General features: G+C 65.7%; 53 protein-coding genes and 1 pseudogene (2 of these 54 only partly in view). 33 read left to right on the forward strand and 21 right to left on the reverse strand.

What is annotated here, in order from left to right; translation table 11 throughout:
- A protein-coding gene (locus tag E2484_RS19465) for a hypothetical protein (protein ID WP_137286860.1) crosses the window boundary here: on the forward strand, nucleotides 1-2,530 show its 3' portion. It extends 413 nt beyond the left edge of the window; the window shows 2,530 of its 2,943 coding nt (coding positions 414-2,943); its start codon lies off the left edge, out of view; it ends in the stop codon at nucleotides 2,528-2,530.
- 44 nt (nucleotides 2,531-2,574) lie between these two features.
- Here the strand turns inward: E2484_RS19465 and E2484_RS19470 are convergent, their stop codons facing one another.
- Together E2484_RS19470 and E2484_RS19475 are read right to left on the reverse strand one after the other, a co-directional pair.
- Nucleotides 2,575-5,085, reverse strand: a complete 2,511-nt coding sequence (locus tag E2484_RS19470; protein WP_137286978.1) for an efflux RND transporter permease subunit — start codon at nucleotides 5,083-5,085, stop codon at nucleotides 2,575-2,577.
- Nucleotides 5,086-5,623: 538 nt separating this feature from the next.
- Nucleotides 5,624-6,838, reverse strand: a complete 1,215-nt coding sequence (locus tag E2484_RS19475; protein ID WP_137286861.1) for a Cdc6/Cdc18 family protein — start codon at nucleotides 6,836-6,838, stop codon at nucleotides 5,624-5,626.
- A gap of 472 nt (nucleotides 6,839-7,310) precedes the next feature.
- Between E2484_RS19475 and E2484_RS19480 the strand changes: the two genes are divergently transcribed.
- Nucleotides 7,311-8,648, forward strand: a complete 1,338-nt coding sequence (locus tag E2484_RS19480) for a glycoside hydrolase 5 family protein (protein WP_137286862.1) — start codon at nucleotides 7,311-7,313, stop codon at nucleotides 8,646-8,648.
- A 398-nt stretch (nucleotides 8,649-9,046) separates the two neighbouring features.
- On the opposite strand, the gene E2484_RS19485 is transcribed toward E2484_RS19480, so the two are convergent.
- On the reverse strand, nucleotides 9,047-10,477 hold the full coding sequence (locus tag E2484_RS19485; protein ID WP_137286863.1) for an aldehyde dehydrogenase family protein: 1,431 nt from the start codon (nucleotides 10,475-10,477) through the stop codon (nucleotides 9,047-9,049).
- A gap of 146 nt (nucleotides 10,478-10,623) precedes the next feature.
- Between E2484_RS19485 and E2484_RS19490 the strand changes: the two genes are divergently transcribed.
- The 3 genes from E2484_RS19490 (at nucleotide 10,624) to E2484_RS19500 (ending at nucleotide 13,398) form a co-directional block, all read left to right on the forward strand.
- Nucleotides 10,624-11,514, forward strand: coding sequence for a carbon-nitrogen hydrolase family protein (locus tag E2484_RS19490; protein WP_137286864.1), 891 nt, complete (start codon nucleotides 10,624-10,626; stop codon nucleotides 11,512-11,514).
- Between the two features lie 423 nt (nucleotides 11,515-11,937).
- On the forward strand, nucleotides 11,938-12,474 hold the full coding sequence (dpsA, locus tag E2484_RS19495) for a DNA starvation/stationary phase protection protein DpsA (protein ID WP_137286865.1): 537 nt from the start codon (nucleotides 11,938-11,940) through the stop codon (nucleotides 12,472-12,474).
- Nucleotides 12,475-12,648: 174 nt separating this feature from the next.
- Complete coding sequence (locus E2484_RS19500) at nucleotides 12,649-13,398, forward strand: hypothetical protein (protein ID WP_137286866.1); 750 nt, start codon at nucleotides 12,649-12,651, stop codon at nucleotides 13,396-13,398.
- Between the two features lie 61 nt (nucleotides 13,399-13,459).
- Here E2484_RS19500 and E2484_RS19505 read toward each other — a convergent pair whose 3' ends face one another.
- Nucleotides 13,460-14,182: a DUF7504 family protein gene (locus E2484_RS19505; RefSeq protein WP_137286867.1), complete on the reverse strand. Its 723-nt coding sequence runs from the start codon at nucleotides 14,180-14,182 to the stop codon at nucleotides 13,460-13,462.
- Between the two features lie 127 nt (nucleotides 14,183-14,309).
- Between E2484_RS19505 and E2484_RS19510 the strand changes: the two genes are divergently transcribed.
- On the forward strand, nucleotides 14,310-15,401 hold the full coding sequence (locus tag E2484_RS19510; protein WP_137286868.1) for an NADH:flavin oxidoreductase/NADH oxidase: 1,092 nt from the start codon (nucleotides 14,310-14,312) through the stop codon (nucleotides 15,399-15,401).
- Here the strand turns inward: E2484_RS19510 and E2484_RS19515 are convergent.
- Complete coding sequence (locus E2484_RS19515) at nucleotides 15,377-15,703, reverse strand: hypothetical protein (RefSeq protein WP_137286869.1); 327 nt, start codon at nucleotides 15,701-15,703, stop codon at nucleotides 15,377-15,379. The genes E2484_RS19510 and E2484_RS19515 overlap by 25 nt on opposite strands.
- Before the next feature lie 42 nt (nucleotides 15,704-15,745).
- Here E2484_RS19515 and E2484_RS19520 point away from each other — a divergent pair, with 42 nt between their 5' ends.
- On the forward strand, nucleotides 15,746-16,948 hold the full coding sequence (locus tag E2484_RS19520; RefSeq protein ID WP_137286870.1) for a GNAT family N-acetyltransferase: 1,203 nt from the start codon (nucleotides 15,746-15,748) through the stop codon (nucleotides 16,946-16,948).
- Nucleotides 16,949-17,345: 397 nt separating this feature from the next.
- A complete protein-coding gene (locus E2484_RS19525; protein WP_137286871.1) occupies nucleotides 17,346-18,257 on the forward strand; it encodes a DUF7547 family protein in 912 nt (303 codons plus the stop codon).
- On the opposite strand, the gene E2484_RS19530 is transcribed toward E2484_RS19525, so the two are convergent.
- On the reverse strand, nucleotides 18,258-18,812 hold the full coding sequence (locus E2484_RS19530) for a metal-dependent hydrolase (protein WP_137286872.1): 555 nt from the start codon (nucleotides 18,810-18,812) through the stop codon (nucleotides 18,258-18,260). It lies immediately after the preceding gene.
- Between the two features lie 133 nt (nucleotides 18,813-18,945).
- Here E2484_RS19530 and E2484_RS19535 point away from each other — a divergent pair, with 133 nt between their 5' ends.
- Together E2484_RS19535 and E2484_RS19540 are read left to right on the forward strand one after the other, a co-directional pair.
- A complete protein-coding gene (locus E2484_RS19535) occupies nucleotides 18,946-19,191 on the forward strand; it encodes a Sec-independent protein translocase subunit TatA/TatB (protein WP_137286873.1) in 246 nt (81 codons plus the stop codon).
- Between the two features lie 95 nt (nucleotides 19,192-19,286).
- Complete coding sequence (locus tag E2484_RS19540; RefSeq protein WP_321112758.1) at nucleotides 19,287-20,315, forward strand: Kelch repeat-containing protein; 1,029 nt, start codon at nucleotides 19,287-19,289, stop codon at nucleotides 20,313-20,315.
- A 98-nt stretch (nucleotides 20,316-20,413) separates the two neighbouring features.
- Here the strand turns inward: E2484_RS19540 and E2484_RS19545 are convergent, their stop codons facing one another.
- From E2484_RS19545 to E2484_RS19560, 4 genes are all read right to left on the reverse strand, one after another.
- Nucleotides 20,414-20,809, reverse strand: a complete 396-nt coding sequence (locus tag E2484_RS19545) for a MaoC/PaaZ C-terminal domain-containing protein (RefSeq protein ID WP_137286874.1) — start codon at nucleotides 20,807-20,809, stop codon at nucleotides 20,414-20,416.
- A gap of 68 nt (nucleotides 20,810-20,877) precedes the next feature.
- Nucleotides 20,878-21,726: a hypothetical protein gene (locus E2484_RS19550; RefSeq protein WP_137286875.1), complete on the reverse strand. Its 849-nt coding sequence runs from the start codon at nucleotides 21,724-21,726 to the stop codon at nucleotides 20,878-20,880.
- 162 nt (nucleotides 21,727-21,888) lie between these two features.
- Nucleotides 21,889-22,254 (reverse strand): Zn-ribbon domain-containing OB-fold protein, encoded by a 366-nt coding sequence (locus tag E2484_RS19555; RefSeq protein ID WP_137286876.1) that lies wholly within the window; start codon nucleotides 22,252-22,254, stop codon nucleotides 21,889-21,891.
- On the reverse strand, nucleotides 22,251-23,408 hold the full coding sequence (locus E2484_RS19560; protein WP_137286877.1) for a thiolase family protein: 1,158 nt from the start codon (nucleotides 23,406-23,408) through the stop codon (nucleotides 22,251-22,253). Before E2484_RS19560 ends, E2484_RS19555 begins: the two co-directional genes overlap by 4 nt.
- 277 nt (nucleotides 23,409-23,685) lie before the next feature.
- On the opposite strand from E2484_RS19560, the gene yciH reads away from it, so the two are divergent.
- Complete coding sequence (gene yciH / locus E2484_RS19565) at nucleotides 23,686-23,988, forward strand: stress response translation initiation inhibitor YciH (RefSeq protein ID WP_137286878.1); 303 nt, start codon at nucleotides 23,686-23,688, stop codon at nucleotides 23,986-23,988.
- Here yciH and E2484_RS19570 read toward each other — a convergent pair.
- Nucleotides 23,923-24,498, reverse strand: coding sequence for a hypothetical protein (locus E2484_RS19570; protein ID WP_137286879.1), 576 nt, complete (start codon nucleotides 24,496-24,498; stop codon nucleotides 23,923-23,925). The two genes, yciH and E2484_RS19570, sit on opposite strands and share 66 nt — an antisense overlap.
- A gap of 177 nt (nucleotides 24,499-24,675) precedes the next feature.
- On the opposite strand from E2484_RS19570, the gene E2484_RS19575 reads away from it, so the two are divergent.
- Nucleotides 24,676-25,677 (forward strand): asparaginase, encoded by a 1,002-nt coding sequence (locus tag E2484_RS19575; protein WP_137286880.1) that lies wholly within the window; start codon nucleotides 24,676-24,678, stop codon nucleotides 25,675-25,677.
- A 338-nt stretch (nucleotides 25,678-26,015) separates the two neighbouring features.
- On the opposite strand, the gene E2484_RS19580 is transcribed toward E2484_RS19575, so the two are convergent.
- From E2484_RS19580 to E2484_RS19590, 3 genes are all read right to left on the reverse strand, one after another.
- The gene (locus tag E2484_RS19580; protein ID WP_137286881.1) at nucleotides 26,016-27,665 is read right to left on the reverse strand and encodes an acyl-CoA synthetase; all 1,650 of its coding nucleotides are present in this window, start codon (nucleotides 27,663-27,665) and stop codon (nucleotides 26,016-26,018) included.
- A gap of 151 nt (nucleotides 27,666-27,816) precedes the next feature.
- Nucleotides 27,817-27,996, reverse strand: a complete 180-nt coding sequence (locus E2484_RS19585; RefSeq protein WP_137286882.1) for a hypothetical protein — start codon at nucleotides 27,994-27,996, stop codon at nucleotides 27,817-27,819.
- Nucleotides 27,997-28,213: 217 nt separating this feature from the next.
- Nucleotides 28,214-28,396, reverse strand: coding sequence for a hypothetical protein (locus tag E2484_RS19590; RefSeq protein WP_137286883.1), 183 nt, complete (start codon nucleotides 28,394-28,396; stop codon nucleotides 28,214-28,216).
- A gap of 293 nt (nucleotides 28,397-28,689) precedes the next feature.
- Here E2484_RS19590 and E2484_RS19595 point away from each other — a divergent pair, with 293 nt between their 5' ends.
- The 6 genes from E2484_RS19595 to E2484_RS19620 all read left to right on the forward strand — a co-directional run bounded on the left by E2484_RS19595 (nucleotide 28,690) and on the right by E2484_RS19620 (nucleotide 36,949).
- Nucleotides 28,690-29,853: an alpha-1 4-glucan-protein synthase gene (locus tag E2484_RS19595; protein ID WP_137286884.1), complete on the forward strand. Its 1,164-nt coding sequence runs from the start codon at nucleotides 28,690-28,692 to the stop codon at nucleotides 29,851-29,853.
- 61 nt (nucleotides 29,854-29,914) lie between these two features.
- Nucleotides 29,915-31,066: an extracellular solute-binding protein gene (locus E2484_RS19600; RefSeq protein WP_137286885.1), complete on the forward strand. Its 1,152-nt coding sequence runs from the start codon at nucleotides 29,915-29,917 to the stop codon at nucleotides 31,064-31,066.
- Nucleotides 31,066-32,700, forward strand: coding sequence for an ABC transporter permease (locus E2484_RS19605; RefSeq protein WP_137286886.1), 1,635 nt, complete (start codon nucleotides 31,066-31,068; stop codon nucleotides 32,698-32,700). The genes E2484_RS19600 and E2484_RS19605 overlap by 1 nt, the downstream gene beginning before the upstream one ends.
- 52 nt (nucleotides 32,701-32,752) lie before the next feature.
- The gene (locus E2484_RS19610; RefSeq protein ID WP_137286980.1) at nucleotides 32,753-33,934 is read left to right on the forward strand and encodes an ABC transporter ATP-binding protein; all 1,182 of its coding nucleotides are present in this window, start codon (nucleotides 32,753-32,755) and stop codon (nucleotides 33,932-33,934) included.
- Nucleotides 33,931-36,087, forward strand: a complete 2,157-nt coding sequence (locus E2484_RS19615) for an ArnT family glycosyltransferase (RefSeq protein WP_137286887.1) — start codon at nucleotides 33,931-33,933, stop codon at nucleotides 36,085-36,087. The genes E2484_RS19610 and E2484_RS19615 overlap by 4 nt, the downstream gene beginning before the upstream one ends.
- 373 nt (nucleotides 36,088-36,460) lie before the next feature.
- Nucleotides 36,461-36,949, forward strand: coding sequence for an NUDIX hydrolase (locus E2484_RS19620; protein ID WP_137286888.1), 489 nt, complete (start codon nucleotides 36,461-36,463; stop codon nucleotides 36,947-36,949).
- Nucleotides 36,950-37,310: 361 nt separating this feature from the next.
- Here the strand turns inward: E2484_RS19620 and E2484_RS19625 are convergent, their stop codons facing one another.
- Both E2484_RS19625 and E2484_RS19630 read right to left on the reverse strand, forming a co-directional pair.
- Nucleotides 37,311-38,246 (reverse strand): ring-cleaving dioxygenase, encoded by a 936-nt coding sequence (locus tag E2484_RS19625; protein ID WP_137286889.1) that lies wholly within the window; start codon nucleotides 38,244-38,246, stop codon nucleotides 37,311-37,313.
- A 60-nt stretch (nucleotides 38,247-38,306) separates the two neighbouring features.
- On the reverse strand, nucleotides 38,307-38,981 hold the full coding sequence (locus E2484_RS19630; protein WP_321112788.1) for a dolichyl-phosphate hexose transferase: 675 nt from the start codon (nucleotides 38,979-38,981) through the stop codon (nucleotides 38,307-38,309).
- Between the two features lie 234 nt (nucleotides 38,982-39,215).
- Between E2484_RS19630 and E2484_RS19635 the strand changes: the two genes are divergently transcribed.
- From E2484_RS19635 to E2484_RS25215, 5 genes are read left to right on the forward strand one after another with little or no spacing between them, the layout of a single operon-like run.
- On the forward strand, nucleotides 39,216-40,040 hold the full coding sequence (locus E2484_RS19635; protein WP_137286891.1) for a DUF7124 domain-containing protein: 825 nt from the start codon (nucleotides 39,216-39,218) through the stop codon (nucleotides 40,038-40,040).
- A 43-nt stretch (nucleotides 40,041-40,083) separates the two neighbouring features.
- Nucleotides 40,084-40,362 carry a hypothetical protein gene (locus tag E2484_RS19640; protein ID WP_137286892.1) on the forward strand — a complete coding sequence of 93 codons (279 nt, stop codon included), beginning with the start codon at nucleotides 40,084-40,086 and terminating at the stop codon, nucleotides 40,360-40,362.
- 2 nt (nucleotides 40,363-40,364) lie between these two features.
- The gene (locus E2484_RS25210; RefSeq protein ID WP_170977431.1) at nucleotides 40,365-40,514 is read left to right on the forward strand and encodes a hypothetical protein; all 150 of its coding nucleotides are present in this window, start codon (nucleotides 40,365-40,367) and stop codon (nucleotides 40,512-40,514) included.
- The gene (locus tag E2484_RS19645; protein ID WP_137286981.1) at nucleotides 40,511-40,849 is read left to right on the forward strand and encodes a hypothetical protein; all 339 of its coding nucleotides are present in this window, start codon (nucleotides 40,511-40,513) and stop codon (nucleotides 40,847-40,849) included. Before E2484_RS25210 ends, E2484_RS19645 begins: the two co-directional genes overlap by 4 nt.
- 39 nt (nucleotides 40,850-40,888) lie before the next feature.
- A complete protein-coding gene (locus E2484_RS25215; RefSeq protein ID WP_170977432.1) occupies nucleotides 40,889-41,062 on the forward strand; it encodes a hypothetical protein in 174 nt (57 codons plus the stop codon).
- A 14-nt stretch (nucleotides 41,063-41,076) separates the two neighbouring features.
- Here the strand turns inward: E2484_RS25215 and E2484_RS19650 are convergent, their stop codons facing one another.
- On the reverse strand, nucleotides 41,077-42,306 hold the full coding sequence (locus E2484_RS19650) for a DUF7405 family protein (RefSeq protein ID WP_137286893.1): 1,230 nt from the start codon (nucleotides 42,304-42,306) through the stop codon (nucleotides 41,077-41,079).
- A 258-nt stretch (nucleotides 42,307-42,564) separates the two neighbouring features.
- Between E2484_RS19650 and E2484_RS25790 the strand changes: the two are divergent.
- The 5 genes and pseudogenes from E2484_RS25790 to E2484_RS19665 form a co-directional block, all read left to right on the forward strand.
- Nucleotides 42,565-43,002 (forward strand): annotated as a pseudogene (locus tag E2484_RS25790) (alpha/beta fold hydrolase); the annotation flags it as partial.
- Complete coding sequence (locus tag E2484_RS25795) at nucleotides 42,947-43,354, forward strand: alpha/beta fold hydrolase (protein ID WP_321112764.1); 408 nt, start codon at nucleotides 42,947-42,949, stop codon at nucleotides 43,352-43,354. The pseudogene E2484_RS25790 and the gene E2484_RS25795, both read left to right, overlap by 56 nt.
- 77 nt (nucleotides 43,355-43,431) lie before the next feature.
- Nucleotides 43,432-43,572 carry a hypothetical protein gene (locus E2484_RS25220; protein ID WP_170977433.1) on the forward strand — a complete coding sequence of 47 codons (141 nt, stop codon included), beginning with the start codon at nucleotides 43,432-43,434 and terminating at the stop codon, nucleotides 43,570-43,572.
- A gap of 3 nt (nucleotides 43,573-43,575) precedes the next feature.
- A complete protein-coding gene (locus E2484_RS19660; RefSeq protein ID WP_321112766.1) occupies nucleotides 43,576-43,914 on the forward strand; it encodes a hypothetical protein in 339 nt (112 codons plus the stop codon).
- Entirely contained in the window at nucleotides 43,907-44,146 is a 240-nt protein-coding gene (locus E2484_RS19665) for a hypothetical protein (RefSeq protein ID WP_137286894.1), read from the forward strand. The genes E2484_RS19660 and E2484_RS19665 overlap by 8 nt, the downstream gene beginning before the upstream one ends.
- 20 nt (nucleotides 44,147-44,166) lie before the next feature.
- Here the strand turns inward: E2484_RS19665 and E2484_RS19670 are convergent, their stop codons facing one another.
- Nucleotides 44,167-44,793, reverse strand: a complete 627-nt coding sequence (locus E2484_RS19670; protein ID WP_137286895.1) for a TorD/DmsD family molecular chaperone — start codon at nucleotides 44,791-44,793, stop codon at nucleotides 44,167-44,169.
- Between the two features lie 34 nt (nucleotides 44,794-44,827).
- Entirely contained in the window at nucleotides 44,828-46,990 is a 2,163-nt protein-coding gene (locus E2484_RS19675) for a hydrogenase iron-sulfur subunit (protein WP_137286896.1), read from the reverse strand.
- A 184-nt stretch (nucleotides 46,991-47,174) separates the two neighbouring features.
- On the opposite strand from E2484_RS19675, the gene E2484_RS19680 reads away from it, so the two are divergent.
- From E2484_RS19680 to E2484_RS19695, 4 genes are read left to right on the forward strand one after another with little or no spacing between them, the layout of a single operon-like run.
- Nucleotides 47,175-50,447, forward strand: a complete 3,273-nt coding sequence (locus E2484_RS19680; protein ID WP_137286897.1) for a molybdopterin-dependent oxidoreductase — start codon at nucleotides 47,175-47,177, stop codon at nucleotides 50,445-50,447.
- Between the two features lie 59 nt (nucleotides 50,448-50,506).
- Nucleotides 50,507-51,154, forward strand: coding sequence for a 4Fe-4S dicluster domain-containing protein (locus E2484_RS19685; protein WP_137286983.1), 648 nt, complete (start codon nucleotides 50,507-50,509; stop codon nucleotides 51,152-51,154).
- A complete protein-coding gene (locus tag E2484_RS25800) occupies nucleotides 51,151-51,921 on the forward strand; it encodes a hypothetical protein (protein WP_321112768.1) in 771 nt (256 codons plus the stop codon). Before E2484_RS19685 ends, E2484_RS25800 begins: the two co-directional genes overlap by 4 nt.
- On the forward strand, nucleotides 51,918-53,003 hold the full coding sequence (locus tag E2484_RS19695; RefSeq protein ID WP_137286898.1) for a cytochrome b/b6 domain-containing protein: 1,086 nt from the start codon (nucleotides 51,918-51,920) through the stop codon (nucleotides 53,001-53,003). Before E2484_RS25800 ends, E2484_RS19695 begins: the two co-directional genes overlap by 4 nt.
- 48 nt (nucleotides 53,004-53,051) lie before the next feature.
- Here the strand turns inward: E2484_RS19695 and E2484_RS19700 are convergent, their stop codons facing one another.
- Nucleotides 53,052-53,450, reverse strand: coding sequence for a hypothetical protein (locus E2484_RS19700; RefSeq protein WP_137286899.1), 399 nt, complete (start codon nucleotides 53,448-53,450; stop codon nucleotides 53,052-53,054).
- Between the two features lie 182 nt (nucleotides 53,451-53,632).
- Between E2484_RS19700 and E2484_RS19705 the strand changes: the two genes are divergently transcribed.
- Entirely contained in the window at nucleotides 53,633-53,827 is a 195-nt protein-coding gene (locus E2484_RS19705; protein ID WP_137286900.1) for a hypothetical protein, read from the forward strand.
- A gap of 856 nt (nucleotides 53,828-54,683) precedes the next feature.
- On the opposite strand, the gene E2484_RS19710 is transcribed toward E2484_RS19705, so the two are convergent.
- Nucleotides 54,684-55,580: the 3' portion of a tyrosine-type recombinase/integrase gene (locus tag E2484_RS19710; RefSeq protein ID WP_137286901.1), read on the reverse strand. 162 nt of this gene lie beyond the right edge of the window; only the last 897 of its 1,059 coding nucleotides appear in the window; its start codon lies off the right edge, out of view; its stop codon occupies nucleotides 54,684-54,686.

Raw genomic sequence — 55,580 nt, forward strand, 5'->3', positions numbered from 1 at the left:
GGAGTGGAACTTCCAGCAGGCCGAGGACCTCTCGCTCGAAGTCACCGACGAGAACGGCAACGAGATAACCGGCGACGTGCTCACGCAGGTCGACGACATCTCGCAAGCCCAGCGCGACCGACTCCAGGGTCCGTACGCTCAGAACCCCGGGAAGGTCGCTAACCCCGGCCAGCGCGGGACGGAGACGGGCATCGAGTACCTGCAGGGACTCGGACAGTTCAACCAGTCCGAACTCAACGGCACACAGCGCCTCGAAGCCGCCTACTGGGCCATCGACCTGAGCGACCAGGACGCCGGTGACTACACCATCACGGTGGAAGGCTGGGACAACCTCGACTTCGGGGCTGCAACCCGTTCGACCGTCGTCTCGGTCACGGGTGACGAGAACGTCATCCTCGACCTCGAGAGCGACGAGGCGACTCGCGGTCAGAACGTCCGGTACACCGTCCGGGGTTCGAGCGCGGGCGCGACTCACTACGTCGCCATCGAGGACACCGACTTCCGGAACAATCAGGTGGACGAGCGCGTCTTCCGTGACGTCGAGGACACCATCGACCGCGGTACCCTCGACACCAACGGGGACGGACAGGCCGACCTCGCGTGGGCCCAACTTGAGATCGACGACGACACCGGTCTCGGGGTCGGGCAAATCGACTCTACGTACCTCGACGACACTAGCGTGGACGTCAACCTCTACGAGGCCGACCAGAACCTCTCGGAGATCGCCGACAACGTCGGTAACACCGAAGACGACCTGTCGCTCGACATCTCCGAGGGCGAACTGAGCTTCGAAAGCCCGGCGGGCACCTACATCGCCGGACAGGAAGAAGACGTGCGCGGAACGGCCGCGCAAGGCGTCGACGACGTGGCGGTCTACGTCCGCGACCAGGGCGACTGGGAGCTCGTGGACATCAACGAGGACGGCGAACTCAGCCAGCAGGACCTCATCAGCGTCGACGCCGACGGCGAGTGGGAGGAGCGCGACGTGACCCTCTCGCAGGCCAACGACATCCTGAGCATCCCCGGCCGCTACCGCATCGGCGTGGTCGAAGCGGTGGACGTGGTCCAGAACGGGGAAATCGCGCAGACGCTGACGACGTCGGAGTTCAGCAGTGCGACCAGCGAGCAGACCTCGATCATCGTCACCGAACCGACGCTCGGCGGCGGTAACTCCTCGCTGGCGGCACCGTTCGGAGCCACGTCACCGATGGCGATGCAGGACCAGCAGAACAACACGACGCAGCAACAGGAACAGCAGGACCGGACGTGGGTCTTCCGCACGTACAACGAACAGATCGCCGTCGAGGATGGAACCGTCGAGGTCACGGGCGTCGCGCCCGGGCTCGACGAGGTCCTCGTCGTGATGATTGACTCGCGCGGACGAACCGTCACCGAGACGGTCAGCGTGGACGACAACGACGTGTTCGAGGAAGACGACATCGAACTCGTCACCCGAGAGGGCCGCGAACTCAACGAGGGGCAGATTAGAGGCATGGTCATCGGTCTCGGTCGGGACACCGTCGTCGGTGACGGCGTCCTGCCAGGCGTGGACGATGCCGACCTCGCGTCCCTCGAATCGTGGATTCAGAGCTTCGGCGCTGGCTTGACCCAAGAGCAGGTCAGCGAGCGCATCAGCGACGAGACGACCGACGAGGCAGGTAGCGACGACCTGATCCTCACTCAGACGTTCCGCTACGCCGACGCGGCGACGTCGGTCTCGGCCATCGCGCCGCAGGGTCAGGCCGACCAGCTCGACGTGCCCGGCTTCCAGACCCAGACCACGCCCGTCGAAACCGGAGAAACGATGGTCGTGCAGGGGCTGACCAACCGTCGACCCGACGACAACACCATCACGGTGGAGGTCATCGACGGCCCGAGCGCCGCCGACTTCGACTCGGCCGCGACCGACGATTGGGGCCGCAACGGCGTCTGGTCGGTCAACCTGAGCACCGAAGGCGTCCAGCCCGGCACGTACACGTTGGAAGTGGACGACGGTGACAACACCGACATCGTCCAGTTCCAGGTCGTAGAACAGGGCGCAGATCAGCAGACCACCACGGAGCAGCCAGAAGCTGCGGAAGAAGGTAACGAGACCACGACACCAGCAGAGGGAAATGAGACCACCGCGGCGGAGCAAGACGACGACCAAGCAGGTGACGAGACGGACGCCGCCGCGGGTAACCAAACCCAAGAGGTAGCACAGGCAGGAAACACCCTCGAAATCCAGAGCGAAGGAGAGTCGCTGAGCTACACCATCTCCTTCGCCGGGACCGTCGAGGCAGTCGAGGACCAGACCGAGGAGAGCGACGAAGTTCGGGACGACGGTACCGTCGTCGGCCAAGTTGGTGACGGCGACGCCAGCGACGCCTACGAGTTCGTCGGACAGATCACCGACATCTCCGCCGAAGGCGACCTGAGTAGCGCGACGTTCGTCCTCAACGGCGAGGAAGTCGAACCCGGGGACCTCCCGGACGCGACTGCGAACAACTCGTCGATGGTCGCTCCGGCAGTCGCCGATAGCCCGGCTTAACGTTCCGGAACTCTCGACTTCGGAGCCGACGACTATTTTTTCGGTCACTCCGCGTCGCCGACAGCGGTGGCCGCGTCGGACGCGTCGGCCGCGTCCGCCTGCGACCGTACACCCGTGACCCGTGCCCAGACGACCAGTACCGAGGGCAGTATCAGAACCGACGCGAGATAGGAGTAGACGACGCTCAGGGCAGTGAGCAGGCCGAACTGTCCGATAGCCGGGAACACCGCCAGTACGAGGACGCCGATGCCGAAGACGGTCGTGAGGACGCTTCCGGTCAGCGCGCCGCCGGTCCCGATAATCGTTCGTTCGAGTGCGAGGATGGAGTCGTCTCGGAGTTCTATCTCGTCGGTGAACCGGTGGACGACGTGGACCGAGTAGTCGATACCGAGACCGATGGTGATGGCGAGAACGGTCGCAGTGAAGGCGTTGAGCGAGATGCCGACGTACCGCATCGTGGCCGCGAGCGCCGCGACCGTGACGACGATGGGGACGAAGTTGGCGACCCCGAGGGAGGGTCGGCCGGTGAGAACGCCGTAGACGAGGACGAGGAAGACGGCGGTACCGACGAGCGCGACGGAGAGACTGACGATGGCCGACTCGAAGATGAGGTCAGAGATGGCCTGAAACACCACGATGTTGCCCGTCGCGGTCGCTTCGTACCGATAGCGGTCGGCGACCGTCCGGGCGTCCTCGGTGACTTCCGCGGAGTCTGCGTCGGCCTTCACGGAGTAGACGACGCGGGCGCTTCGGCGGTCCTCGGTGAGGTACTGGCCCGCGAGCGTGGCGTACTCGGAATCGAAGAGGGCGTCGTAGACCGCGTCGAGATTATCGTCCGGGATTCCGTCGCCGTTCCGGTCGTTGCGCTCGACGAGGCGGCGGAACTCGGGGTCGGTCGCGGCGAGCGACCGGACGACGGTGACGATGCTCCGCTCGCTGGCGCGTCGGTCCTCCGCGACGAAGGTGTCGGGCGGGTCCGCGCCCGCCCGGTGGATGGATTCGAGCGCGGTGTCGCGTGTCATCGGTCCCTCAACGTAGACGACAACCTGTTCGTCTTCGCCGGTCTCGAAGTTGTCTTCGAGGAAGTCGATGTCGCGCGTGACGGTGTACTCGTTCGGCCGGAACGGTTCCGGTAGGGCACGGAGATAGCCGGGCGTCTCCTCGGGCGGGAGGAACTCCTCTCGACTGAAGGAGGTGTCCACGCCGGTCGCGTAGCCGGTCGCTCCGGCGGTGAAGACGGCGGTTATCAGGAGAAAGGCGAGAGGTGCGCGCCGGGCGATGCCGACGCCGCCAGCGAGGACGGTTCCGAGCGGCGAGTCCTCGGAGCCGAGCGGCGTCTGACTGAAGGTCGGGATGGGGTAGCGTTCCCGGGCGTAGTCCAGCAGGACCTTCGCGGCGGGGAGGAACACGCCGAAGATGAGCGCGGTGAAGAGGATGCCGACGCTCGCGACGACGCCGAAGTCCCGGATGGGAAGTAGTTGGCTCGTCAGGTTCGACGCGAACCCGATGACAGAGGTGGTCGTGACGATGAAGAAGGCGACGAGGAGTTGGTCGGTCGCGGTCCGCATCGAGTCGGCGACGCCGTAACCCTCGACGCGCTCCTCGCGGTAGCGGTTGACCGCGTGAATCCCGAAGTCGATGCCGACCGCGAGCAGGAGCGGTGGAACGGCGATGAGAATCTGGTTGAACGGAATGCCCGCCAAGCCCATGAAGCCGAACGTCCAGATGATCGCCATGACCAGCGCGAGGACGCCGAGCAGGAGGTCCGCGAGGTCCCGGTAGGCGACGACGAGAAAGATGACGATGAGAATCGCGGCGGCGGGGACGACGATAATCAGCGTGTCGCCGATGACGGTCCCCAACTCGGCGTCGACGATGCCCGACCCGAAGACGCGGACGTCGCCACCGACCGAGGCCGTGACCGACTGCATCTCGCGCTGGATGGGCGTGAGGGGGTTCGTTCCGGCGGATTGCTCGCCGGAAGCGAGATCCGGAACCGCGTGTTCGACGAGCGTGATGGACGAGGTGGCGCGGGCCGACTCGGAGTTGAAGTCCCTGCTCAGGAGAGTTCGGAAAGCGGGATTGTCGCGGGCGGCCGCCCGGACCGCGACGTCGATTCGATTCGGAGACGCGCGCTCGACCGCCCGGAGTTGCGCTTCGGCGGTGGTCGCGTCGGGGTCGAGCGTGCGCGCGACGACGCTGGCGGGACTGGTCACGCCGACGATTCGGAGGTCCGACCGGCGTTCGAGTCGATACTGGACCGTCAGCATCCGGGTCAGTCCGCGCTTCGAGACGACGTTCTCGCCGGTCTGGATGAGTTGGGTCGAGGTCGTTCCCGGCCCGAACGCGGGATCGAACTCGCGGTCGACCGCCTCCAGCGCGTCCTGTTCGGGTACGTCCTCGGCGAAACTCTCGGTTCCCGCCTCGGTAGACACCTGTGTCGCTCCGGCCGTGAAGACGGCGGTCACGACGAGGAAGGCGACGACGATTCGCCCCGGCCGATTCACGATGCGGTCGTCCAGCCAGTCGATGACGCGCTGATAGTCGTGTACCACTTCGAATTCCCCCACTCCCCGGCGTCGGGCCACGAACGGTCCGCGAAGCGCGGAGTGGTGCCAGAGTATCACGCCGAAGGTCAAAGATTCGAGGGTGGCGGTGGACGTGCCACTCGGCGGAAGCAGACGAGTCCCGTCGCGCGTGGCGTCTCGGACCGACACGAGAGCGGTTCGTCCCGCCTTCTCATATAAACCATCGGAGCGGACGGGCGGGAAACAGATGGAATACTATTTTCTATATATAAAATATGAAAAGTAGTTCCTAACCAATATGTATAGGGTTATTGCAATTGAATATTTGTCTATCGGTCGGTCGTTCCTCGGGTCGGGGGGACTCGCCCGCTTCGGCCGTCGGTGGAGTCCACCATCCGGGCTAGCGATTCGACCGCGAGCGAGGGAGCGAAGCGACCGAGCGAGCGGCCCTTTTTTGGTCCAGATTTTTTCGAGGAGCGGTGGCCGCAGGGCGCGAGCGAAGCGAGCGCCCGAGGCTACCCGACGACGAAAAAAGGTGGCACCTCAGGACGAAACAAGGTGGTTCTTAGAGGTAGTCTTTCACGCTCGCGTGGACGCCCATCGACTCGAACGTCTCTTCGAGCGCGTCCAGCACGACCGCGAGGTCCTGTTGGAGGTCGTACTCCCGGTACTTGCCGCCCGCCGACCCCTCGTTGATTTCGGTGACGTTGAGGATGCCGAGCATGGCGAGGTCGTCCAGGTGCTCGCGGAGCCATCGCGCGGTCAGCGTGTTCTTTCCGGCAGCGTCGGCCAGCGACTTGTAGCGGGTGTAGATTTCCCGCGATCGGGCGGGCGTGTCGCCCTCGGCTTCGAGCGTAGCGAGGGCGTAGACCACCAGTCGCTCGTGGTCGTTGAGGTCCGCGATGCCGCGGGCGACCTGCTCGCGTTCGAGGAGTTCCCGGCCGCGGCGGACGTGCTGTTCGGCGACCTCCTCGTCGTTCTCCTCGCGGGCGAGGTCTCCGGCCTTCAGGAGGAGATCGAGTGCTTTTCGGGCGTCGCCCGACTCTTGGGCACCGAACGCGGCGCACAGGGGAACCACGTCGTCGGTCAGCACGTCCTCCTTGAACGCCACGTTCTTGCGCTGTTCGAGGACCGCCCGGAGTTCGTTGGCGTCGTAGGTCGAGAAGGAGATGGCGCGTTCGCACAGGGAGGAACGGACCTTGGGCGAGAGGGAGTCGCGGAAGGTGAGGTCGTTGCTGATGCCGATGAGACCGATGCGGGCCTCGGTGAGGTTCTCGTTCTCGCGGGCCCGCGAGAGTTGATAGAGGATGGAGTCGTCCTTGAGGTGGTCTATCTCGTCCAGCACGATGAGGATGATGCCGCCGTAGTCGTCGAGTTCCTCCCACATGAGGTCGTAGACTTGCGAGCGCGAATAGCCCGTCTCGCTGATGTGGTTCGAGGGGTTCCGCATGGTGTTGACGAGGTTGCTGGCGACCCGGTACGAGGAGTTGAGACCGTCGCAGTTGATAATCTCGGTGCGCACGTCGAGGTCCTCGTACTCCTCGGCGTTGTTTTCGAGTTTGTTCAGTAGAAAGCGCGTGGCCGCGGTCTTTCCCACTCCGGCCTTCCCGTAGAGAAAGATGTTGTCGGGTTGCTCGCCGTAGATAGCCGGTTGGAGCGCGCCGTGGTACTCGTCCAGTTCGTCGTCCCGCCCGACGAGCGTGTCGGGCGTGTAATCGTCCAGCAACGCCTCTCGATTGGTGTACGGGGAGTATTCCCGGACGAAGTCGAAAGAGCCCATGTTACTTGTGGACGACTTGGGTCGGGTTCATCAAGCTATCGAAACCACCCGTTCCGCTGATTCCTCTGATTCGTTTGAGCGAATCGTTTATGAAACACCCCCACCCCGTCGTTCCGCTGAATACCGCGGGAGACGGGGTGGGTAGCTCTCGGGAGTCCTCTGTAAAGGCAAGTTTCTTGTCCTAGTCCTGGAAACAGTATCCGCAAACTAGTCGTTTTAGTCTATTTCGTCTGCATCGTCGCGGAAGGAACATCGACCGCTCGACTCGCCCCTCACCTACCTACCCCCGTTGCGAGGAATTCAGCGGAACTCTGGGGTGGGGGGCTTTATAAAATAACCCAAACAAACGAAACAGCGGAAATGGTGGTTTGCCGTACCATGGCTGGTCGTCCCGGCCGAGTTTCCGAGGCGAAGCCGAACGGTTCAAATCGAGCCCGAATACTTTTTATCCGGGCGTTCGCTCAACTTGCCCGTGGACGACGACCTTCGAGGCATCCGCGGCGCTGTGTACATCCCACAGGACGACTGGAACGCCTATCAGACGTGGGCAAACTACCGAAACTCCGTCGTCGAGCGTGACCTCGGGTACGCCACCAAAATCGGACTGAACAGTCTCCGAGTCTTCGCGTCCTACGAGTTCTGGCGTGAGGACGGCCCAGAGTTCTTCGCGCACGTCGAGCACTTCCTGACGACCTGCGAGTCTCGCGGTATCCGACCTCTCGTCGTCCTGTTCGAAGCCCCGCCGGAGGCCCCACCGACCGAGCAGAACCTCCACGCGACCGACCCCGAGAACGCCTTCGGCGTCCACTCGCCTTCCCGTCCCGAGGTCCTCCAACCGCGAAACTGGACGGGGTACGACCGGTCGCCCATCCACTTCGCCCGGCGCTGGGCCCAGGAGTACGCCACGGACGACCGCCTGCTCGCCACCGAAATCATGAACGAACCCGGGACGGTCCAACCCCGCAGGGACTTCGTAACCGACGCGCTCCGCACCGTCCGCGAGGCGGCCCCCGACGCGACTCTCACGATGGGCACGAGGGACGTGCGTTTCGCCGAGCTCTACGACCGCGAGGTCCTCGACGACCTCGCCGGACTCGACGCCTACCAGTTCCACATGAATCTGCCCCGGAACCCGGAGTCGGCACGCCAGTACGTGGCCGACCAGCGTGCGCTCGCCGACGAAATCGCCGGAAAAGACCACGGCGAGGCGGAGCATCGAAAGCCCCTCTGGTGTACCGAGTGGCAACGCACCCTCGAGGAACCGCCCTCCCGCTTCGCGCCGAATCTCGCCAGTCTCGCGCCGACGATTCGAGAGGCCCACGACGCCGAGCTCATCGACGGCGACTTCTTCTGGAGTCTGATGCTCCGCCCGGCCTACCTGCGCGAACCGCGCGAGAAGGGCCGAATCAACGGGCTCTTTCACTCCGACGGTGCGGTCTACTCCCGACTGGACGCCGAGGTAATCGCGGGCCGGCCGCTCGAACTCACCGGCCGACACGAACTCCCGACGTCGTGGCGCGGGCACCGATTTCCGTACCCCGAACCGGTCGCCGACGGCGTGACTGACCCGGCCGATGCGGCTTACTCCGACGGCTCTGCTCGCTCGGACGACGAACCTCGCTCTGATGCCAAGACTCGTTCTGACGCCCTAACCCGGGCCGAGGGATCTGACGATCGTGACGGAGCCGAAACTACTAAATCGAACTCCGACGGAACCGAATCGTTTCGAGACCTCCGAGAGTCGCTAGCGGAGCGAATCAGACGGACGTTCGGCTTGAAGTCTGACGACGAGTGGTGGCGCGACGAGTGACCCGTCTCGTTCTCCCGTGAGCGTCGGAAGTCGGCTTCCTTTCCGGCATTACGGGAGTCGAGTGTAGACTCTGCTCTACTACTGAAAAGCCAAGAAGATAGCAAGTAGACTATCTACTCCTTGAGCCACTGAACCGCCGCACAGCACTGCCCAGTACCGTACTTCACGGCACCGCACTGCACCGCGCCGCACAGCACTGCGCCCCGTCCCTCCCCGCTTGCGCGCTCGTCCGCGTCTGCAGTGCGGTCGCGGACGAGCGCGCGGCGCATCCCGTGAGATGACCGGCCGTGGTCCTGTGGACGTGGGACGATAGACCGTGGTTCCGTCGAGGGTGAGAAGTCGCAAAGTCGGAACGAAGAGAAAATCCGAAGAACGAAGAGAAAATCCGAAGACCGACTTCAGAGGACGATGCTCTTCTTCCGAACCATCTCCTCGATTGTGGTGTGGAGACCCTGCCGACCGATACCGGAGGCCTTGTTACCGCCGAAGGGGATGTCGCCGAGACCGTGGCTCGGGGCACCGTTGATGCGGACCGCGCCCGCGTCGAGTTTGTCACTCATCTCCATCGCGCGGTCGTAGTCGCTGGTGAACACGGCGGCGTCGAGCGCGAGTTCGCCGTGGTTGGCGATTCCGATGGCCTCCTCCTCGTCCTCGAAGGTCGTCACGACCGCGACCGGTCCGAACTGCTCCTCGTGGACGATGCGGGCGTCGTGAGGCACGTTCGCCAGCAGGGTCGGTTCGAAGTGAGCGCCGTCGCGCTCGCCGCCGCGAACCAGGTCCGCGCCCTTCTCCACGGCGTCCTCGACCAGTTCCTCGACCCACTCGGCCTGGCCCTCGTTGATGAGGGGCCCCATCGTGGTGTCCTCCTCGAAGAGGTCGCCGGGTTGCCAGCTATCGACCTCGGCCTCCAGCAGGTCCACTACCTCGTCGTGGACCGACTCGTGCGCGAGGACGCGACTCACGGCCGAGCATCGCTGGCCCGCGTACTTGAACGACCCCTTGGCACACTGGCCCGCCACGTCCGAGAGGTCGGCGTCGGGGAAGACGACTGCGGGCGCGTTCCCGCCCAACTCCATGTGGAGATTGACCATGCCGCTCTCCTTGGCGACGTGTTTCCCGGCGGCGCTCGACCCGGTCATCGAAATCACGTCGATGCGGTCGTCGCCAGAGAGTACGTCGCCGATGACGCTCCCGCGGCCCGGCACGAAGTTGAACGCACCGTCGGGAAGGTCGAGGTCCGCAATCACGTCGGCCAGAATCGCGGCGCTAATCGGAGTGTCGCTCGCGGGCTTCAGGATGACCGAGTTCCCGGCCGCGAGCGCGGGTGCGACCGACAGCGCGGTGGTCGAGACGGGGTAGTTGTACGGAGTGATAGCCAGCACCGTCCCCATCGGTTCGTGCTTGACGATGGCGTCCCAGCCCTCGTGTCCGGCCGTGGTTCCTTCGCGGAACTCCCCTTTCAGCGACCGAATCTCCTCGATGGCGCGGCGGAATCGCTCGGCCGCGCTCTCGACTTCGCCACGGGCCGACGAGATGGGCTTGCCCGCCTCGCGCACGATGACCTCCGCCAGTTCCTCCTTACGGTCCAGTAGGCCGTCGGCAATCGCGTCCAACCACTCGACGCGCTGAGGGATGGTCGTCTCGCGCATTTCGACCTGTGCGGCCTCCGCGGCTGCGAGCGCGTCGTCGGCCTGCTCGGGCGACGCGGACGCTACCTGCGCGAACGACCCGCCGTCCGCGAGGTCGGTGACTTCGAGTACGTCGTCGGCGTCTCGCCAGTCGCCATCGATGTAGAGACGTTCCCGACGCTGGAGTGGTTGTTGTGACATACACCCCACTTAGCACTCCGTGGGTAAAATATTTACTCACGATTGGATTAATGACGCTCCTTTCGTCGACTCCTATCCCGACTCGACCGAACTACGTCCTCCACGCGACCAGACCGTTTTTCTCGTATGCTTTCGACTCGGTAGACATGACCGACGCCGGACCCCCCGCAGACGCCCCGACAGTCGCGGCCTGCCAGATGGCGGTCGCCGACCTCGACGTGGACGCGAATCTCGAATCGATTTGCGAGCGCGTGACCGCCCTTCCCCCGGACGTGGACGTGGCGCTCTTCCCCGAATACGCCCTGACCGGGTTCGTCGCCGACGAGCGAGTGTACGCCGCCGCCCTCTCGCGCGACAGTGACGCGCTCGCCCGTCTGCACGACCTCGCGGTCGCCACCGACTGCGCTCTCCTCGTCGGATTCGTCGAGGTCGTGGGCAGTGCCGACGCCATCCCGGACGCCGCCACCGTTTCCGACTCCGACCCTGCCACCGCCGTCGTTTCCGACGCCGACTCTCCCACCGCCGCTCCGACCGAACCGACCTACTACAACGCCGTCGCGTATCTTGACCCTGACGGCGGAACCACCGTCTATCGGAAGCGCCACCTCTGGGCGGGCGAACAGGACGTTCTGGTCTCCGGCCGCGAACGCGTCACGGTCGAAACGCCCGCCGGGACCACGGCGCTGTCGACCTGCTACGACCTCAACTTCGTCGGCGAGAGCTCGGCCTACGCTCACCCCGACGTAGACGCCCTCTTCGTCGTCGGTGCGTGGCCTGCGGCCCACAGTCAGAATTGGAAACTACTCTTGCGCGCTCGCGCGCTCGACGGCGTTCGCTGGGTCGTCGGCGCTGGCCGGACTGGCAAGAAGACGGTCGGGGGCCCTACGGAATACGCCGGGCGCTCGCGGGTCGTTCGACCGGACGGGAGCGTGCAAGCGGGACTGAACCGCGGCGAGCGCGACCTCGTAGCCGACTTGGACCCCGCTGTGTTCGAGGACTGTCGGGAGTTCATCCCGGTCTTCGAGGACGGAAGATAGAACTTAGTTTCTTAGATGATTATTTATATGGGTTAAACGCTGGCGTGTATTTCCGGGTTTGCGACGAGGAACGTCTACGAGCGATTTCGGGCGTGGTAGCTGTTTTTCAGAAGAAGCTAGCTCCTTCTCGAGCCACTGAACGACCGCACCGCGACGGCCTCACGCCTCCCCAGCCTCCTGCCTTGCTCGGCTACCGGAGGACAAACGACGTCTTCCGAGCCTGCACTGGCGTTCGCTCGCACAGACCTCGCGCGGGTTGGCGCGACCCGCGATTTGGGTCGCGCCAGCACGCGCCGGGGTAGAAGACGAGCAGCGCGCGCCAATTCGAGAGGTGACGAAACTCCGCAGACGGCGTAGAAACGGGACACCTGCGAACAGCCTTAAGCGGTCCCCGGTGGTACCCGATGCAGGAGGAACACGAACGTGAGCCAACAGCGACAGGTACTCCAGCAGGCCGGCACCGTCGAGGGCAACGCCGTCCGCTTCGACACCGAGAAGGCCGAGCAGATGGTCGAGGCGCTGAACGCCGACCTCTCGGCGACCTACGTTCTCTACCACCAACTCCGGAAACACCACTGGAGCGTCACCGGAGCGCAGGCGGGCGAACTCCGGCGATTTTTCGGCGACGCCTCGTACGACGCCGAGCGCCACGCCGACGTGCTGGCGCGTCGAATCGGCGCAATCGGCGGGGTTCCCGTGAGTGGCCCGGCGGCGTTCGAGCGCCACAGTCCCGTCCCGTTCGAGGGCGAGGACGTGTACGACGTGCGGACCTCGCTGGAGAACGACCTCGAGGCCTACGGCGACCTCATCGAGAGCGTCAGCAGTCACATCGAGTTCGCCGAGAGCCTCGGCGACCACGCCACCGGCACCCTCCTCCGGGACCTACTACTGGACCTCGAATCCCGCGCCCACGCCATCGACGGCTTTCTCGCCCACGACTCGCTGACGCTGTGGGAGTGACACTGTGGGAGTGACACTGTGAAGCCGACGTCGTGACGGTACCACTGCGAGCGTCACGAGATTTCGCGAAGACTTCCGGATTCCCGCCTTCCAGAACCTCTCGCGTTCGATTCTCGCCGGTGATAATCCGCGAGACATTTATTATCCGGGATTACATCTACCGAAATAACGCCGATGGTGTCGAAAGCGTTCTTTACCGGGTCGAAGTACCTCGTCGAAGAGAACGACGGGCGACACGACTACGTCCGATACGACGGGGAACGATTTCTCGCGGTACTGTCGGCGGCAGGACAGAAAGTCGTCCGAGCGCCGTTCGAGGCCGACGAAGCGAAGGCCACGTATCTGAAGGTGCTCGTCCGGGTCAACGAGAGCTATTTCGCGGCCCGCGAGTACGAGGACGACGCGAAGGGGAAGTACTTCAAACACGACGAGCGCGCGGAGCGACGCTTCCGGATTCGGACCGCCGAGCGACTCGGCGACTGCGTGGACGAACTCCACGCCTTGCTCTCGGCTCACGACGAACTGGTCGGGACCGCCGTCGACCAGGCCGGGCGCGGGGAGGGGAACGCGGAACGCGACCGAGCGCGTTCGGCGGTTCGCTCGACGCTACTCGCCTGTACCGACCGAGCCATCAGCGAGGGCTGGTTTCCGGTCGTCGAGTCGTACTACCACAGTCTCAGTCCCGGCGAACTCGTCGCCGAGGACCGCGAGCGCCGAAAACAACGCATCGAGGGCACCGAGGACTCCCACGGAATCAGGGAACTCCTCGACGAGCCCCACTTCGACCGACTCCGCGAGCGCGATCTCCACCGGATTCGGGAGATAAACCGGGAGTCGCCCGGGTCGGACGCTCGCGTCTGGAAGCGCATTCTGGAACAGCGCCCGTGGTACGTCGGTCACGAGCGCGAGCAGACCGTCGCCTGAAGCGCCACGAAGGGGTCGGAGCCGTCGATCGTCGTCCGGAGCCTCTACGCCCACGACCGACCTACAGCGGAAGCCAATCGGTCGTGATGTCCTCGTCCGTGAGATGCCAGCGTTGCTCGATCTCGTCGCCGTACTGGACCTCGACCACCGCGTCGAACAGCGCCTCGATGGAGTCGACCGTCTCGGAGTCGTACTCGGCGGGAAGGTGGTAGTGGGCCATGCCGTCGAATCGCTCGACTGTCTCGGTCAGTCCGAGCAGGAACCGGCGCACGTCCCGGTCGTCGTAGTCGGCGACCAGCGGCGTAATCGAGTCGAAGCAGAGCCGGAGTTCCGCGGGCGAGAGGCTCCCCACCTCCGAGTCGAACTGTTCGATGGTCTCCTCGACGGTCTCCCCGAGGTCACGGAGGTCGTCGCCCTCGACGCTCACGCACTGGAACGGCTGGCCGAAGTGGTCTCGCACGTCGGTCTCGCCCCCGTCTCGAACGTCGGTTCCACTCCCGCCTCGCACGTCGGCCTGCCAGTCCACGACCGCGGCTTCGTCGCGGTACGGCCCCGACTGGGCGGACGTGAGCTTCGAGTGGGCTATCGCTGGCGTCGCGTCGGTCGTCACGAACAACCGATAGCGAGGTCCGGCGCTCGACTCCCCCAGCAGACGTTCGCAGGCCGCATCGAGCGCGTCGGTCCCGACGAGCAAGATGTTACACCCGTTTCGCTTCAGGTTAGCCAGCCGATGCCTAAATCGGGCTGTCGCTTCTGGACTCCCCCTTCGTTCCTCCCCACACATTGATTCACTAATAACGGCTATGATTGCAATAAGTGTTTCGGACAAATGAAAACGCTGATTCCGAATCCTCGGCAAGAAACGTGGGTGAGCCGAGACCTTTCACGCTCGGAGCGCCGAGGTAAACGCGATGAGTGACCACCTGTTCGGTTCGCTGTCGATTCGCGGAACGACGGTTCGAAATCGGGTGATGGTGTCGCCGATGTGTCAGTACTCGTGCGACCGCGACGGTCTCGCTACCGACTGGCACGAGGTCCACCTCGGGAGTCGCGCCACCGGGGGAGCAGGTATCGTGATGACCGAGGCGACCGCGGTCGAACCGCGAGGCCGCATCTCGCCGCACGACCTCGGCATCTGGAGCGACGACCACGCCGACGCCCTCGCGCCCGTCGCCGAGTTCGTCTCCGAGCGCGGTGCGACCCCCGCCATCCAGTTGGCCCACGCGGGACGGAAAGCCAGCAAGACCCGGCCGTGGGACGGAAGCGTTCCCCTCCAACCCGACGAGGGCGGATGGGAGACCGTCGCCCCGAGCGCGAGTCCGTACCCCTACGACGACGGAGAGGCCCGGACGCGGAAGTTGGACCGCGAGGACGTCGAGGAAGTCAAAGCCAACTTCGTCGCCGCGGCCGAACGCGCCATCGACGCCGGCTTCGAAATCGCGGAGGTCCACGCCGCCCACGGTTACCTGCTCCACGAGTTCCTCTCGCCCGTCACGAACCACCGGGACGACGAGTACGGCGGCGACTTCGAGGGGAGAACTCGACTCGTCCGGGAAATCGTCTCCGCGGTCCGCGAGGTCTGGCCCGGCGACCTGCCGGTCTTCGTCCGGGTCTCGGCGACCGACTGGCTTCCCGACCGCGAGTCGTGGACCGTCGAGGACACCGCCAGACTCGCCCCGCTCCTCGCCGATGCGGGCGCTGACCTCGTGGACGTGAGCGCAGGTGGTCTCCACCCCGACCAGCGGATTCCGAGTGCGGGACCCAACTATCAGGTTCCCTACGCCGAGCGCGTGGGCGAATCCACCGAGGCGCTCGTGGGCGCAGTCGGCGGCATCAACGAGGCCGAACAGGCCGACGCCCTGATTCGCAACGACCGCGCAGATCTCGCCATCGTCGGTCGAGAACACCTCCGTGACCCATACTTCGCACTCCACGCCGCCGAGAAACTGGGCGTCGAAGACGAGGCGGAGTGGCCGATTCAGTACCGGCGCGCAGTGCAGTGAGTTAGCTTCCGCTCTCGGCATATTAGCTTTCGCGCGATGGCGACGATACCGACGAGAAACGCGAGACCGCCCGCGAGTACGACGAGGAATCCGACGAGCAAGCCAGGGAGGGTTCGGGACGTTTGGGCGACGAACCGGCCGACGAGATGGAGTCCCCACCCGACGACGAGGACGCCGTAGAGTTCGAGCAGTTCGCCGTCGCTGGCGTAGTCGAGGTCGTCTCGGGCGGAAATCGAGGACGTATCTCGGAGCGTCGTGCGCTGACCGAAGACCCAATCCCGGCGAGTGTCAGTCGGTCTCACACCGTGACAACCTATTTTGCTGCCGATGCCGCCCCGTCGAGTATGAACTATCAGGCACTTCCGGACGACCGGAAGCAACAGTTTCAGGACTACGTTCAGTACGCGTTCGGCCTCGAAGAGGGCCTACAGGAGGAGTACGACTGGGACCCCGACGAACAACCCGGCGACGCTCGGGCGCTGTTCGAGGGCGACCGGATGCTCTGTATCTGCAGTCACTACTGGTTTCGGACCGAACTCCGCGGCGAGCAGTTCGAGATGCCCGGCCTGTCGGCGGTGGCGACCCCGCCGGAACACCGCCGACAGGGTAACGTCGCCCGACTGCTCGCCGAATCGCTGACCGAGTACCGCGAGCGCGGCGACTTCCTGACGGCGCTGTGGGCGTTCGAGCATCCGTTTTACGAGCGCCAAGGGTGGGGACTGGCGAACAAGTGGGTCCGGTACGAGTGCGACCCCGAGGCGCTCTCGTTCGCCAGAGACTCCCCCGCGACCGGGGGCGAGTTCCGCCCTGTGGACGCCGACGAGTTCGACCGTCTCGACCCGGTACTCGCGGCCGACCACGAAGGGTACGAACTCGCCGTCGAGCGAACCGAGGACTGGTGGCGAGAGCGCGTCTTCAGCAGTTTGCGGACCGACCCCTACGTCTACGGGTGGGAGCGAGATGGCGAACTCCGAGGCTACGTCGTCTATCGCGTCGAGGACGAAGACGAGGGCAAGCGACTCCACGTCTCCGAACTCGCGGCCGCAGACCGCGAGGCGCGCCTGAACCTCCTGCGACTGCTCGCCAACCACGACTCGCAGGTCGAGCGCGTGAGCATCTACGGACCGCCGGACACCTCACTGCTCGACGTGGTCGACGACCCCGCAGACGTCGACTGCGAGGTGAAGGCCGGGCCGATGGTCCGAATCGTGGACGTTCCGGCCGCAATCGAGGCGCTGGACTACCCGGCCGACCTCGACGCCGAGTTCTCCATCTCGGTATCGGACCTCCTCGTGGACTGGAACGACGGTAGTTTCCGAGTCGCAGTCGCCGACGGACGAGCGACCTGCGAACCGACCTCCGGAGACGCAATCTCGAACCCGGACGTGACCACCAGCGTCGGCGCGCTCTCCCAGGTGTTCGTCGGCTACCACTCGGTCGCAGATGCCGAGACGCTGGCCGACCTCGAAGTCCGGACTCCCGACGTCCGCGATACCCTCGCAGCGATGTTCCCCGAGCGCGACGTGTTCCTGCGCGAGGTGTTCTGATTCGCAAATCTCGATTCGGCTCGTAAATTCGGATTCGAGAGACGAAAGTACTATTATTCGTAAATCTTGGCGCGCGCTGGCGCGAGGGACAAGTGAACGACCGGAGGGAATGAACGAAGAGGTTGGGGAGGCGTGAGGCCCGCGGTCGCGGTGCGGGGCCGTGCGGTGCGGTTGCGGTACTCCTTCGCGTCGGCAGTAGCTAGCTTCGTGCTACTTCCATCTCGCTTCTGCTGAGTATCACAGGTCACTGGCTTACGGAGTCGCTAGCTACTTCTCAACGTTCTCCACCGAGTTTCCCCGACTCCCGCCGATTCCCAACCGACTTTCCCCGACTCTCCACCCATCACGAGACCGACGAGCGACCAAACTCTTTACCGCGCGACACGTAGGCCCGGCCATGAGAGACAACCGCGACGACCGACGCGGCCGCGACGACCGGCGCGACCCAGACGACAGGCGCGACTCCGAAGAACTGGACGAGCGCGTCGAGGAACTCGAAGCGCGGGTGCGCGAACTCCGGTCCGAACTGGGCCGACCGCCCGAGGGACCGCTCGGCCTGCCGCGCCCACCGACGCCGCGCGAGGTGCTGTCGTTCACCGGGAAGTACGCCATCCCGACCGCCATCGCCACGCTGGAGGCCAACGTCCGGGCGCTCGAGGCGCTCCAGCAGGTCATTCGACTCCTCGACCCCGAGCGAAGCGTCGTGAACGAGGAACGCGACCGACTCCAGTCGCGCGCCGCCGACGCGAGTCGCCTCACCCTCGACCGACTGGAGTCGGCGCTCGAAGACGTCGAGACGACGATTCGGGAGAACGACCTGCCCCGCGAGGACGAGGCGCGAAGCCTCCTCGACGACGTTCGGAACGTCAACCGCGAGATACGCGACCGAGTCGAGAGCGAGCGCAGAGAGGTCGACGAGGCCCGCGAGCGCGAGCGGGACGTCAACCGCGAGCGGTTCTCGGCCGACCGTGAGGAGTCCGACCGCGACGCGGAGTCCGACCGCGCAGATGCGGGTCTGGACGGCGGGACGACCATCGAACTGACCGACGAGGACGACGGCGACGCGGACGACGAGAGCGACGAGCTCGCCGAGGACCGCGCCGAGGTGGACGTGGAGGCCGAGCTCCGGTCCATCAAGGACGAAATCGAGAACCGGAGGAACGAGAGCGGTCCGGCGACAGACGCCGCGAGCGCGGAAGACGAATCGAACGAGAGCGGAGACGAAGCCACGTCCAGCGACGACGCCGAACCTGAATTCGACGACGATGCGGACGACGAGAGCGACGACCCCGGCGACGACACCGAATAGCTACTCGGCCACCGTCTCACGGTCGCGGAGTCGCCGGTAGAGTCGGCGGACGAGCGACTGCCGGACGTCGCGGTGTCGGCCCGCGAACCACGCGGCCACCGCGATTCCGACGCCGCCCGCGAGCATGGCGTAGTTGGCGGCGTCGTTCGTCGCGCGAACGAGGTCCAGCGAGTAGAGCGCGGGCGAGACGGGGTAGATGGGCATCACGCCCCACGGATTCAACACGTCCGCGAGGAGGTGGGAGACGACCGCGAACGCGCCGAGGAAGAAGGCCCACAGGCCACCCCGGAGCGCTTCTCGTCGGGGTCGCTTCAGGAGGGACGGCGCCACGACCAGCACGCAGAAGACACCGACCGCGACCGCGAACCAGAGGGTGTGGGTCACGCCGCGGTGGACCAGAAACTCCAACTGGCCGTCCACGTCCGGGAAGAGGGTGTACGCGAGGACGATACCACCGCCCGAGAGGGCGTCCCGAACGTACCCCTGCGAGAGTAGAACGTACCCGACCACGGCGTAGAGGGCGAGCGCCATCCCGTAGTGGCCCGGCGGAAACATACCGTGAAGCCGCCACGGACTCAACGTTAATCTACCGGTTTATAAATTGTCGAATGCCGGATACGCGCTCGACTGGTATCACTCAGACGACACGCGACGAGTTGATATCCGTTCGGAGCCTATCCGATTCGTTATGAGTCTGACACCGCTGTTCGGACCGGTTCCCGGCGGGATGGAGATGATGATCATCCTGCTCGTCGCAGTTCTGCTGTTCGGCGCGAACAAACTGCCGAAACTCGCCCGGTCGACGGGGCAAGCGATGGGCGAGTTCAAGAAAGGCCGCGAGGATATCGAACGCGAGATTCGGGAATCGGCGGAGGCCGCCGAGCGCGACGATTTCGAAGACGAACTCGCCGAGGACGAGACGGTCAACGTCTGAACTCAGCGAAACGTCGGCATTCGCGCGGCAACTCCGAATTACCCTGCGAACGATTCCGTCGATTTTTGCCTACACCGGGCGTGGTGAACTCTCGCATGACAGACCGACCCCGGACGTTTCGGTCGGCGTCTCGTCGGGCGTTCCTCCGGGTACTCGTCGCCGAGACCGCGGGAGCGTCGGCGGTCCGGCGCGTCCGCGCCGCGACCCGAGACGGGAATCGAACGCGAGGAAACGGAGCGGACGAACGCCGTGAACGCGAACAGCGAGGGTGGCAGTCGGGCCCGCCGATGCCCGACGAGCGAACCGAGGTCGCTGGGGTCGCCTCCGGGTCGGAGTTCCACGTCGTCGGTGGATTCGTGCCCGGTGACGTAACTGCCGAAGTCGGAATCTTCGACCCTGCGACCGGAACGTGGCGGACCGGCGACCCGCTTCCGGAGGCGCGACACCACGCCGCATCCGTCGCGATAGACGGCGACCGCTACGTCGTCGGTGGGTTTCGAGGACGGAAGTTCGACCCCGTCGATACCGTCTGGCGGCACGACGGCGACACCTGGGTGGAGCGCGCGCCACTTCCGACACCGCGAGGCGCGCTCGCGGCGGGCGTCATCGACGGGCGGATTTACGTCGCGGGCGGCGAAGGAACCGACGAGTCGCTGGCGGCGCTGACCGCTTACGACCCCGACGCCGACGAGTGGACCGAACTGACCTCGATGCCGACCGCTCGAAACCACCTCGCCGCCGGCGCAGTGGGTGGGAAACTCTACGCAGTCGGTGGTCGCACGAGTTTCTCGAACCTGCTCGACGCCACCGAAGTGTACGACCCCGACGCCGACGAGTGGACCGAGCTGGCCCCGATGCCGACGCCGCGCGGCGGACTGGCGGCCACGACACTGGACGGACGAGTCGTCGCGGTCGGTGGCGAGGGACCCGGCGGTACGTTCGAACAGGCCGAGGTGTACGACCCGGCGGCCGACGAGTGGCGGTCCCTCCCACCGCTTCCGACGCCACGGCACGGACTGGCCGCCGCGACCCTCGGTGGGAGACTCTACACCGCGGCGGGCGGCCCCGAACCCGGATTTTCGTTCTCAGACGCGCTGGAAGTGTTCGGCCCCCAACCGAAGTGACGCTTCGAGCGCTCTCGGGAGAACGAAATCCGTTTCAAAGCGATATCTATGCTCTCTAAGTATATGAAAATAGTTCTTAAAGACAGAGGAACATTTCCCTACTCCCGTCCGTCCGACTTCCACACCAGTCCCTCGACGGTGCCGGTCATCACCGTCTCGCCGTCCTCGTTCCGGCAAGTGACCGCCGCCAAGAGGTCGTATCGGTCCTCGCGATCCTCGACCTCCTCGATAGTCATCTTACAGGTCAGCGTCTCGCCGGTGTAAACCGGTTGGAGGAAGTCGAACGCCATCGAGCGTCCGAGAACTTCGAGGTCGCCGCCGATTTTGGTCGGCATCGTGGCCGTGAGCAGGCCGTGGACCAGCAGGCGGCCCTCGTCGTCGGGGTCGAGGTGACGGGGTTGCTCGTCGCCCGATACCTCGGCGAACTTCCGGACGTCCTCGGGCGTGAAGGTGCGCTCGAAGGTTCGGGTGTCGCCTTCTGTTGGCGGAGTCATTCCTGTCGTTACATCGTACCTCTCCCCAAAAGGTCGTCCGATTCGACGACTCCGAATCCACTCGTTCGCTACTCCGTCGAGGCTCGCTCTCCGGCGTCGGCGTCCCGCGACGGAGGAGCCATCGACCGGAGGTACGTCGCGCCGAGTGCGACGCTGACTGCCGAGACGACTCCGAAGAGCGCGATTTCGCCGAGCTCCCCGCCTTGCCTCGTTCGGCGCATCCACGCGGCCATGGCGAGGACCGCCAGTCCGAGGGTGGTGAACTTCACCAGCAGGACGCCCGCGAGGACGTACCCCCACTCCCGGCGTCGCCAGAGCCACGCCGCGGTCAGCAGCGTGGCCGGGAGGAGGACCGCGAGGTCGAGGACGTGAATCACGTTCGCCGGGACGCCGGCGAGTCGGACGCTCTCGGGCGGCGCTCCCCGAAGCGTGGCGGGCACGACCTCCGAGAGCCATCCGGCCGCGAAGAACAGCGCTATCGCCGCGAGGTAGCCGCTCGTAACTCGGATTGGCAACCGACCGTGCAACCGGTCGCGCACCGCGCCGGGGTCGAGTCGGAGTACGCCGCCGACGAAGGTGAACAGCGACAGGCCGAACAGCGCGACGTACGCGAGGAACAACTCGTTGAAGTAGAGCATGAGCGCGTACGATGCCCACGTGTAGAGCATGTATGCGAGCGCCCCGAGCCAGACGACGTACCCCCGGAGCGACCCGCGCGCGGCGTACCAGAGACCGACCGCCAGCAACGGGACGCCGAATCCGAGCGTCACCGCGTCTTGGCCGTAAACCTGCGGGATCGTCACCGCCGCGTCACGATAGTGGCCCGGACGGAGGAGACCGACGAGCGTCGCGACGACCGAGAGGCCGAGAATCGCCACCGTCGAACGAACCTGCCACCGGGGAAGAGAAACGGACATCTTGCGTCACCGGTTCTACGTACGCCGGAAGCGGTTAAATGAGTGTTCGCTGATTCTTCAGGACCTGGAACCGTCGGTCCGCGTGGATTCGGCCCGCGCGAGCGTTCGCTCGAGCCGGTCCGGACCTAGCAGATTCGAACCGGACCGCTCACGGGCGTTCGCTCAAGCCGGTTCGAATCTGTAGCCATCCCACTCCTGGCTCTCCTTCTCCCGAATCCCGGCGTCGGGGTCTCGCAGCTCCTCGGCGTACACCGGCCGCACCTCGTCGCCGATTTCGACCTCGGCGTCCTCCGCGAGTTGTCCGATCGCCCGAACCGACTCGTCAGCTATCGAGAACTCCACGATGGCCAGCGAGTTCGGTTGGCGGACTCCCGGCGGGGTCGCGGTGTTGGTCGTCCACGTCACGACTTCGCCCGTCTCGTCGCTCAGGTCGATTTCCTCGGTCTGTTCCTCGCCGCACTCCGGACAGAGTTCGTGGCCCGGATACATCAGGTGCCCGTTCGGACAGCGGTGAGCGTTCAGCGTCATGCTTCCTCCAGAATGGTCGTGGTCACGCAGTTGCCGAACCCGCCGACGTTGCAGGCCAGCGCCACCTCGCAATCGACCTGCCGGTCGCCCGCGTCGCCGAGCAACTGCTGGTGGAGTTCGTAGACCTGTGCGACTCCGCTCGCGCCGAGGGGATGGCCCTTCGACTTCAGGCCGCCGGAGGTGTTGATCGGCAGTTCTCCGTCGCGGTCGGTGACGCCCTCCTCTACTGCCTTCCAGCTCTCACCTCGGTCGAAGAAGCCGACGGCTTCGCTCTGGAGGAACTCGAGGATGGTGAACATGTCGTGGAGCTCCGCCACGTCCACGTCCTCAGGTTCTCGTCCGGCCATCTCGAAGGCCTCGTCGGAACTCTCGACCGCCCCGCCCATCACGGTGGGGTCGTCGCGCTCGTGGACGACGTGGGTGTCGGTCGCGCCGCTGACGCCCGAGATCACGGTGTACTCGTCGTCGGGGACGTACTCTGCCGCCACGGACTCCGGACAGAAGAGAAGTCCCGCGCTCCCGTCGGTAATCGGGCAGAAGTCGTAGAGTCGCAGCGGGTCGGCCACGATGGGCGACTCCATGACGGTCTCCAAGTCGACTTCCTTCCGGAACTGTGCGTGGGGGTTGTCGAGTCCGTTCCGGTGGTTCTTCACCGCGACCTTCGCCAGACTCTCGCGCGGCGCGTCGTACTCGTGGAGGTACCTGCGGGCCGTAAGACCTGCGAACGAGGGGAGTGTGACCCCGTGCTTGTACTCCACGGGATGCGTGAGCGAGGCGATTACGTCGGTCGCCTCCGGAGTCGAGCGGTGGGTCATCTTCTCGCCGCCGACCAGCAGGGTCATCTCCGAGGCCCCGGAGGCGACCGACTGCCACGCGGCGTAGATGCCCGCCCCTCCCGAGGCGGAGGTCTGGTCGACGCGCTGCGTGTAGGCTGGTATCGCGCCTAAATCGTGCGCGAGGGCGTTCGGTGCGCCGGTCTGGCCCTCGAACTCCCCGCTGGCCATGTTCGACACGTAGAGGTGTTCCACGTCGTCCGGAGTTACGTCGGCGTCGGCGAGACATTCGCGCCCGGCCTGCGCGAGCAGGTCGCGGAGCCACGCGTCGCGCTCGCCGAACTGCGTCATCGACGCTCCGATGATTGCTACGCGGTCCATGCCTTCCAGAATGCGGAGTAAAGGTTTATAAGTCGGGGATGGGGCAGTCGAGGTTTCAGCGGAGCGACATCTGACCGTCCATCCACCACGGATGAAACCGGCCGGACCACGTCGGGGGACTGAAAGGGGCCGGGGCTTTCGAAAACACGTTTCTACTCTACTACGGGTTCGAAGTGTGGTACGTAAATCCGGGGGTAGCGGTATCCTACGCGGCCGTCGCTCCGGGTCGCTCGGCGCTCGGGGAAGGCTCAAAGGTGCGGACGACCTACGTCGAAACATGGGGGAAGACAAAGACATCAGCGACGTTTCGGGGCTTCCGGACGAACTCGGCATCGACGAGGACCTCGGCCGAGCAGAGCAGCAACTCTCGGTCCGGGTCGAAGAGCGAACCTACGGCAAGGCCATGACCATCGTGGAAGGGTTCGACGAGTCGTCGGTGGACGTGGGCGAACTGTCCTCGACGCTCAAGAGCCAACTCGCCACGGGCGGCACCGTGGACGAGGGTCGCATCGAGCTACAGGGCGACCACCGCGAGCGCGTCGGCGACATACTCCGCGACGAGGGATTCAAGGTCGAGTAGACGATCCCATTCGGAGGCGACTCGAACGTCGGACGGGAGTCGCACGTCCGAAGGAACTCGAACGTCAGATGGAAGTCGCACGTCCGAGGGGACGTAAGGGTCCGAAACGTAGGGGTAGAGGTACCGAACCCAGAGTGCGTCCAGTGGCGTCCGCCAACCGAGGGCGTGGCTGAGGGCGTCGTCCCACGCCACGAACAGGCCGACAAAGAGCACGCTCCGAGCCAGTAGGCCGTAGCGCCACCAGAAGGGCCGGACCATCGAAACCGCCGTCGCGGCTCCGAGAAGGACCAGTACGCCGAGCGCGCCGACCACGGGATAGTAGGGCCACGTCAGTGCGAAGGCGAACACCGAAAGGAGGGTCAGGCCAGCGACGCCCCACGGTGCCGTTTTCGAGTCGGGGTCGCGGACTATCCAGCAGACCAACAGTATCAGCAGAACGCCGAGATAGAAGTGGTGGGGACCGAACACCGCTCCGTCTGGTTCCAGTTCGGCGGGAAACCTTCCGAACACAGATCACGTACGACGGAACGAAACATAAGTTTCCGGGGAGTTTCGAGGACTGGTCGGCGTCGGTAGACGCGCGCGATTCGTCGGTTCTCGATACCGTCGGACGCGAGGAGACGGAGCGTATCGACCGTAGCTCCACACTTCTAACACCCCTCGCCGCGAAACTACGGTCGAGAGTACATGCTCCCGCAAGTTCACGTCGTCGCAACCGGTGGTACCATCGCAAGCACGCCAGACGAGGACGGGGCGGCCCCGAGCCTCGACGGCGAAGACCTCCTCGTCTCGGTTCCGGACCTCGCGGCCCACGCCGACCTGAGCGTCGAATCGGTCTCGCAGGTGCCGGGATTCGACGTCGACTTCGAGATTATGACGGAGGTCGCCGAGCGCGCCCGCGAAGCAGTCGCGGACGACGCGGCCGACGCAATCGTCGTGACCCACGGCACGGACACCATGGCCGAGACGGCCTACTTCCTCGACCTGACCTGCTCGCTCCCGGTGCCGGTGATCGTCACGGGCGCGCAGCGCCGACTCGACGAACCGAGTTCCGACGCGCCCGCGAACCTGCTCGCGGCCGTCCGCGCGGCCACCCACTCCCGAGTCGAGGAGGGCGTCTTCCTCGCGTTCGACGACGAACTCCACGCCGCCCGCGACGTGCGGAAGGTCCACAGCCACAAACTCGCGGCCTTCGCATCGCCGAACGACGGCCCGGTCGCTACGCTGACCCGCGACGCACTTCGGTTCCATCGTGAACCGCGGAGCGAGTCGGTGTATCTCCCGGCCAAGGCCGAAGACGAAACGTTGGAGGCCCCGGACGCCCGCGTCGAGATGGTCGTCTCGGCCGCGGGCGTGGACGGTGCGCAGGTCGAACGCGCGGTCGAATCGGGGGCGGACGGTCTCGTGGTCGCTGGTACAGGTCTCGGAAACGCGACGAGCGAGTTGGGCGAGGCCATCGTGGAGGCAATCGACGCGGGCGTGCCGGTGGTGCTGACCTCGCGGTGCGGTGCGGGCGCGACCGGCGCAGTCTACGGGACCGCGGGCGGCGGTAAGACCTTACAGGACGCGGGCGCGATTCCGGGCGGCGACCTCGCGCCGTGGAAAGCGCGAGTGAAACTGGCGCTGGCGCTGGAGGCGGTGGACGACGTCGAGGACGCTGCCGACCACTTCGTAGAGTACGCAGAATAACGGCTTTTCAGATCGTATTTTGTTCCTTCCAGTTGATATACAATTGCTTGACAATCGTTCTAATTGCTCTCCGTCGACGGCGACTGCGTAACGCTAGCTACTTCTTGAGCCATTGGAGACCGCACAGTACCGCGACTGCACAGCACCGCGACTGTATCAATCCGCGAAATCGCGAATGGTCGGATTCACGGCGCGCGCTATCTCTCACAATTCACGGAGTTCGGCCGGTCGGGCAGGTCATTGATTCGAGCAGTATCTAACTGCTTGCCGTCTTGCTATGAACTGCTCGTTCGTCGCGTCTCGACCCGCAAAAATAAACGAAGATCGACGAGAACGCCCTACTCTCCGAACTTCTCCCGCTCTTCCTCCCGTAACTCGATGCGCCGAATCTTCCCGCTCGACGTGGTGGGCAACTCGTCCACGAACTCGATTCTGCGGGGGTACTTGTACGGGGCCGTCTCCTCCTTCATGTACTCCTGCAACTCCTCGACCAGTCCGTCGCTCCCGTCGTAACCGTCCGCGAGGACGACGTAGGCCTTGACGACGTTACCGCGCTCGTCGTGGGGGCTGGCGACCGCCGCGGCCTCCGCGACCGACTCGTGGCCGACGAGCGCGTCCTCGACCTCGAACGGGCCGATGCGGTAGCCCGACGAGATGATGATGTCGTCGGCCCGACCCTCGAAGAAGAAGTAGCCGTCCTCGTCCTTTCGAGCGAGGTCGCCGGTCCGGTAGTAGTCGCCGTGGAACGTCCGGTCGTCCAGGTCGGGCTTCTCGTAGTAACTGTCGAAGATGGCCGGACTGTCCACCGGAACCGCAATCTCGCCGGTCTCGCCCGGTTCGACCTCCTCCTCGTCCTGCGTGTCGAGCAGAGTCACGTCGATGCCCGGCACGGGCTTGCCCATGCTGCCGGGCTTCACGTCGATACCGGGGTAGTTCGTCACGAGCGCGACCGTCTCGGTCTGGCCGTAGCCGTCACGCGGGGTGACGCCGAAGGCGTCCTCGAACTCCTGAATCGGTTCGCGGTTGAGGGGTTCGCCCGCGGAGACCGCTTCTTCGAGCGCGAGGTCGTATTCGCCCAGACCCTCGACTTGCGTGAACATCCGGTACTGCGTCGGCACGGCGCACAGGCGAGTCACGCCTTCTTCCTCCATCAGGTCGAGGAACGTCCCGGCGTCGAACTCGCCGTCGTAGACGAACTGCGGCGCGCCGGTCGTGAGCGCCACGCCGACGGGACTCCAGAACCACTTGGCCCACCCGGTGCCTGTCGTCGCCCAGAGCAGTTCCTCGGAGAAGTCGGTGTCTCTATCGACGCCCCACCAGTAGGGGCCGTTAACGAGTTCGAAGCACCGAAGCCAGCGATGGCGATGGAGGACGGGTTTTGGCTGGCCGGTCGTTCCGCTGGTGTAGTTGATGGACATCGGGTCCTCGGCCGCGAGTTCCGGTCCCTCGTGGTCGGTAGCCTGTCCGTCCAGCAGGTCGGCGAAGGCGTGCCAGTCCTCGCGGTCGAGGTCCGTCCCGTCCCCGTCGTCGGCGTCCAGCACGACGACGCGCTCCAGCGGCGTCTCGTCGAGGATGGGTTCGACCATCTCGGTGAGGTCGGCGTGGACGACCACGGTCTCGGCCTCGCAGTCGTTCGCCCGGAACGAGAGGTCCTTGGGCTTGAGCATGGCCGAGCAGGGGACGAGCAACGCGCCGCGGGCCAGCGCGCCGACCTGGATGGCGAAGGCGTCGGGATGGCGCGGGAACAGGTGCATCACTCGGTCGCCCTCGCCGACGCCAAGGTCGGCCAGCGCGTTGGCGAACCGGTTCGCGTCGTCGCTGACGTCGGCGTAGGTGCGCTCGGCCTCGACTCCCTCTTCGTCGCGGAACCGGACCGCGAGTCGGTCTCCGAACGACTCGGCGTGGTCCTCGACCACCGCGGGGATGTTGTAGTCGTCCGGAATCGCCCACTCGAAGTTCTCGCGTTCGCGCTCGTAATCGAGAGACATATCGTGGAATCTCGGCAGACGGATATTTCATTGTATCGCTGGTTCCCGAATCGTCGGAGCGCGCCGCGACGGACGACCGGAACGCGGCGACTGTCGCGCCGCGACGAATCCGCCGGTGACCGGCAACTGCTTCGACGACGGCGGAGCGACCTCAGACGGCCCGCCCGCGCCGCGAGAGGCCGACGAGAAGCGCGCCCGCCGCCAGCGAGAGGACGGCCACCACGAGCAACAGCGACGTGTACCGAAGCGCGAGTATCTGCGGTGCGAACAGAATCAGCGCCCCGAAGACGATGAGGGCGGCCCCGCCCCATAGTTGCGTGCTGTCGTCCATGACCGTCGTCTCGACGTCCGGCCACTTAGGTCCGGTTGCCGAGAACCGCCGGAGAACCGTCGTAATCGGGATTTCCAGCGGTTGCGACGGAATTCGACTCGGTTGAGACCGTCGATATCGCGTGTCAACTCATCTAATTCGTTTCGAGAAGGCTATATCTATTTCTTAAAGAAATGTGTAGTTGTGTCTCGCGGGTAGTCGTTCGGCCAGCCACCGCTCAGACCGGGCGTCCGTCCTCAGCGGTTCCGACCAGCACTGCTCCGGCCGCGAGTCCCAGCACCGCGATCGCGCCTGCCGTCTGCGTGAACGGCAGGCCGAGCGCGACCGGCCCGAACAGCAAGACGGCCCCGAACGCCGCGAGTACGATTCCAGCCCGGAATTGGGTGTCGTTCGCTACCATACTCGTGGGTACGACGGTCGAGGATTTAGTTCCGATTCCGGACACGTTCGGCCGAGAGCCGGAAATCGGTTATAAGAGGTTCGTCGCGGAGTCGAAGGTAGGGGAAACGAGGTAGCTACTCCGTGAACCAATCGTATCCGGACAGTCCTGCGTCCGTGAGAGAAGAGCGGAAGCTAGCTACTCCTCGAACCCCGGAGTCACCGCAACCGCGCAGCACTGCCTCTCCGAACGCCGATAGAGCAGACCCGAACAGACAACCTTTTAGGCTTGCCTAAACCATCTCGTGGTAACGAATGAGCGCGAACGAGGACATCTGCGTCGTCGTCCCGACGATTCGGGAGTACGAGTGCATGCGGGCGTACTTCGACAACGCCCGCGAACACGGCTTCGACTTGGACCGACTCCACGTCCTGCTGGTCACGGAGGACTTCTGCGACACCGACGAGATGGCCGCGATGCTGGCCGACGAGGGCGTCTCGGGCGAGGTGTTCGACGGGTCACGTCGAGAGCAGTGGTACGACGACCACGGGATTTCGGAGTACGGCCACGTCGTCCCCGCCGCGAGTCACGCCGAGACGAGTTTCGGCCTGCTCTACGTCTGGGCCAACGACTTCGACTACGGTTTCTTCATCGACGACGATACCCTTCCCCACGAGGATTTCGACTTCTTCGGTCGTCACGTGCGAAACCTCCAGTTCTCGGGCGAAATCGAGGAGGTCTCTTCGGACGAGAACTGGGTCAACGTCCTCTATCAGAACTACGACGAACACGGTCTCTACCCACGCGGTTACCCCTACTCGGCGATGGACGAGACGGTCGAGACCGACACCACCCACGTCTCGAACGTGGTGGCCTCCCAGGGTCTCTGGACCAACGTGCCGGACCTCGACGCGGTGCGAATCCTGATGGACGGAGACTTGCAGGGACAGGCCCAGACCCGCACGACCAAAGACGATTACGACGGCGACTTCGTGGCGGCAGACGGCAACTACCTCACGGTCTGCTCGATGAACCTCGCGTTCGAGCGCGAGATCGTCCCGGCGTTCTACCAACTCCCGATGGACGACAACCGGTGGGACGTGGGCCGGTTCGACGACATCTGGTCTGGCGTGTTCCTGAAGCGCGCCTGCGACGTGCTGGACGGGACCATCTACAACGGGTTCCCCTTGTGCGAACACAACAAGGCCCCGCGCTCTACGTTCGGCGACCTGAACAACGAGGTGCCGGGTCTCGAACTCAACGAGCATCTCTGGGAAGTCATCGAGGACACGGGAACGGACGCCGACTCATACGCGGGCGTCTTCGAAGCGATGGCCGTCGAACTCGCCGACGGCGACTTCGAGGAGTACGAAAACGGTGCGTTCTTCAACTACGTGGGCGAATACATGCTCGATTGGCTCTCGGCGCTGGACGAACTCCGCTCGGTCGAGGCGACTCCGCCGCTGGCCGACGACTAAGACGGCGTTGCGACGCCGGAATCGGTAGGTATAAGAGTTTTAGGCCAGCCTAATTCTAAACATGAGCAAGCGTCGCGGATGGACACGGCGTCGGCTTCTCGCGTCGGGAGCGGTCGGCGCGGCGGCCGGACTGTCCGGCTGCCTCAGTCAGTTCACGGAGCAGGAGGACAGCGGCGGGTCGGAACTCACCATCGCGGACTTCCGCGGGTCGGGACCGATGGTCGAGTCCCGGTCGGCACCCGGCGGCACGTCGATGGACGACCTCCCTGACCTCGAAGGAACGCTGAACGTCTATCTCGGTGGCGGCGAGGGCGGTCTCTACGAGAACCTCGTCCGACTCCTCGAGAAGAAGTACTCCAACTTCACCGCCAAGGTTCGAATCGCTCCCTCGACCCAACTGGCGAACGAGATAATCGAGGTCGAGAAGGGCGGCCAGAGTCCGGCCGACGTGTTCTGGTCCATCGACTCCACGTCGCTCGGTCTCGTCGCCGACGCCGGAATCACGACGAAACTCCCCCAGCGCGTCGTGGAACCGGTTCCGAAGGGGTTCCGTGACGCCGACCGCTCGTGGGTCGGCGTCGCCGGGCGCGCGCGGTCGATTCCCTACAACACCGACGAGTTCTCGGAGTCCGACATCCCGAACAAAGTCCAGCAGTTCACCCAGAACGACGGACTGACGGGCGCGATGGGCTGGGCCCCGACGTACGGCGCGTTCAAGTCGTTCGTCACGGCGATGCGCCTGCTGGAAGGCCCCGAGACGACCAAGCAGTGGCTCAGCGGGATGCAGGACCAGCAGATTTCGCGCTACTCCGACGAGTTCCAGGTCTCGAACGCGGTCGCCGACGGCGAGATACTGGCTGGCTTCGCCAACCACTACTACGCGCTCCGGGTCATCGCGTCCCGAGAGAACGCGCCAATCGACCTCGCGTTCACGAAGAACGACGCGGGCGCGCTGGTCAACGTCTCGGGATGCGAAATCGTCGAGGGGACCGACCAGAAGGAACTCGCGGCCGACTTCGTTCGCCACCTCCTCTCGTCGGAGGCACAGGAGTTCTTCGCCACGACCACCTTCGCGTATCCCATGATTCCGGAAGTATCGCCGGTCGGTCCCCTGCCGACGGTGGACCAACTGGAACCGCCAGAGATCGACCTCTCGAAGCTCTCGAACCTCGAACCGACCCTCGAGCTGATGCGCGAGGTGGGTGTCCTCTGATGGCGACCAGCGACCGTCTCCGGGAGGCCACTGCGAGATTCGGCGACGACGAGGAGTCTCCGCCGGTCTCGCTGGTCCTGCTGGCGGGGTCGGTCGCCGCTGCAGTCGCCTTCCCGGTCGTGTGGCTGGTCCTACGGTCGCTCGAAATCGGCTTTCAGCAGGCGATAGACCTGCTCTTCCAGCCTTCGACCCTCGAAGTCGTGACCAACAGCGTGGCTCTCGTCGCGGGAGTCACGCTCGGGTCGGTCCTCGTCGGCGTCCCGCTCGCGGTCCTCACGGTCCAGACCGACCTGCCGTTTCGGCGATTCTGGACCGTCGCGGTCTCGCTCCCGCTGGTCGTGCCGAGCTACATCGGCGCGTTCGCGTTCGTCTCGGCGTTTGGTCCTCACGGCGTCCTCTCGGACCTGCTCGCGCCGCTCGGCGTCGAGTCGATTCCGACCATCTACGGCTTCAAGGGCGCGACGCTGGTCCTGACGCTCTTTACGTACCCCTACGTCTTCCTGACGACCCGGGCCGCCCTCCTGTCGTTCGACGGGACGCTGATGGAGGCCGCCCGGACCCTGAACCACGGCCGGTGGGCCGCCTTCCGGAAGGTGACGCTGCCCCAAATCGCGCCGGGCATCGCGGCCGGAAGCCTGCTGGTCGCGCTCTACGCCCTCTCGGACTTCGGCACCCCGGCCATCATGCACTTCGAGGTGTTCACACAGCAGATCTACGTGACGATGTGGGAACCGAACTACGCTGCCCTGCTGTCGCTCCAACTTCTCGCGTTCGCGGCGGTCATCCTCTCGCTCGAAAACCGGATCTCCGAGAGCGAGGAGGGTGCCCACGTCTCTCGCGGGTCGGGGTCGGTCCGCATCTCGCTGGGCCCCTGGAAAGGTCCGGCGCTCCTGTTCTGCGCGCTGGTCGTCACACTGTGTCTGGTCGTCCCGGTCGGCATCCTCTTCATGTGGCTGACACGGAGCGGCCCGGCCTACGCGGGCGGCGGCTTCGACTTCTCTTGGATATACGGCCTGAACTCGGTGTGGGTCGCGGTGCTGGCCGCGCTGGTCGCGACCCTCGCGTCGCTCCCTGTCGCCTACCTCTCGGGTCGCTCCGACTCCCGACTGGCCACCCTGTTCGAGCGCGTCAGCTACGTCGGCTACGCGACGCCCGGTGTCGTCCTCGGTCTCGCGCTTGTCTACTTCGCGTCGTCGAACGCGCCCGCGGTCTACCAGACGATTCCCCTGCTGGTGTTCGCCTACGTCGTCCGATTCCTCCCGCAGGCGGTCGGTGCGGTCCGGTCGTCGGTCCTGCAGGTGGACCCGAAACTCACTGAAGCCGCCCGGACGCTCGGCGAGTCGCCGGGCGCGGCGTTCCGCCGGGTGACGTTCCCGCTCGTCCGTCCCGGCGTGGTGGCTGGCGCTGCGCTCGTCTTCCTGACGACGATGAAGGAACTCCCCGCGACCCTGCTCGTGCGTCCGACAGGTTTTGAAACCCTCGTCACGTACATCTGGCGAGTACAGGACGCTGGCTACTTCGGACAGGCCGCGGTTCCGGCGCTCGTCCTCGTGGGCGTCTCCGCGCTCTCGATGTTGGTCCTCCTCAAGCAGGACGGAAGCCTCGTGCGCCAAGAAGGAGGGAAGGATGCCTAGCGAATCCGTACACGACGACTCCGAAACGATGGACGCACCCGAATCAGAATCCATGGCCGCGACAGCACCGAAGCGCGAGAGCGACGACTCCGCCGACACCGAGACCGTGCTGGAACTCGACGGCGTGGTCAAGGAGTACGCCGCCGAAACCGCGGTGGACTCGCTGTCGCTGTCCGTCCGGGAGGGCGAACTGCTCACCCTGCTCGGCCCCTCCGGGTGCGGCAAGACCACGACGCTCCGGATGATGGCCGGCCTCGAACGCCCCGACGGCGGCGAGGTCCGACTCGGCGGCGAGGTGGTCGCCGACGAGGAACGCTTCTGCAAACCCGAGAACCGCGACGTGGGTCTCGTGTTTCAGGACTTCGCGCTGTTCCCGCACCTGACCGTGGCCGAGAACGTCGCCTTCGGCCTCACGGACGCCGACGAGCGGGAGACCGACCGTCGCGTGGCCGAACTGCTCGATCTCGTGGACCTCGCGGGGCACCGCGACGCCACGCCCAACGAACTCTCCGGCGGTCAGCAACAGCGCGTGGCCCTCGCGCGGTCGCTCGCACCCGAACCGGAAATCCTCCTGCTGGACGAACCGTTCTCGAACCTCGACGTGCGCCTCCGCGTCGAGATGCGCGAGGAAGTTCGCCAGATTCTGAAGGAGGCGGGAGTGACGGCGGTGTCGGTCACGCACGACCAGGAGGAGGCCCTCTCTATCTCCGACCGCGTGGCCGTGATGAACGACGGCCGGATGGAACAGGTCGGCAAGCCCGAGAGCGTCTTCGAACACCCCGAGTCGCGGTTCGTCGCCTCGTTCCTCGGGCAGGCCGGGTTCCTCTCGGCGTGGTACGAGGAGGGTACGGTCGTGACTCCCATCGGTAACTTCGCGCCACAGCGCCTCAACGGACTGACGACCGAGTACGCGGGCACCGACCTCGACGTGCTGGTCCGGCCCGACGACCTCCGGGCGACCGTCGTGGACGAATCGGAGGCCGACGGCCACATCGTCCACCGCCAGTACACCGGACCGTCGTTCGTCTACCGGGTCGAACTCGACAACGGCGACCTGGTTCACTGCCAGCATAACCACGTCGAGGAACTCGGCATCGGCAAGCCCGTCAGGGTCGAACTCGACGCCGACCACACGCTGGCGTGGTACCCACCGCAAGACGAGGGAGACGAGTCGATTACCGAACGCGTCACGGCGGCCTCGTCCGCTTCCGACTCCGACGCGGCGTCTCGATGAACCGACGACGGTTTCGCCTCTTCTCCGCGGTGCTGGCGGTCGTCGCTGGCGGGGTCGTCTTCCTCGTCGCCACCGAACTGTTTCCGTACCACACGACCAACCACGACGAGGCGGTCTACCTCCAGCAGGCCGCGATGCTCCTCGACGGCCGGCTAGCGGTGTTCCCGCCGGTTCCGGAGTCGTTCCGGCCGTGGTTCTTCGTCCGGGACGGAGGTCGGCTCTACCCCAAGTACGCGCCGGTTCCGGCCGCGATGTTCGCGGTCGGGAAGCTACTCGGCGGCGCTCGTCTCGCGCTCGTACTGATTGCCGCGGGGAACGTGGCGCTGACCGCCGCGATTGCGGCCGAGGCGTTCGACCGCCGGACCGGCCTGCTGGCGGGGGCGTTCCTGCTGGCCTCTCCGCTGTTTCTGATAGACTCGTCGGTGTTCCTCCCGTACGCACCGACGACGTTCTGGAATCTCCTGTTCGCGTTCGCGTACTTCCGGTCGGCCCGGCACGAGGAGGACGCGGGCGCGAGCATCCACGAGACGAACGGCTACGCCCTGCTCGCTGGCCTCGCGATCGGCGTGGCGTTCTTCGCGCGACCCTACACCGCGGTTCTGTTCGCGGCCCCGTTCGTCGCTCACGCGCTCTACTCGCTGTGGTCCGGCCCCTCCTCGGCACGACTCTCCCGGCTCTCGCTGACCGCGCTCGGCGGACTGGTCGGCGTCGGGGCTGCGCTCGCGTACAACGCCGCGACGACCGGGTCACCGTGGGTGTTCCCCTACGCTGCGTTCGCGCCGCAAGACGGTCTCGGGTTCGGCCACCGCGAGATTCTGGGCTACGCGAGAGAGTACACCCCCGCGCTCGCACTCCGGGCCAACGCCGGGGTGGTCTCGCTGCTGTTCACCGAATGGGTCGTCGGCGGCCCGGTCGGTACGCTACTCGCAATGGTCGGTGTCGGGCGTTTCCTCCGCCGGGTCTCACCCGGGAAGTCCGCCGAGTTCACGGACGCACAGGCGAAGGCCGTCCTCGCGGGTCTGTTCGTCTCGGTCGTCGCGGGCAACGTCTTCTTCTGGGGGAACCTCAACGTCCTCGGGTCGCTAGCGGACCCGACCGACGGTCTCGTGGCCACGCTCGGGCCGTACTACCACTTCGACCTGCTCGCACCGACCGCGGCGTTCGCGGCCAGCGGCGCACTTCTCGGATTCGACCGGGTGCGCGCGCTCGCGGACGACCGGTTCGGTGACGGCGACGTCGGCGATAGCGACCGACTCGGCGGCACCGACCGCGCTCGGCGGGTCGCGGCGGGCGTCGCCGTCGTGGGAGTCCTCCTGCTCGCGGGCGCGACGGCGGGCGTCCTCGCGCCGACGGTCTCGGAGAACGCCGCCATCACCGACGAGTACGAGCAAGCCTACCAGCCCTTCGAGGAGCGCCACCTTTCGGACGCGGTCGTCTTCCTCCCGACGCCGTACGGCGACTGGCTCAACCACCCGTTCCAGTACCTCCGGAACGACCCCGACTTCGACGGCGAGACGGTGTACGCGCTGTCGAACGGGCCCACTGACCTCGACGTGGTCGCGGCGTATCCGAACCGGACGTACTACCGCTACGTCTACCGCGGCGAGTGGGTCCCCTACGGCGGCGAGACGGTGGACCCGGCGCTCCAGCGCGTCCGAGTCGTTCGCGGCGAGAGCGTCTCCCTGAACGCCACGCTCGCGGTTCCGCAGTACGCTCAGGGCGTGTCGGCCCGCGTCTCGACCGACCGAGGAGCGACCTACTACGCGGTCGATGGCACGCCGGCGAACCTCTCGCTCGACCTCCGGGTGGCGAACGGGACGGCCCGACTCGCCGGTCGGGGAGTCCGGCCGGTCGGCGAGAACGACACGGTCTCGGTCGGCCGTGAGGACGAGGTGGTCGTCCAGGTGTTCGTCAGCGAAGGCGCGACCGGGTTCTCCTACCGACTCGAACTCCCGGTCCGGAGCGAGAACGGGTCGGTCGCCGCGCTCTCGCCCGAGCGGGAGGTGTGTCTGGTCGCCCGCAACTGCAACGGTGCGGCCGCCTACGTCCCCGGGTCGGTGCCGGAGCGAGTCGGGATGGAGACGGCTCTCCGGACGAACGAACCGTCGGGAGTGGGCGAACGCGGGAACTCGTCTGCTCGGAGGCGTCCGTAGCTACCCGTAGTGTAGCGGTTCCGAGTCGGGTTTCCGGAGGCGTAGCTATCCCGGAGTGACGTTCCGGTGCGCATTGGCGACTCCTCCAACCCGGCGCGCGCTGGCGCGACCTCGCGGTTCGAGGTCGCGCCAACCGCGCGAGGGATGACCGAACGCAGTGAGGGAATCGGTTGGGGAGGCGTGAGGCCCACGGTCGCGGTGCGGACGCGATGCTGTGCGGTCGCAGTGACTCCGTTGCTCGAGGAGTAGATAGCTTGTTTCCTCCTCTTCCGACTTCGGCCGCTCAGAGAGTAGCTAGCTCCGTCGAATCTTTCTGTCGCCCCGACATTCAGGTCAAAAAGCTGAAACCTGATTCCGAAGAATCCACGAGTGGATGGACGAACTCGGCCAACTCGGCGACCGAAACGACGTAGCGAGAAGCGAGGAGACGATTCCGCTCGACGCCGAGAAGTTCGAGACGGTTTGCGAGAACGTCGAAGCAGGCAACGACCGCTGGGTCGGCGCGTTCGTCCGCGACGACGACGGTCGAATCGTCCTCGTTCAGAACCGCTGGAGCGACGGCTGGGTACTCCCCGGTGGAGACGTGGAGCGCGACGAGTCGCTCCGCGAGGCGGTCGTCCGCGAAGTCCGCGAGGAGACGGGTCTGGACGCGACCGTCGAACGACCGCTGGAGGTCGTCGAACAGACGTTCGCCTGGGACGGAGCAACTGTATCGGGCCACTTCGTCGTCTTCGAGGCACGGTGCGACGACACCTCGCTCGGCGACGACCTCGGGCGAGACGACGAGATAGCCGACGCTACGTGGTTCGATTCGGTGCCCGAGGAGTGTGAACACCGGTCGCTCGTAGCTCGATACTTCTGAACCCGACGAGAAGGAACAGGAATATCATTCTCAGACGATGATTTCGACGTGGCTACCGATTGTATACGTGTACCACAGGTTGGCTCGGCCCTCGCGGGCTACCCGGACTGGCGGTCCCCGGCCCCGACCTCCGGGCGACCGCGCGAAGCGTCCGGACAGGGTTCGTCCCGTCCTCGTATGTAAACGTTCGGCCGACAGCCACTGTTTAGATAGCCGGTAGAATCGAGTGTGAGTTCTCGAAAGCCCTCGCCCGTTCAGTCCGCCGGTCCCGGCGGCTGAGTCGCCGAGCGCAAGTAGGAACGCGTCGCGCGTCTCTGAACACCGACTCACTCCCCGACGAGTTCGCACCCCGATCGACTCGCTACTCGACAGACTGCTCCGACGACAACTCCGGAAGCCCCGCTTCGATTTCGTCGCGGCGGTCCTCCAGCCACTCCGGAAGGACGAGTCGCTCGCCCAGTTCGTCCACGTCTTCGTCTACCGTGTAGCCCGGCGACTTCGTGGCGAACTCGAAGAGGACGCCGCCCTTCGTGCGGGCGTAGACCGACTCGAACCACTTCCGGTCGATTATCTCGGTCGGTCTGAGTCCGTGGTCCGTCAGCACGTCGCGCCACTCCGACTGGTCGTCTTCCGTGACCTGAAACGCGACGTGGTGGACGGTGCCCGCGCCGGGTTGCCCGCGGGGTGCCTGCGGGTCTTCGAGAATATCGACGACGTAGCCCAACTCGCCGTCGGTCTCGTAGCGTCGGCGGTCGCGCTCGGTCTCGCGGAACCCCATCGTGATCAGGAGGCTCGCGGTCGGTTCGGCGGACTCCAACGAGAGCGTCACGCCGAAGAAGCCCCGGATGGCGTGTTCGTCGGGGACCGGCCCCTCCGGTGGGTCCCCCGCGGGCGCGTCTGCCCGCGCGACCAGTTCGAGCGGCAGGCCGTCGGGGTCCCGGAACGGAACCACCGTATCGCCGAACCGCTCGCGAGGGTCGTCGGCGTCCACCCCCGCGTCGGCTAGTCGCTCGACCCAGTAATCGACCGACTCCTCCGGAATCAGAAACGCGGTCGTGCTGACCTGTCCGGTGCCCACCCGTCCGGGTCGAGCGCCGGGGTACGGGAAGAACGTCATGCTCGTCCCGGGAGTCCCCGAGTAGTCTCCGTAGAAGAGGTGGTAGACCGAAACGTCGTCCTGGTTCACGCTCCGCTTGACTAACCGGAGTCCGAGGGTTCGCGTGTAGAAGTCGAGATTTCTGCCGGGATCGCCGGCGATGGCCGTGACGTGGTGGATACCGGGGATGTCCGTCGGCATACCGTGAACTACCCCGTCGGCTCGAATAACTCTGGGGGCTATCCCGGCCGCAATCGCGGACTACCGTAGTTCCGGATTCCGCCGTTTCCGTCGGCGTCGCTCCTCCAGACACACCTTCACGATGGACTTGGCAATCGCGGCCCCGCCCGAGAAGGGGTCTAACTTCGTCTCGCCAGCGCGCTCGTCGTACTCGATGGGAATCTCGCGCACGTCGTAGCCCCTCGTCTTGGGCCGAATCAGGAGTTCCGCCGAGAGCCCCGTGTTCTCGGTCCAGTCGATGTCCTCGATTACGTCCCGCCGGTACGCGCGCATCCCCGTGGTGGTGTCGTGGACGAGTTCGCCCATCAGGAGGCTCGCCAGTCCGGCGAACGCGTAGTTCCCCCACCGATTCAGGTCCGGCATCGCCTCGGCACCCCAGTAGAGGCGGTCGCCGCTCACCACGTCGTACCCCCGGTTTATCCAGTCGAGGAACTCCGGAAGTTGCCCCATCGGGTAGGTGTCGTCGCAGTCGGTCGTCACGACTACGGGCCGGTCGGGCGTCAGCAGGGCCTCACGCACCGCCACGCCGTAGCCCTGCGGTTCCTGCTCGACCACGCGCGCACCGCGGCCGCGGGCGATTTCGGGCGTCCGGTCCGACGACCCGTCCACGCAGACGACTTCGGCTCGGCCGTCGGTCACGCGCTCGACGTCGTCCAACACCGTGCCGATGGCGGCCTCCTCGTTGTACGTGCCCATGACCACGCTCACGTCGTCGAAGGTGTACCCGGAGGCGTCTCCGGACTCCGAGTTGGCGTCTCCGTCGTCCGACTCCACCGCGTCCGTATTCATGCTGTCTGTCGGTTGTGCTGGCGCGTATTAGTATTTTTAGGTTCGCCAAAAATAGTCGTCCGGTTCGCTACGGGGACACGCTTAACCTCGTCACCACCGATAGTGGTACTAGATAGCGTCACGCGTGGACGCGACCCTACCATGACCGAACGAATCGACCTGGACGAACTCGACGCGGGCGAGACCGACGAGGACGATCCGAACCCCGGCGACTGGTTCTGGCGCGGGGAAGGCGACCCCGAGGACGCGCCGGAGGCCGTGACCGAAGTCGAAACGTCGGGGTCCGAATCTCCGGCCGGTTCGTCGCCTTCGGACTCCGGGGGAGAAGTGTCGAGCGAGACGAGTTCCGACCCGATTCCTCGCGTCCCCCGTGAGAACGAGGACAAACCCGTGGGCGTCCCGGCCGACTCCGGCGGGGCAGGTGTCGGCGTCGAGTCCGGCGGGGCGGACAGCACACCCGCAGACGAGGCGGGCGCGAGCGAACGCGACGCGCGCGACGCCAACGCGCATGACGCGCACGCAAGCGCGAGCGTAGAAACCAATAATAGCTCACGATCGCCCTCGGGACCACACGGCGGCGGCGCGGACGACATGACGCTGGCGTTCACCTACGCGGCCGCGACCCGTCTCTCGAACTTCGGCGCGGTCGCGGCCGACGCCTACGGGTGGGCCGACTGGGTGGGTCTCGTCGGCCGGGTCCCGGCCCACGTCCTCAACAAGTTCCAGCGCGACCGGAACGTGGACCTCGACTTCTTCAACGGTGCGAGCGCCGACCCCGGCGAGCGCCTCGCTCGAATCGGCCCGCGCTCGATGTTCTATTCCGAGCGCATGGTCGTGGTCGGCGTCCCCGGCGAGGACGAGGACGTCGCGGAGACGGCCGACTGGGAGTTCGTCCCGCTTCCGGAGGCCGCCGAGAAGGCCGGGTGGGAGGTCGGCGAGGACGAAACCGAGGGTTCCTCGGAGTAGTTTTTTGCCTCTTCGAGTGGTACCGACACTCACGGGGATACCAATGAGCTTACGAAACGCGGGACGACAGGCACCGATACTGCTCGCCGGCGTCCTGCTCTTCGGCGCGTGGGTCGCAGTGAACCTGTTCCGAGTACTCGACGCTATTCCGTCCATCTGGGCCGAAAGCGGTGGCGCCATCGGCCAGACCTGGCTCAGCGGACTGGTCGGCCTGCTCGTGATGCTCGCCATCGTCGGCCTGCTGGTCGCGCTGTACGGCGCACTCTCGGAGTCGTCACCAACGCCCGACACGTTCCCGCCCGAGCGCGGCGGAGTCCGGTAGCGATGACCTACTACGAGTGCGAGGCGTGCGGCCAACTGGCCGACTTCGCCGACGCCCACGGCAGGCCGTTGCGTCGGGAGTGTCCGGCTTGCGAGGACCCCACCGTCTGGAAGACCGCCTTCGCCGACGAGCAATCGGGGGTGTCGTTCTGACCATCGAGTTCGCGGTCGGCGACCGATTCGTCGAGGCGGCCGAGGAGTGGGGCGACAGTCGCCTCATGGACGAGGACGACGCCATCGAGACCAAGGCCGAGCAGGCCCTGCTCGAAATCGAACACCTCACGTCGGGCGCGACCGACGTGTCGTTCGAGGTCGAAGGCCGGACCGTCCGTCACGAGGCCAGCGACGAACTCGCGGCCCTGCTGTCCGAACAGGCCGACGAGACCGACCTCTCGGAGTCCGAACTGTTACGCCTCCACGTCGACCTGTTCTCGGGCGCGTTCCGCGACGACGACGCGGTGCGCCCGCCGAACGCGCCGCCGGAGTGAGGGGGAACGCATAAGTCACTTCTCGTCGTGTGTTATCGCATGACTCACAAAGACAAGGGGTGGCGACCGGACATCGGGATGGAGTCCTACGGGGGACACGAAATCTGGGACCACGGCATCGGTCCCCACGAGATAAACGACGGCGAGGTCGACGGGGAGATCGAGTTCCCCGCGGAACTGAAAGAGGGTCTCGACGACCTCGACGAACTGTAAGTCGGTTCGCCGGCCTACAACCGCGGGAACGCCCGCTTCTCCCGCGGAGGGACGTAGAAGTTGGCCCGTGAGCGGACGGTGACGAAGTTCAGGATGCCGTTGTTCTCGCGGTCGGTTATCTCGGGGCTGTCGTCCCGGACGTACCAGCCGTTCATCGCCTTCCGGGTGCTCTCGAACTCCGACAGCGACCGCTGGAGCGAGAGGAAGTGAACCCCGGCGTGGCCGCCGTCCACGGTGTTGAAGTCCCGGCGCAGGAGAACCGGTTCGCCGTCCTTCCTCGTCTGGGCGACCTTCTCCTGGTGGCCCACCACGTCGAACTCGCGGGCGTGGCGGGTTACGTCGTCGCTGAAGGGCACGTCGTCGGTGAACCCCGCCACGTCGTCGGCCGAGAACTCCGGCGAGAACATCCGGGCCACGCGCTCGTCGGCGTCGAACGCCTCGAACCACTTGCCGAGCGACTGCCGGAGGTGGCTGACGTGCATGGTCGTCCCGCCCGCGTACGCGCCCGAGTCGATGGTCACGCGGTCCTCGCTGGCCTGCGTCCCCTGCAACCCAGACTTGAACCCCATGAACATCCGGTCGCCCTCCGAGAGCGGCGGGTTCTCGGGCACGCCCTCGGCGTCGGTGTGTTCGAGGGGGAGTCCGGCCCCGCGGAAACCGGTTCGGCGCTCGGCCACGTCGAAGGCGTCGCCGAGGCGTGCATCGACCGACTCGCCGGCCAGCGAGTCCCGAGCGCCGAACATCGCGGCCTCGGTCGCCCGGAGGTTCGAGACCGCGTCGCTGGCCAGCACCAACGCGGCGTCGAACTCGAGGAGTTCGGGGTCGTCGGTTCTGGAGAGGACCTGCGGCCGACGGACCGGAGCGGAGTCGAGTTCGCCGACGCGCTCGAAGTATCGCGTCCCCCACGTTATCGAGTGAAGGAGGCCGTCCGACGACCAGTCGTAGGCGGATTCAAGCGTCCGCATCGCGCGCTCGGCGCGCTCTGCGGTCTCGACCGAGGGCGACTCCGCGAGGTCGAGCAGGAGAACGAGGTGGTGGCGCGGCAACTGCGGATTGCCGTGCCGGTCGCTCCGCGAGACGGCGTTCCACGCGTGCTGTCTGCTCGGCAGGTCGGCGTTCGGATTCTCGGGCAGGTCGAGCGGGGTCGCACGGTCGCCGGTTCCCCGGAACTGGGAACACCCCGCGAGTCCCGCGAGTCCCGCCGCGCCCGCGAGTCTTCCGAGCAGGCGGCGTCGTGAGGCCATGTGGTAGTCGGAGAGGCTAGCGCGGGAACGGCCAAAAGGGTTGCTCCCGACTCGCCGGGTAGCCGAGTGGTCGTGACGTTCGGGATTCGAGTGGCGAGCACTGATGGGTTCGAAGCATCGCCTACATTTCTAATAGACATACATATGTGTCCGTAAGGAATATATAGATGTCTCACAGCTGCCCTGGGTGACCCACGACCCTGACCTACCCTCGAGGACCCCCAACACGTTTATTCTGCCAATCCGTGACGCTATCCCATGGACCTCCCCGAGGAGTGGACCACCGACACCGTTCGCGCGAACGGCATCGACCTCCGGTACTACCGAACCGGCGACGGCCCGCCGCTGGTCGTGGCCCACGGCTTCTACGACAACGGTCGGTGCTGGGGACCGCTGGCGGAGGACCTCGCCGACGACTACGACGTGGTGACGTACGACGCTCGCGCGCACGGCCGGTCGGACGCTCCGGAGACCGGCTACGCCGTCGAGGACCGAGTCGCCGACCTCGCGGGACTCGTGGACGCGCTCGACCTCGACGACCCGATTCTGATAGGACACTCGATAGGCGGGACGACCGCTGCGTGGACCGCCGCGACGCATCCGGACCTCCCGCGCGCTCGTCCTCGAAGACCCCGCCGGGATGCTGGACGTCCCCGAGGCGAGTCCCGACGAGCGCGCGCGGGAGGTCCGCGAGACCGTCAGCGACTGGGCGGACCGGTCGGTCGAGGAGCTAGCGAGCGAGTACGACGACCACGACCCGGAGTTGGCCCGCCGTCTCGCTGTCGCCCGAACCGAGTGCCGCCCGGAGATCGCCGAGATCGCGCGCGAGGGCTATCCGCCGTCCGAGGAGGTGTTCCCCGAAGTCCCGTGCCCGACGCTCGTGTTGAAGGCCGACGCAGACACCGAGACGCGGGCCGACGACCTCCGCGTGGCCGACGAGTTGGCCGAGGGGCGACTCGTCCACGTTCCCGGGGCCGGTCACTGCGTATTCCGCGACGAGTACGACGCCGCGTACGCGGAACTGCGGGCGTTTCTCCGGCGCGTTTAGTACGAGGGTCGTTCCACCGCACCGCGGTTTCAACGAGGCCGCAAGTATTTATGATGAAGCGACCCCTACCACCGGTAGTGGTTGCAATCGGACCGCTCCACGGCGGGGCCGGAGCGAATCTACCGCTCGCGCTCGACGCCGCGAGTCTGACGCTCGCGGTCGGCGCGCTCGTCTTCGGTCTAGTCGTCTACGACGCCTATCGGACCTACTGGGGGTAGCACATGCAGGGAGACCATCGCTCGCACGACCGACCCGCGTCAGACCAATCCGTGACCGACCGGTCCGCGTCGGGCCAATCGACGCCCGACCGACCGTACCGACGTCGCGCCCTCGGACTGCTCCGGGGGTCGGTGTACGCACTGACCGCGTTGCTCGGCCTCTCGCTCCTCGTCATCGGCACCATCGCCATCATCGCCGAGGTCAAGGGAACGTGGCACTGGTCTATCCACCTCGACTCGACGCTGAGTTTCGTCGGCCTGTTCGTCCAGTACCTGCTCGCGGCGCTGGTGCCCCTCTTCGGTCTGTTCGTCGCGGTTCGCGGACGGTGGTCCGATGCGTGAGCTATCCGTCCGGCGGGTGGTACGGGTCGCGCCTCTCGCTTTCGTCGGAGCACTGCTGGTCGTCGTCGCGGGCGTCGGACTGGTCGCGGCCGTCGCCGAGACTCAACAGACGTGGACGTGGTACTTCCGGATGGAGCAGGTGATAGCGACGGCGACTCCCGTCGCACTCGCGCTCTCCGGAGCGTCCATCGTCGCGCTGTTCGGTGCGGTGCTGCTGACGGGCGACGGGTAGCGTTCTGACTCCTTCGAGGGCTACACCATCTGGGCGACCAGTTCGTCCTCGAACGCCACGAACCCTTCCACGACTTTCGCTCCGGCGCGGTAGAACGGTTCGTCGGTCGCTGCCAGCACGTCCTCGGCGAAGGCCTCGACCCAGTGGAGCAGATGTTCGTCCAGAAAGACGCGCTCGAAGCCGAAGGTCTCCTCGTCGCCGCGGCGCTGGCGGTCCACCAGATAGCGCAGGAAGGCCAGTTCCACGGCGAGGTGGTCGTCTTCCTCGGGATACTCCTCGGGCGGCGACCACCCCGCCGCCGAGTAACTCGCCGTCACCTCCGCGAGGCCCTCGCCGAGGAAGTCCGCGTCCTCTCGGTAGTACGTCTCGTGCGCGAGGACGGGCGGGCGCGGGCCGACGAAGACCCGAGTGTACTCGGTCGTCAGTTCCTCGCGCACCTCGTCGACCGCCCGCCCCTCGTTCGCATCGACGAACCGCTCCAGTTGCGCGAACCCCTCGTCCAGCGCGGGGTTCACCTCCTCGCCGGGCATCCGAATCTCGCCCTCCAACAGGTTCGACACGAACGCCTCGCGAGGGGTGTCCCAGAAGGTGTCGATGGCGTAGTCGGCGAGTTCGATGCGCGCGTCGTAGAGTTGGGTTTCGTCCATGATTCGTCGTCCAGTTTGTGGTCGTTCGTCGTCCTCACCTCTCGAAGAGGAGTCTGGCGCGGCAGTCGCCGCAGTACTCGAAGACGTTGTGGTCGGAATCTGGCGCGAGTCCGGCGACCATCTCGCCGACCTCGCCCTCGATTTTCTCGGCCGACGCCTCGCTGGTGAAGGGCTTGCCGCACCTGACGCACTCGCGCATCTCGCCCTCCATCACCGTGGTCCACGCGGGGTCGTCGGGTCGGCCGTCCTCGCCCGCGATTCCCTCGCGGTTCTCTGGCAGGAGCGACAGGTCGAGTCCGTCGTGCATCGTGATGGCCGTCTCGGGACACCCCTCCTCGCAGAGGCCGCAGTTGACGCATCGCTCGTGGTCGAACTCCAGATTCCCCTCCCGCCGCCGGATCGCGTCGGTCGGACAGAGGTTCGTGCAGGTCGGCGTCAACGCACAGTCGTCGGTGACCTCCATCCGGCCGAAGTCCTTCAGCCCTCGAATCACCTCGCGCTCGGGGTCCGAATGCTCCAGAATCGCCCGGACGCTTTCGAGGGTCCAGCCGTGACTGTCGAACTCGGGGTTCGGCCTGTCCTCGTCAGCGATTCCGCCCGTAGCCTCGTAGTCGCCCGCCGGAACCGGCGACTCGCCGAGACTCCCGACGAACTCGTCCAGCGACTCGGCGAATCCCTCGGCGTCGTCGGGGTCCGGCGCGAGGAAGGTCGCGCGCTCGCCCAGTCCGAGGTCGCCGGTCGCGCGATTCAGCCGACTCACGAGTTCGGCCTTCGGGTCCGGCCCGGAGTGCTGACAGTCGTCGCCACACCCGACGAGCGCCACGCCGTCGGCCCCGGCCGCCAGGGCGTGCATCGCGTGGGCCTCGCCCACCGCGTCGGCGCAGGGGACCGAGACCGGCAGGATGGGATGGTAGGTGAACCCGGCGCTTCCGTTCCCGACTGCGGCCTCCCGACCGTACTCCCGGAGGGTGCGCCGGGCGCGCTCCGAGCAGACGAACGCCACGACCTGCTCGCCGATGGGGTCGCTCCCGCCGAACAGCCAGCCACCGGAGTCGCCCGGTTCCAGCAGGGCTTCGACCTCTCGCGCGACCCGGCGGTTCGACGGCTCTCTAAGCTTCGTCGCCCCTGTCGGGCACGCGCTCGTGCAGGCCCCGCAGTCCTGACAGGCTACCTCGTCGAACGCCACCTCGTCGATTCGCGGACGTTCGACCGCGCCGTGGGGACAGGCCTCGACGCATTCGTTGCACCCCATCTGGCTCGACTCGCCCGACGCGCACACGTCCATCTCCAGGTCGAGGTGCTTGGGCTTCTCGACCCCGCCGAGCAGGTCCTCGACCGCCGCAATCGTGCCCGCGTCTATCGGGCCGGTGTAGAATCCGAGTCGGCCGCCCCGGGTTTCGGAGTCGGCGTCGGGATACACCACTTGGTCGACCCCGATCGTGCGCTCGACGCCAGATAGTTCGATGGCGTCGGTCGGACAGCACTCGACCCACTCCTCTCGGCCGGACGCCGCTTCGGCCACCTCCGGCGAGATATCGACCGGACGCCGGGTGACGCCCTCGTCCGGGCCTTTCCGGACGCACTTCATGCACCCGATGCAGTCGTCGGTCACGCGGGCGCCGAGCGCGATTTCGAAGTCGCCGTAACGCCCGTCGACGCCGACCACGCGGCCGCGCTCGATGGTCACGTCGTCGAGGTCCGCGTCTACGTCTGCGAACTCCCGACCGTCCGCGACGAGCGTCACGTCGGCGGTGTCGGCGAGTGCTGTCGCGGTCTCCGGGTCGCCGACGACCGCGACCGACCGTCCTGCTTCGCGCGAGACCGACCGGGAGACCGCCTCTTCTTTCAGTCCTTCGAATCTGGCGGTCAGGAGTCTGGCGGTCTTCTCGGTCGCCGCGGGTTCGTCGTGGACCCACCCGGCACCCTCGCGGTGGTCCACGAACGCGGCCGCCTCCGGGTGGAGACCCTTCTTGGCCGCGAGGTCGCGGAACTTGCGCTTACACCGGGACTCGGTGGCTGTCACGACCAACTGGTCGAGGTCGTACTCGTCGATGACCTGCTCCATCGCGGCCAGTCCGTCCTCGCAGAGCAGACTCGAACTCGCCACCACGTCCACGCCTTCGACTCCCTCTCGTACTCCTTCGAGGTCTACGTCGCACGTCTCTGCGCACGAGCAGACGAACGCCCCCGTCTTCATGCCCGTGTTGATACAGTCGGTTCGGACAAAGGTCTTGCGCAGGGTTAACACGCCTTCTATCGATCCCTTCGCCCGAATTAGTGTCGAGCGTTTGGCTAATTCACCAGAACTTTAATGATTGTTAGAATTGAACTCCTGATAGGGATTGGTGCGTGCTGACAAAACACACTCCAACGGGGGCATCATGAGTACCGAACCTACGGAACCAGTTTCGCTCGACCTCGACAGGCGCTCGTTCGTGAAGGCGAGCGCGTTGGCGGGGGCCGTCGCACTCGGTGGTAGCGCAACGGGACAAGTACTCGCGCAGGACGACGAGGGTGAGGACGAACCCGAGGGCGCTCTCGGCCAGACCGAGACTGTCAAGACCATCTGCAACTTCTGCGCGGTCGGTTGCGGATTCAAGGGCGAGCGCAAAGGTGACGCCTTCGTCGGCCAAGAGCCGTGGCACGAACACCCCGTCAACAACGGGTCGCTCTGCTCGAAAGGGGCCGGAATCTACGGGAGCGAACACTCGCCAAAGCGGCTGAAGCACCCGCTGAAGCTCGTCAACGGCGAGTGGCAGAAGGTGTCGTGGGACGCCGCGATGTCCGAAGTCGGCGAGAAGTTGAACACCTACCGCGAGGAGAACGGCCCGGACAGCGTGATGTGGCTCGGGAGCGCCCACCACAGCAACGAGGAGGCCTACGCCTTCCGGAAGCTGGCGGCGTTCTACGGGACGAACAACGTGGACCATCAGGCCCGCATCTGTCACTCCACGACCGTCTCGGGGCTGGCGAACACGTGGGGATACGGTGCGATGACCAACACCATCAACGACTATCGCAACTTCGACCTCGACATCATCATCGGCCAGAACCCCGCCGAGGCCCACCCGATAGCGATGCAGCACATCCTCGAAGGTCAGCGGCGGGGCGGCAAGATAGTCGTGGTCGAACCCCGGTACACGAAGACGGCGGCTCACGCCGACCACTTCTACCGGCTCCGGCCGGGCACCGACGTGGCGCTGATGATGGGTCTGCTCCGATACCTCCGCGAGCAGGGCGAACTCGACCAGGAGATGCTCGGCCAGCGAGTGACGGGGTGGCCCGACGTGGAGGCCGAACTCGACCAATACGACCTCGAAACCGTCTCGGACATCACGTGGATGGACCCGGCCGACATCCGGGAACTGGGCGACCTCGTCATCGAGAACAAGCCCAGCGTCCAGATAGAGTGGGCGATGGGCGGCACCCAGCACAACAACGGCACCCAGAACATCCGCTCGTACGCGCTGTTGAGCCTCGCGTCCGGGTCGGCGGCGCGCAGTGGCGGCGGCTTGCAGGTGATGCGGGGCCACTCCAACGTGCAGGGGGCGACCGACCTCGGGCCGAACAGCCACATCCTGCCGGGCTACTACAGCGTGGCCTCGCCGGGGTCGTGGGCGTACTGGACCGACGTCTGGAACCAGAGTCCGTGGACGAGCGGGAGCACCTCGTTCGGGGACCTGTACCAGCGGTTCGACGAGATGAGCAAGCAGAAGTATCAGGACCAGGCCGCAGAGGCCACCTCGGCGTTCGAGAACATCGGCGACACGGAGGTCTCGAACCGGTCGATGATGTTCCAGCGCGGGCTGACGGTCGCCCGGTGGTTCGAGGGTGCGCTTCCGAAGAACGAGCGCCTGAACGAGGCCCAACTGTACCAGCCGACGCAGCTCCGGGCGGCCATCTTCCACGGCCACTCGACCAACTCCATCAGCGAGATGGACCAGCAGAAGAAGGCGATGGAGAACCTCGACCTGCTGGTCGTCGTCGACATGTTCCCGTCGCTGGCGTCGGTGATGGCCGACCGCGACGACGGCGTCATCATCCTGCCCGCGGCAAGCCAGTACGAACACCACGGAACCGTGACCAACTCCCATCGGTCGGTCCAGTGGCGCAACCCGGTCCGGCCGCCGGGCCACAACTCCAAGCCCGACATGCAGATAATCCAGGAACTGGCCGCCGAGTTGGGTCACGGCCAGCACTTCGACTGGGGCGGCGGGCCGGAGTTGTTCAACGGCAAGAGCACCTACGAGCAGTGCCTGAAGGAGATAAACCTCGGAGTCAGGACCATCGGCTACCAGCAGGACCCCCAGCGACTCCAGCGCCAGTACGAGTACGACTACGCCTTCAGCACCGAGGACTTGGAGGGCAAGTCCGGGCCGGTCGAGGGCGAGTACTGGCAACTACCGTGGCCGTGCTGGGGCGAGGGCCACCCGGGGACGCCCATCATCTGGCGCGACGACGTGGACCCCCGCGAGGGCGGTCAGGACTTCCGTGCTCGGTGGGGGACGCAGGCTCCGACCCAGCAGGAGTGGAACGAGATGGTCAAGTCGGGCGAAGTCCCCAGTCAGAAGGAGTACCCGTTCAAGCAGACGATGAACCAGCAGGGCAAAGAGGGGCTACAGATGCTGCGCGCACCCTACAACCCCGACTGGTGGGACGGTCAGGGCCAGATACAGGGCGTCCCGCAGTATCCGGGGTTCACCACGGTCTGGCCCCAGGACATCACCAACCCGGACGCGCTCTCGGTGCCCTACGAGTTCGCGCTCCGGGAGGACAAGTCGGTGTACGACACCGCACAGCGACTCAGGGAGCTACGGGACAACGGGAACATCAAGCCCGAGCGCGCCGCCGAAGGACTCGACCCCGAGCAGTACAGCCAGTTCGACAGCAAGCAACCCGACGCCCCGACCGGACGGGGTCGAGCGAGGGCGGTCGCGTGGAACTTCCTCGACACGGTGCCGGTTCACCGCGAACCCATCGAGAGTCCGCGACCCGACCTCGTCGAACAGTGGCCCGCGAACGGCGAACAGCAGAACTTCTTCCGCCTCGACCAGAACAACGCGGTGCTGCAGGAGCGGGCGACCAAAGCGGCCAACCAGCAGGGCATGGACACCATCATGACGACCGGACGGCAGGTCGAGCATCAGGGTGGCGGCTCCGAGTCGCGGTCGAACATCTTCCTCGCAGACCTCCAGCCCCACATGTACGCGGAGATTCACCCGAATATGGCCCGTCAGAAGAACATCGACGGCGGCGACCTCGTGGTGATTTCGACGACCGACAGGGGGTCGGTCCTCGTGAAGGCGCGAGTGACTCACCGGCCGAACCAGCGGGAGATATTCCTGCCGTTCCACTGGGGCGGCGTCTACCACGGCAAGAGTCTGGAGGACGAGTACCCGGACGGGATGGCTCCGTTCGCCATCGGCGACAGCGCCAACATCGTCACGTCGCGGGCGTACGACGCCGAGACCCAGATGCAGGAGACCAAACCGGCGATGGTGAAGGTCCGACCGGCGACCGAGGACCTGCTCAAGGAACTGAACATGTGGGAAGACGGCAAGATGGTCGGATTCGGTGCCGAGTTCCCGCAGGACCGCGAGAACGTCGGTACGCAGAAGGACTACGACGTGCGCGACAACGAGACAGTCCAATGAGGTGACAACCTATGTCAAAACAGCGATCTCAGGACCAGTCGGGGGGAAGCAGGGAGGTCATGCGCGAGGGCGTGATGAGTACGGGCGAAGGGACCCGAATCTTCCCGGACGTGGAGGCCTGCATCGACTGCGGCGGTTGCGTCGTCGCGTGCAAGCGGACGTGGGACGTGCCCCGGGACGAACAGCGCATCAGCGTCGCCACGATGATGGAGGGCCAGGAGGCCGCGCAGGGACTCAACGCCAACAGCGCGAGGGCGCTCGAACAGGGCGAGAAACCAGGCGAGACCAGCATCCCGATGCAGTGTTACCACTGCTCGGACGCCCCGTGCGTGTCGGTGTGCCCGACGGACTCGCTCGTCAAACAGGGCGACGGCTTCGTGGACGTGCGCGAGAGCCTCTGCATCGGGTGTCAGTACTGCCTGTCGGCGTGTCCGTTCGGCGCACCGCAGTTCCCGAGTGCCGACGACGGGAGCGCCCAGATCGTCGGGAACGGCGACGTCATGGACAAGTGTACCATGTGCGAGGAGCGCCAGTCCCAGACCGGCAAGGGTCCGGCCTGCGCCGAGGAGTGTTCGACCGACGCCATCCTCGTCGGCACGCCCGACCAGATCGCCAACGAACTCGACCGGCGGGACGCGGGCGTGTTCTTCAACGACGTGGCGATGGAGATCATCTTCGGCGAGGACGCGGAGGTGTTCGGCGGATGAGCGACGGTGACGACCGCGCTGAGACCACCGACCGCGAGAGCTACGTGGACGGAGAGCAGTCCGAAAGGAACCGGAACGCGGCCGAAGAAAACGAAAGTAATTACGAGAGACAGAATGTTACGTCCAGTAGCACTGGAACGAGCGCCGAACGCAGCGGGACCGGGGACCGCAGACCGACCAACGACGGCGACGACCCGGCTAGCCGCGACTCGACCGACGACGCCCGAACCGACCGCGAGACCATACGGACCGACCGCGAGGACGCCCGAACCGACCGCGAGACTACCCGAACCAGCCCCGACGACCCGGACGGCCGCGACCCGGACGACCACGGCGGCGAGAGCGACGACGGGAGCGGTCTCACGGGCGGCATAGCAGTCGCCGTCGCGGCGGTAATCGCGCTCGTCGTGACCGGACTGGCGTACCTCTGGGTCGACGGCTGGTTCGGCGGAGAACAGTTCTTCGAGAGTCTGTTCCGCGTCGCGCCGACCGTCTCGGGAGGCGGCGTCGGCACCGACTGGGTGGTCGGCAACACCGTGCCCATCCTCGACGCGGCCATCGCCATCACTCACGCGGCCGACGTGATACTCGGTGTGTTCATTCTCGGGATGGTGTTCATCCACTGGGCGATATTCCGACGGCTCTCCGGCCGGATGCGGCGGCCCGCGGAACGGGAGACGGCCGATACCGTCGCTACCGACGGTGGTGCGAGGAGCGACAGCGAGCAGACCGTCGTCGGTGAGAGACCGAGAGGTGACGACCGATGACCAATCTCGACCACGGGAAGTTCACCCGGACCACGACCGTCTTCCACTCGTTGCTGGCACTCACCGTGTTCGCGTTGTTCTTCACCGGCTACGCCGTGATGTTCAACGACGAACTCTGGTGGCTGATCACGCTGATGGGTGGCAACGCGGGCGTGCTGGCGGTCCACCGCCTCGCGGGGATGGGCCTCGTCGCGCTCGTCGTCTTCTGGATCGCACTGACCATCATCACGCCAGGCGGTCGCCGCGGGTTCAAGGCGGCCATGCCCTCGAAGCAGGACGTGGACGCCGCGATTCAGGACGTGCAGTTCGCGCTGGGCCGGGCCGACGAACGCCACCCGCACGCCCGCCAGTTCGCCGGTTACACCGCCGACGAGGTGCCCCTGCTGAGTTACGTCGGGAAGGGCGTGGTCTGGATATTCTCCATCGAACTCGTCCTGCTGATGATCTCGGGACTGCTCATCTGGAGTAAGGTCGGTCTGATGGAGTATCTGGCGACCAAGACCGCGGCGATGGCGTTCGTCACCTTCCACGGCCTGCTCGGAGTCATCATGCTGATGGGCGTGATGTTCCACATCTTCGAACACGGCTTCCATCCGGCGTTCTACCCGGTCGAACTCAAGGCGTTCGTCCCGAAGGACCTCACGCCCGAGACGCACGCCGAGTCGAAGGAGGAAGTCGTCGAGGAGCGAGAAGTCGTCACCGACGAGGAAGGGAGGGTCGTCGAATCGGAGGAGGTCGTCGTCGAACGAGAGCGGGCGTACGAGGGAACCGGCATCGACCAGTTGACTCTCTCGCCGAGCTGGAACTGGATGGCGAACCTGATGGGCGCGCTCACCGTCGTCGGTATCGTGAGCGTCCTCGTCGCCAGCATCTTCGACGAGGGCTATCCGGTGCCGCGCGAACTCGCCATCGGCGGCGGGCCGACCAACGCGCTCCTGACGGTCGGCATCAACGTCGGCATCCTCGTGCTGTTCGTCGGTCTCGTCCTCTCGATGTACGGCAACGTCCTCCGGAAACGCTACGAGTCTCAACTCCGAGAGCGACGCGAGACGACCGTGGCCGACGGGAGCGGAGACGACTGACTCGAAAACCCTTCTTCCTCGTTTTCCTCTTCCAATTTTCGAGACGCCTCAACTGACTAGTTCGGCCGACTCCTCGGACAACTCGACGGTCACGTCCTGTCTGGTCTGCTGGCTGATCTGGTCCACGTTGCGGGTCAGCACGTCGAGTATGTCGGCGGGTTCCGGATACACCAGCATGTTCTGCTGGTCGTCCTCCATCACGAGTTGGGTGTCGGTCAGGGTGATGCGGTCGTTCTCGATGCTGGCGACGACCGCAGGCAGAACCTCCTCGCCGCCGGGGTCGCCCTCCGCGACGCGGGTGATGTACAGCGAGTCGATACCGATGAGGTCCTTGTACTCCCGGATGCGCTCGGCCAGTTCCACCATGTCTTCCGTAATGGCCGTCTTCTCCGGATTGCCGTGGGTCCCCTCGTAGCAGTGCTTACACACCCGCAACTCCATACGCATGTCTAACACGTAACGGGGCTTCGGTATTGATGGTTGCGCCTCCGCGCACTCGACGGAGCCGCGATGACCCACGGTCTGGACTGGAAACGGGGGGAAGACGCTCATCGGGAGAGCGCACTTCTACCGAATCGAGTCAATTCGGACGAAATCCTTACTACCGAAGCCCTCGAAACTCGTGTGTTATGTCAACACTACTCAACACGATTTACAGCGCGGTGATACTGCTGGTCGCCGTCGGAGGAATCGCGTTCGTCTTCTACGCGACCGGCCGCGACGATTCCACCGACGAGGACGGAGGCCCGGAATGGACCCGGTGGGCGCTCGGCCTCGTAGTCGCGGCGTTCCTCGCGGTGATGGTCGGCGGACTCGTCGTGTAGCCACGCGCGGCCCGGGCGATACACGAACTCTCGCGTATTGCCGGACAAAACCTGGAGGAGAGGCTCCGAAACTGCTGGTTTCGCGCGTGAGGTTCGGTCGAACGTACGTCCCGCACACCTACAATTCGGTATATCGAAATAAGGTTTACAAGGCCGACATCCGACAACGCAGGAGTTATAAATAAAATCACATATGTACGTTCTGCCGGTCGAAATCGGGGAGTTCACGGTCTCCAAACCCGACTCGACGTCGAACTGAACGATAGCGAGGGCTAAGCCGATTGCCCACTCCGGCGGTCGAGAGCGTCTTCGTACCCCTCGGCTGGGTCCTGAATTCGACGCTACTCTGAGACGGGGAGAAGGTTCGATCGGACTGCGGAACACGCCGCCCACGAGGCCAGTTCCGACGGCGGCATCGACGTCCGTTCGGTCTAGGGCCGACTCTAAGACTGTCGAGGCGTCATCGGCGTCTTCGCGTCGGCCGGTGGTCCTCGCTTCGGCCTCGACGCCATCGTCTTCGACGACCGAAATCCGCAGGCGAGCGGTAGTACAACCTCGAACGCCACCTCGGATTCCTCGGGATTCGCCCGGGGGCGTTCCTCGAACTCGCCCGCGGCCACGCCCGGTACGAAGATACCGAAATCGAGGACGTGTAGTGATGGAGGTCATGCACGTCGGAGCGATGCCGGCGACAGCACTGCCGGTTTCCGCGTTAGGACCCAAGACGGACGCGACGACGTCCTCTTTCGCCTGACTCGAACTCCTGGGCTCCCGACAGGTAGTTATCGCTAAACGGAGTCTATCGGGTCGAGATTCGACGACCAGTGCGGAATCGTCGGAATAGCCGATTTCGACGCTACAGCAGCGAGTAGACGTTCTGTTCGTAGACCTCCCGCACCCTGTCGCCCCAGCTGTGGGTGTAGGTGTCGATGATGTCTTCGGCTACGTCGCCGCGCAAGTACTTCACGATGCCTCTATCGCCGGTTCTGTCCCGCAAGTGCGTCGTGAAGAAGTGCCGGAAGTAGTGCGGCGTCACGTTCTCCTCCGCGCCACCGCCGCGTCGATACCATCCGGTCTCTCGGGCGTGGGTCTCCACGACGTTGCGAACCATCTGCGGCGTGAGTCGGCGACCCCACTCCCTTCTGGTACTGACGAAGAGCGGTTCCGCGTCCGAAATCGCGTCGGGGCGGATTGCGAGCCACCGGGTCAGAACTGCTGCGAGTTCGTCGTCCACGGGGATTACGGTCGCGCGCTTGCGCTTGTTCGCCGCGGAGCGCTGTTCGCCGTTGACCTCCTCGCCGCGGCCCAGATCGCTGGCGACGAACAGCGAGTCCCCGCGGCCGTCGAGTTGCGGTCGGGTCCCTACCTGGTACGCGTCGTCGGCCTGCCCCGAGAGTCGGAGGTCCCGCAGGTCGAGGTTGCAGAGTTCGCCGACTCGCATCCCGGTCTTGAGCAGGGTGACGACTACGGCCTGCTCCAGCGGGTGCGTGATTCCGCCCACGAAGGTCCGCATCTGAGGGACCGAGATTTCGCGGCGAGTCGGGTCCTTGTCGATGGACTCGTTCATCTCCTCAACGACGAGCGCCATCGGATTCGAGTCGAACGCGCCGACCTGCGTCATGTAGTCGTAGAATCGGTGGAGGTAGGAGGCGTAGGTGGCGACGGTGCTCTCGGCGAGGTCGTCTCGGAGGCTGTGGACCCACGCCATGCACTCGCGCTGGGTCGCTTCGCCGGGCGCGAGCGACTCGCTCCT

The organism is Halorussus salinisoli, from assembly GCA_005239435.1.
Classification (GTDB): Archaea; Halobacteriota; Halobacteria; order Halobacteriales; family Haladaptataceae; genus Halorussus; species Halorussus salinisoli.

What these genes read in the sequence shown, in the direction of transcription:
- E2484_RS19475 (WP_137286861.1), bottom strand. Translation starts at nt 6,838, where the DNA reads ATGGGCTCTTTCGACTTCGTCCGGGAATACTCCCCGTACACCAATCGA.
- E2484_RS19485 (WP_137286863.1), bottom strand. Translation starts at nt 10,477, where the DNA reads ATGTCACAACAACCACTCCAGCGTCGGGAACGTCTCTACATCGATGGC.
- E2484_RS19490 (WP_137286864.1), top strand. Translation starts at nt 10,624, where the DNA reads ATGACCGACGCCGGACCCCCCGCAGACGCCCCGACAGTCGCGGCCTGC.
- E2484_RS19500 (WP_137286866.1), top strand. Translation starts at nt 12,649, where the DNA reads ATGGTGTCGAAAGCGTTCTTTACCGGGTCGAAGTACCTCGTCGAAGAG.
- E2484_RS19505 (WP_137286867.1), bottom strand. Translation starts at nt 14,182, where the DNA reads ATGTGTGGGGAGGAACGAAGGGGGAGTCCAGAAGCGACAGCCCGATTT.
- E2484_RS19510 (WP_137286868.1), top strand. Translation starts at nt 14,310, where the DNA reads ATGAGTGACCACCTGTTCGGTTCGCTGTCGATTCGCGGAACGACGGTT.
- E2484_RS19520 (WP_137286870.1), top strand. Translation starts at nt 15,746, where the DNA reads ATGAACTATCAGGCACTTCCGGACGACCGGAAGCAACAGTTTCAGGAC.
- E2484_RS19525 (WP_137286871.1), top strand. Translation starts at nt 17,346, where the DNA reads ATGAGAGACAACCGCGACGACCGACGCGGCCGCGACGACCGGCGCGAC.
- E2484_RS19530 (WP_137286872.1), bottom strand. Translation starts at nt 18,812, where the DNA reads ATGTTTCCGCCGGGCCACTACGGGATGGCGCTCGCCCTCTACGCCGTG.
- E2484_RS19535 (WP_137286873.1), top strand. Translation starts at nt 18,946, where the DNA reads ATGAGTCTGACACCGCTGTTCGGACCGGTTCCCGGCGGGATGGAGATG.
- E2484_RS19540 (WP_321112758.1), top strand. Translation starts at nt 19,287, where the DNA reads ATGACAGACCGACCCCGGACGTTTCGGTCGGCGTCTCGTCGGGCGTTC.
- E2484_RS19545 (WP_137286874.1), bottom strand. Translation starts at nt 20,809, where the DNA reads ATGACTCCGCCAACAGAAGGCGACACCCGAACCTTCGAGCGCACCTTC.
- E2484_RS19550 (WP_137286875.1), bottom strand. Translation starts at nt 21,726, where the DNA reads ATGTCCGTTTCTCTTCCCCGGTGGCAGGTTCGTTCGACGGTGGCGATT.
- E2484_RS19555 (WP_137286876.1), bottom strand. Translation starts at nt 22,254, where the DNA reads ATGACGCTGAACGCTCACCGCTGTCCGAACGGGCACCTGATGTATCCG.
- E2484_RS19560 (WP_137286877.1), bottom strand. Translation starts at nt 23,408, where the DNA reads ATGGACCGCGTAGCAATCATCGGAGCGTCGATGACGCAGTTCGGCGAG.
- yciH (WP_137286878.1), top strand. Translation starts at nt 23,686, where the DNA reads ATGGGGGAAGACAAAGACATCAGCGACGTTTCGGGGCTTCCGGACGAA.
- E2484_RS19575 (WP_137286880.1), top strand. Translation starts at nt 24,676, where the DNA reads ATGCTCCCGCAAGTTCACGTCGTCGCAACCGGTGGTACCATCGCAAGC.
- E2484_RS19580 (WP_137286881.1), bottom strand. Translation starts at nt 27,665, where the DNA reads ATGTCTCTCGATTACGAGCGCGAACGCGAGAACTTCGAGTGGGCGATT.
- E2484_RS19585 (WP_137286882.1), bottom strand. Translation starts at nt 27,996, where the DNA reads ATGGACGACAGCACGCAACTATGGGGCGGGGCCGCCCTCATCGTCTTC.
- E2484_RS19590 (WP_137286883.1), bottom strand. Translation starts at nt 28,396, where the DNA reads ATGGTAGCGAACGACACCCAATTCCGGGCTGGAATCGTACTCGCGGCG.
- E2484_RS19595 (WP_137286884.1), top strand. Translation starts at nt 28,690, where the DNA reads ATGAGCGCGAACGAGGACATCTGCGTCGTCGTCCCGACGATTCGGGAG.
- E2484_RS19600 (WP_137286885.1), top strand. Translation starts at nt 29,915, where the DNA reads ATGAGCAAGCGTCGCGGATGGACACGGCGTCGGCTTCTCGCGTCGGGA.
- E2484_RS19605 (WP_137286886.1), top strand. Translation starts at nt 31,066, where the DNA reads ATGGCGACCAGCGACCGTCTCCGGGAGGCCACTGCGAGATTCGGCGAC.
- E2484_RS19610 (WP_137286980.1), top strand. Translation starts at nt 32,753, where the DNA reads ATGGCCGCGACAGCACCGAAGCGCGAGAGCGACGACTCCGCCGACACC.
- E2484_RS19615 (WP_137286887.1), top strand. Translation starts at nt 33,931, where the DNA reads ATGAACCGACGACGGTTTCGCCTCTTCTCCGCGGTGCTGGCGGTCGTC.
- E2484_RS19620 (WP_137286888.1), top strand. Translation starts at nt 36,461, where the DNA reads ATGGACGAACTCGGCCAACTCGGCGACCGAAACGACGTAGCGAGAAGC.
- E2484_RS19625 (WP_137286889.1), bottom strand. Translation starts at nt 38,246, where the DNA reads ATGCCGACGGACATCCCCGGTATCCACCACGTCACGGCCATCGCCGGC.
- E2484_RS19630 (WP_321112788.1), bottom strand. Translation starts at nt 38,981, where the DNA reads ATGGGCACGTACAACGAGGAGGCCGCCATCGGCACGGTGTTGGACGAC.
- E2484_RS19635 (WP_137286891.1), top strand. Translation starts at nt 39,216, where the DNA reads ATGACCGAACGAATCGACCTGGACGAACTCGACGCGGGCGAGACCGAC.
- E2484_RS19640 (WP_137286892.1), top strand. Translation starts at nt 40,084, where the DNA reads ATGAGCTTACGAAACGCGGGACGACAGGCACCGATACTGCTCGCCGGC.
- E2484_RS25210 (WP_170977431.1), top strand. Translation starts at nt 40,365, where the DNA reads ATGACCTACTACGAGTGCGAGGCGTGCGGCCAACTGGCCGACTTCGCC.
- E2484_RS25215 (WP_170977432.1), top strand. Translation starts at nt 40,889, where the DNA reads ATGACTCACAAAGACAAGGGGTGGCGACCGGACATCGGGATGGAGTCC.
- E2484_RS19650 (WP_137286893.1), bottom strand. Translation starts at nt 42,306, where the DNA reads ATGGCCTCACGACGCCGCCTGCTCGGAAGACTCGCGGGCGCGGCGGGA.
- E2484_RS25795 (WP_321112764.1), top strand. Translation starts at nt 42,947, where the DNA reads ATGCTGGACGTCCCCGAGGCGAGTCCCGACGAGCGCGCGCGGGAGGTC.
- E2484_RS19660 (WP_321112766.1), top strand. Translation starts at nt 43,576, where the DNA reads ATGCAGGGAGACCATCGCTCGCACGACCGACCCGCGTCAGACCAATCC.
- E2484_RS19665 (WP_137286894.1), top strand. Translation starts at nt 43,907, where the DNA reads ATGCGTGAGCTATCCGTCCGGCGGGTGGTACGGGTCGCGCCTCTCGCT.
- E2484_RS19670 (WP_137286895.1), bottom strand. Translation starts at nt 44,793, where the DNA reads ATGGACGAAACCCAACTCTACGACGCGCGCATCGAACTCGCCGACTAC.
- E2484_RS19675 (WP_137286896.1), bottom strand. Translation starts at nt 46,990, where the DNA reads ATGAAGACGGGGGCGTTCGTCTGCTCGTGCGCAGAGACGTGCGACGTA.
- E2484_RS19680 (WP_137286897.1), top strand. Translation starts at nt 47,175, where the DNA reads ATGAGTACCGAACCTACGGAACCAGTTTCGCTCGACCTCGACAGGCGC.
- E2484_RS19685 (WP_137286983.1), top strand. Translation starts at nt 50,507, where the DNA reads ATGCGCGAGGGCGTGATGAGTACGGGCGAAGGGACCCGAATCTTCCCG.
- E2484_RS25800 (WP_321112768.1), top strand. Translation starts at nt 51,151, where the DNA reads ATGAGCGACGGTGACGACCGCGCTGAGACCACCGACCGCGAGAGCTAC.
- E2484_RS19695 (WP_137286898.1), top strand. Translation starts at nt 51,918, where the DNA reads ATGACCAATCTCGACCACGGGAAGTTCACCCGGACCACGACCGTCTTC.
- E2484_RS19700 (WP_137286899.1), bottom strand. Translation starts at nt 53,450, where the DNA reads ATGCGTATGGAGTTGCGGGTGTGTAAGCACTGCTACGAGGGGACCCAC.
- E2484_RS19705 (WP_137286900.1), top strand. Translation starts at nt 53,633, where the DNA reads ATGTCAACACTACTCAACACGATTTACAGCGCGGTGATACTGCTGGTC.